The organism is Streptomyces sp. NPDC031670, from assembly GCF_055580545.1.
This window is the reverse complement of the sequence record NZ_JBVILC010000006.1, coordinates 55,730-111,824: the sequence shown is the minus strand read 5'-3', so window position 1 is coordinate 111,824 and position 56,095 is coordinate 55,730. Positions and strand designations below refer to the sequence as shown.

The 56,095-nt window shown below is 72.1% G+C and carries 51 protein-coding genes (2 of these 51 cut by a window edge); 27 read left to right on the top strand and 24 right to left on the bottom strand.

Annotation, left to right across the window (positions count from 1 at the left end):
* The 3 genes in view from zwf to tkt are tightly spaced (at most 35 nt apart) and all read right to left on the bottom strand, a layout consistent with a single transcriptional unit that may run on beyond the window.
* Window positions 1-1,493 carry the 5' portion of a glucose-6-phosphate dehydrogenase gene (gene zwf / locus ACZ5ID_RS13870; RefSeq protein WP_468897488.1) on the bottom strand. 31 nt of this gene lie to the left of the window's left edge, so the window shows 1,493 of its 1,524 coding nt (coding positions 1-1,493); it begins with the start codon at window positions 1,491-1,493; the stop codon falls past the left edge of the window.
* Between the two features lie 12 nt (window positions 1,494-1,505).
* On the bottom strand, window positions 1,506-2,624 hold the full coding sequence (gene tal, locus ACZ5ID_RS13865) for a transaldolase (protein WP_468897134.1): 1,119 nt from the start codon (window positions 2,622-2,624) through the stop codon (window positions 1,506-1,508).
* Window positions 2,625-2,659: 35 nt separating this feature from the next.
* A complete protein-coding gene (gene tkt / locus ACZ5ID_RS13860; RefSeq protein WP_468897132.1) occupies window positions 2,660-4,747 on the bottom strand; it encodes a transketolase in 2,088 nt (695 codons plus the stop codon).
* Window positions 4,748-5,076: 329 nt separating this feature from the next.
* On the opposite strand from tkt, the gene ACZ5ID_RS13855 reads away from it, so the two are divergent.
* From ACZ5ID_RS13855 to ACZ5ID_RS13845, 3 genes are all read left to right on the top strand, one after another.
* Window positions 5,077-6,030, top strand: coding sequence for a heme o synthase (locus ACZ5ID_RS13855; RefSeq protein WP_468897130.1), 954 nt, complete (start codon window positions 5,077-5,079; stop codon window positions 6,028-6,030).
* A 91-nt stretch (window positions 6,031-6,121) separates the two neighbouring features.
* Window positions 6,122-6,463, top strand: a complete 342-nt coding sequence (locus ACZ5ID_RS13850; RefSeq protein ID WP_468897128.1) for a hypothetical protein — start codon at window positions 6,122-6,124, stop codon at window positions 6,461-6,463.
* A 71-nt stretch (window positions 6,464-6,534) separates the two neighbouring features.
* Entirely contained in the window at window positions 6,535-7,638 is a 1,104-nt protein-coding gene (locus tag ACZ5ID_RS13845; protein WP_468897126.1) for an amidohydrolase, read from the top strand.
* Here ACZ5ID_RS13845 and ACZ5ID_RS13840 read toward each other — a convergent pair.
* The 3 genes from ACZ5ID_RS13840 to ACZ5ID_RS13830 are packed head-to-tail and all read right to left on the bottom strand — an operon-like array spanning window position 7,612 to window position 10,368.
* A complete protein-coding gene (locus ACZ5ID_RS13840) occupies window positions 7,612-8,616 on the bottom strand; it encodes a COX15/CtaA family protein (RefSeq protein ID WP_468897487.1) in 1,005 nt (334 codons plus the stop codon). The genes ACZ5ID_RS13845 and ACZ5ID_RS13840 overlap by 27 nt on opposite strands.
* 55 nt (window positions 8,617-8,671) lie before the next feature.
* Window positions 8,672-9,445, bottom strand: coding sequence for an ABC transporter permease (locus ACZ5ID_RS13835; protein ID WP_468897124.1), 774 nt, complete (start codon window positions 9,443-9,445; stop codon window positions 8,672-8,674).
* Window positions 9,442-10,368 (bottom strand): ABC transporter ATP-binding protein, encoded by a 927-nt coding sequence (locus ACZ5ID_RS13830; RefSeq protein WP_468897122.1) that lies wholly within the window; start codon window positions 10,366-10,368, stop codon window positions 9,442-9,444. Before ACZ5ID_RS13830 ends, ACZ5ID_RS13835 begins: the two co-directional genes overlap by 4 nt.
* 344 nt (window positions 10,369-10,712) lie before the next feature.
* Between ACZ5ID_RS13830 and ACZ5ID_RS13825 the strand changes: the two genes are divergently transcribed.
* The 8 genes from ACZ5ID_RS13825 to ACZ5ID_RS13790 all read left to right on the top strand — a co-directional run bounded on the left by ACZ5ID_RS13825 (window position 10,713) and on the right by ACZ5ID_RS13790 (window position 17,323).
* Window positions 10,713-11,453: a helix-turn-helix transcriptional regulator gene (locus ACZ5ID_RS13825; protein WP_468897120.1), complete on the top strand. Its 741-nt coding sequence runs from the start codon at window positions 10,713-10,715 to the stop codon at window positions 11,451-11,453.
* A complete protein-coding gene (gene sufB, locus ACZ5ID_RS13820; RefSeq protein WP_468897118.1) occupies window positions 11,450-12,871 on the top strand; it encodes a Fe-S cluster assembly protein SufB in 1,422 nt (473 codons plus the stop codon). Before ACZ5ID_RS13825 ends, sufB begins: the two co-directional genes overlap by 4 nt.
* Before the next feature lie 63 nt (window positions 12,872-12,934).
* Window positions 12,935-14,116: a Fe-S cluster assembly protein SufD gene (sufD, locus tag ACZ5ID_RS13815; RefSeq protein WP_468897116.1), complete on the top strand. Its 1,182-nt coding sequence runs from the start codon at window positions 12,935-12,937 to the stop codon at window positions 14,114-14,116.
* Window positions 14,116-14,436, top strand: a complete 321-nt coding sequence (locus ACZ5ID_RS13810; RefSeq protein WP_468897114.1) for a bifunctional 3-phenylpropionate/cinnamic acid dioxygenase ferredoxin subunit — start codon at window positions 14,116-14,118, stop codon at window positions 14,434-14,436. Before sufD ends, ACZ5ID_RS13810 begins: the two co-directional genes overlap by 1 nt.
* A gap of 6 nt (window positions 14,437-14,442) precedes the next feature.
* The gene (gene sufC, locus ACZ5ID_RS13805; protein WP_468897112.1) at window positions 14,443-15,207 is read left to right on the top strand and encodes a Fe-S cluster assembly ATPase SufC; all 765 of its coding nucleotides are present in this window, start codon (window positions 14,443-14,445) and stop codon (window positions 15,205-15,207) included.
* On the top strand, window positions 15,204-16,475 hold the full coding sequence (locus ACZ5ID_RS13800) for a cysteine desulfurase (RefSeq protein WP_406550781.1): 1,272 nt from the start codon (window positions 15,204-15,206) through the stop codon (window positions 16,473-16,475). The genes sufC and ACZ5ID_RS13800 overlap by 4 nt, the downstream gene beginning before the upstream one ends.
* A gap of 48 nt (window positions 16,476-16,523) precedes the next feature.
* Window positions 16,524-16,988: a Fe-S cluster assembly sulfur transfer protein SufU gene (gene sufU / locus ACZ5ID_RS13795; protein WP_358834177.1), complete on the top strand. Its 465-nt coding sequence runs from the start codon at window positions 16,524-16,526 to the stop codon at window positions 16,986-16,988.
* Entirely contained in the window at window positions 16,985-17,323 is a 339-nt protein-coding gene (locus ACZ5ID_RS13790; RefSeq protein ID WP_344074290.1) for a metal-sulfur cluster assembly factor, read from the top strand. The genes sufU and ACZ5ID_RS13790 overlap by 4 nt, the downstream gene beginning before the upstream one ends.
* A 98-nt stretch (window positions 17,324-17,421) precedes the next feature.
* Here the strand turns inward: ACZ5ID_RS13790 and ACZ5ID_RS13785 are convergent, their stop codons facing one another.
* Window positions 17,422-17,640 carry a hypothetical protein gene (locus ACZ5ID_RS13785; RefSeq protein ID WP_468897109.1) on the bottom strand — a complete coding sequence of 73 codons (219 nt, stop codon included), beginning with the start codon at window positions 17,638-17,640 and terminating at the stop codon, window positions 17,422-17,424.
* 459 nt (window positions 17,641-18,099) lie between these two features.
* Here ACZ5ID_RS13785 and ACZ5ID_RS13780 point away from each other — a divergent pair, with 459 nt between their 5' ends.
* Complete coding sequence (locus ACZ5ID_RS13780; protein ID WP_468897107.1) at window positions 18,100-19,371, top strand: hypothetical protein; 1,272 nt, start codon at window positions 18,100-18,102, stop codon at window positions 19,369-19,371.
* Here ACZ5ID_RS13780 and ACZ5ID_RS13775 read toward each other — a convergent pair.
* Both ACZ5ID_RS13775 and ACZ5ID_RS13770 read right to left on the bottom strand, forming a co-directional pair.
* Entirely contained in the window at window positions 19,368-20,198 is an 831-nt protein-coding gene (locus ACZ5ID_RS13775) for an alpha/beta hydrolase (RefSeq protein WP_468897105.1), read from the bottom strand. The two genes, ACZ5ID_RS13780 and ACZ5ID_RS13775, sit on opposite strands and share 4 nt — an antisense overlap.
* Window positions 20,199-20,401: 203 nt before the next feature.
* Complete coding sequence (locus tag ACZ5ID_RS13770) at window positions 20,402-21,289, bottom strand: winged helix-turn-helix transcriptional regulator (protein WP_468897103.1); 888 nt, start codon at window positions 21,287-21,289, stop codon at window positions 20,402-20,404.
* Window positions 21,290-21,400: 111 nt separating this feature from the next.
* Here ACZ5ID_RS13770 and ACZ5ID_RS13765 point away from each other — a divergent pair, with 111 nt between their 5' ends.
* Window positions 21,401-22,645: an MFS transporter gene (locus tag ACZ5ID_RS13765; RefSeq protein ID WP_468897101.1), complete on the top strand. Its 1,245-nt coding sequence runs from the start codon at window positions 21,401-21,403 to the stop codon at window positions 22,643-22,645.
* 10 nt (window positions 22,646-22,655) lie between these two features.
* Window positions 22,656-23,651 carry a 2,3,4,5-tetrahydropyridine-2,6-dicarboxylate N-succinyltransferase gene (dapD, locus tag ACZ5ID_RS13760; RefSeq protein ID WP_468897099.1) on the top strand — a complete coding sequence of 332 codons (996 nt, stop codon included), beginning with the start codon at window positions 22,656-22,658 and terminating at the stop codon, window positions 23,649-23,651.
* Here the strand turns inward: dapD and dapA are convergent.
* Complete coding sequence (dapA, locus tag ACZ5ID_RS13755; protein WP_468897097.1) at window positions 23,642-24,532, bottom strand: 4-hydroxy-tetrahydrodipicolinate synthase; 891 nt, start codon at window positions 24,530-24,532, stop codon at window positions 23,642-23,644. The two genes, dapD and dapA, sit on opposite strands and share 10 nt — an antisense overlap.
* A gap of 135 nt (window positions 24,533-24,667) precedes the next feature.
* Between dapA and ACZ5ID_RS13750 the strand changes: the two genes are divergently transcribed.
* The 3 genes from ACZ5ID_RS13750 (at window position 24,668) to ACZ5ID_RS13740 (ending at window position 26,324) form a co-directional block, all read left to right on the top strand.
* Window positions 24,668-24,841, top strand: a complete 174-nt coding sequence (locus ACZ5ID_RS13750) for a hypothetical protein (RefSeq protein WP_468897095.1) — start codon at window positions 24,668-24,670, stop codon at window positions 24,839-24,841.
* Window positions 24,838-25,500: a hypothetical protein gene (locus tag ACZ5ID_RS13745; protein WP_468897093.1), complete on the top strand. Its 663-nt coding sequence runs from the start codon at window positions 24,838-24,840 to the stop codon at window positions 25,498-25,500. Before ACZ5ID_RS13750 ends, ACZ5ID_RS13745 begins: the two co-directional genes overlap by 4 nt.
* Before the next feature lie 101 nt (window positions 25,501-25,601).
* Window positions 25,602-26,324, top strand: coding sequence for an antibiotic biosynthesis monooxygenase (locus tag ACZ5ID_RS13740; protein WP_468897091.1), 723 nt, complete (start codon window positions 25,602-25,604; stop codon window positions 26,322-26,324).
* Between the two features lies 1 nt (window position 26,325).
* Here the strand turns inward: ACZ5ID_RS13740 and ACZ5ID_RS13735 are convergent, their stop codons facing one another.
* Entirely contained in the window at window positions 26,326-28,164 is a 1,839-nt protein-coding gene (locus tag ACZ5ID_RS13735) for an endonuclease/exonuclease/phosphatase family protein (protein WP_468897089.1), read from the bottom strand.
* A gap of 345 nt (window positions 28,165-28,509) precedes the next feature.
* Between ACZ5ID_RS13735 and ACZ5ID_RS13730 the strand changes: the two genes are divergently transcribed.
* Window positions 28,510-29,964: a hypothetical protein gene (locus ACZ5ID_RS13730; protein ID WP_468897087.1), complete on the top strand. Its 1,455-nt coding sequence runs from the start codon at window positions 28,510-28,512 to the stop codon at window positions 29,962-29,964.
* A 219-nt stretch (window positions 29,965-30,183) separates the two neighbouring features.
* On the top strand, window positions 30,184-31,626 hold the full coding sequence (locus ACZ5ID_RS13725) for an alkaline phosphatase PhoX (RefSeq protein ID WP_468897085.1): 1,443 nt from the start codon (window positions 30,184-30,186) through the stop codon (window positions 31,624-31,626).
* 46 nt (window positions 31,627-31,672) lie between these two features.
* Here the strand turns inward: ACZ5ID_RS13725 and ACZ5ID_RS13720 are convergent, their stop codons facing one another.
* From ACZ5ID_RS13720 to ACZ5ID_RS13710, 3 genes are all read right to left on the bottom strand, one after another.
* The gene (locus tag ACZ5ID_RS13720; protein WP_468897083.1) at window positions 31,673-33,856 is read right to left on the bottom strand and encodes a protein kinase domain-containing protein; all 2,184 of its coding nucleotides are present in this window, start codon (window positions 33,854-33,856) and stop codon (window positions 31,673-31,675) included.
* Window positions 33,857-34,064: 208 nt separating this feature from the next.
* Window positions 34,065-35,207 (bottom strand): hypothetical protein, encoded by a 1,143-nt coding sequence (locus ACZ5ID_RS13715; RefSeq protein ID WP_468897081.1) that lies wholly within the window; start codon window positions 35,205-35,207, stop codon window positions 34,065-34,067.
* Window positions 35,204-36,172, bottom strand: coding sequence for a 5-dehydro-4-deoxyglucarate dehydratase (locus ACZ5ID_RS13710; RefSeq protein WP_468897079.1), 969 nt, complete (start codon window positions 36,170-36,172; stop codon window positions 35,204-35,206). Before ACZ5ID_RS13710 ends, ACZ5ID_RS13715 begins: the two co-directional genes overlap by 4 nt.
* Window positions 36,173-36,488: 316 nt before the next feature.
* On the opposite strand from ACZ5ID_RS13710, the gene ACZ5ID_RS13705 reads away from it, so the two are divergent.
* The 3 genes from ACZ5ID_RS13705 (at window position 36,489) to ACZ5ID_RS13695 (ending at window position 39,947) form a co-directional block, all read left to right on the top strand.
* Window positions 36,489-37,313: an NAD-dependent epimerase/dehydratase family protein gene (locus tag ACZ5ID_RS13705; protein ID WP_468897077.1), complete on the top strand. Its 825-nt coding sequence runs from the start codon at window positions 36,489-36,491 to the stop codon at window positions 37,311-37,313.
* A 113-nt stretch (window positions 37,314-37,426) separates the two neighbouring features.
* A complete protein-coding gene (locus ACZ5ID_RS13700) occupies window positions 37,427-38,614 on the top strand; it encodes a TerD family protein (protein ID WP_468897075.1) in 1,188 nt (395 codons plus the stop codon).
* A gap of 109 nt (window positions 38,615-38,723) precedes the next feature.
* A complete protein-coding gene (locus tag ACZ5ID_RS13695; protein WP_468897073.1) occupies window positions 38,724-39,947 on the top strand; it encodes a beta-ketoacyl-[acyl-carrier-protein] synthase family protein in 1,224 nt (407 codons plus the stop codon).
* A gap of 240 nt (window positions 39,948-40,187) precedes the next feature.
* Here ACZ5ID_RS13695 and ACZ5ID_RS13690 read toward each other — a convergent pair whose 3' ends face one another.
* From ACZ5ID_RS13690 to ACZ5ID_RS13680, 3 genes are all read right to left on the bottom strand, one after another.
* The gene (locus tag ACZ5ID_RS13690) at window positions 40,188-41,408 is read right to left on the bottom strand and encodes an MFS transporter (protein ID WP_468897071.1); all 1,221 of its coding nucleotides are present in this window, start codon (window positions 41,406-41,408) and stop codon (window positions 40,188-40,190) included.
* A gap of 71 nt (window positions 41,409-41,479) precedes the next feature.
* Window positions 41,480-42,943: a peptidoglycan D,D-transpeptidase FtsI family protein gene (locus ACZ5ID_RS13685; RefSeq protein WP_468897069.1), complete on the bottom strand. Its 1,464-nt coding sequence runs from the start codon at window positions 42,941-42,943 to the stop codon at window positions 41,480-41,482.
* A 99-nt stretch (window positions 42,944-43,042) separates the two neighbouring features.
* Window positions 43,043-43,813 (bottom strand): IclR family transcriptional regulator, encoded by a 771-nt coding sequence (locus tag ACZ5ID_RS13680; RefSeq protein ID WP_358837307.1) that lies wholly within the window; start codon window positions 43,811-43,813, stop codon window positions 43,043-43,045.
* A gap of 181 nt (window positions 43,814-43,994) precedes the next feature.
* Here ACZ5ID_RS13680 and ACZ5ID_RS13675 point away from each other — a divergent pair, with 181 nt between their 5' ends.
* Window positions 43,995-45,545: an aldehyde dehydrogenase (NADP(+)) gene (locus tag ACZ5ID_RS13675; RefSeq protein ID WP_468897067.1), complete on the top strand. Its 1,551-nt coding sequence runs from the start codon at window positions 43,995-43,997 to the stop codon at window positions 45,543-45,545.
* Window positions 45,546-45,979: 434 nt separating this feature from the next.
* Here ACZ5ID_RS13675 and ACZ5ID_RS13670 read toward each other — a convergent pair whose 3' ends face one another.
* On the bottom strand, window positions 45,980-47,476 hold the full coding sequence (locus tag ACZ5ID_RS13670) for an MFS transporter (protein WP_468897065.1): 1,497 nt from the start codon (window positions 47,474-47,476) through the stop codon (window positions 45,980-45,982).
* A 70-nt stretch (window positions 47,477-47,546) separates the two neighbouring features.
* Between ACZ5ID_RS13670 and ACZ5ID_RS13665 the strand changes: the two genes are divergently transcribed.
* From ACZ5ID_RS13665 to ACZ5ID_RS13650, 4 genes are all read left to right on the top strand, one after another.
* Window positions 47,547-48,536 (top strand): GlxA family transcriptional regulator, encoded by a 990-nt coding sequence (locus ACZ5ID_RS13665; RefSeq protein ID WP_468897063.1) that lies wholly within the window; start codon window positions 47,547-47,549, stop codon window positions 48,534-48,536.
* A 98-nt stretch (window positions 48,537-48,634) separates the two neighbouring features.
* Window positions 48,635-49,378, top strand: coding sequence for a DsbA family oxidoreductase (locus ACZ5ID_RS13660; protein ID WP_468897061.1), 744 nt, complete (start codon window positions 48,635-48,637; stop codon window positions 49,376-49,378).
* 140 nt (window positions 49,379-49,518) lie between these two features.
* The gene (locus ACZ5ID_RS13655; RefSeq protein ID WP_468897059.1) at window positions 49,519-50,577 is read left to right on the top strand and encodes an aminotransferase class V-fold PLP-dependent enzyme; all 1,059 of its coding nucleotides are present in this window, start codon (window positions 49,519-49,521) and stop codon (window positions 50,575-50,577) included.
* A gap of 397 nt (window positions 50,578-50,974) precedes the next feature.
* Window positions 50,975-51,166 carry a hypothetical protein gene (locus ACZ5ID_RS13650; RefSeq protein WP_468897057.1) on the top strand — a complete coding sequence of 64 codons (192 nt, stop codon included), beginning with the start codon at window positions 50,975-50,977 and terminating at the stop codon, window positions 51,164-51,166.
* Here ACZ5ID_RS13650 and ACZ5ID_RS13645 read toward each other — a convergent pair.
* The 6 genes from ACZ5ID_RS13645 to ACZ5ID_RS13620 all read right to left on the bottom strand — a co-directional run.
* On the bottom strand, window positions 51,144-51,803 hold the full coding sequence (locus ACZ5ID_RS13645; RefSeq protein WP_468897055.1) for a hypothetical protein: 660 nt from the start codon (window positions 51,801-51,803) through the stop codon (window positions 51,144-51,146). The two genes, ACZ5ID_RS13650 and ACZ5ID_RS13645, sit on opposite strands and share 23 nt — an antisense overlap.
* Window positions 51,804-51,857: 54 nt before the next feature.
* The gene (gene thpD / locus ACZ5ID_RS13640; protein WP_468897053.1) at window positions 51,858-52,712 is read right to left on the bottom strand and encodes an ectoine hydroxylase; all 855 of its coding nucleotides are present in this window, start codon (window positions 52,710-52,712) and stop codon (window positions 51,858-51,860) included.
* A 5-nt stretch (window positions 52,713-52,717) separates the two neighbouring features.
* Window positions 52,718-53,122 carry an ectoine synthase gene (locus ACZ5ID_RS13635; RefSeq protein ID WP_468897051.1) on the bottom strand — a complete coding sequence of 135 codons (405 nt, stop codon included), beginning with the start codon at window positions 53,120-53,122 and terminating at the stop codon, window positions 52,718-52,720.
* 43 nt (window positions 53,123-53,165) lie between these two features.
* Window positions 53,166-54,440, bottom strand: coding sequence for a diaminobutyrate--2-oxoglutarate transaminase (gene ectB / locus ACZ5ID_RS13630; RefSeq protein ID WP_468897049.1), 1,275 nt, complete (start codon window positions 54,438-54,440; stop codon window positions 53,166-53,168).
* A complete protein-coding gene (gene ectA / locus ACZ5ID_RS13625; RefSeq protein ID WP_406554982.1) occupies window positions 54,437-54,946 on the bottom strand; it encodes a diaminobutyrate acetyltransferase in 510 nt (169 codons plus the stop codon). The genes ectB and ectA overlap by 4 nt, the downstream gene beginning before the upstream one ends.
* Before the next feature lie 304 nt (window positions 54,947-55,250).
* On the bottom strand, window positions 55,251-56,095 hold the 3' portion of the coding sequence (locus ACZ5ID_RS13620) for a pyridoxal-phosphate-dependent aminotransferase family protein (RefSeq protein ID WP_468897046.1). Its footprint extends 253 nt past the window's final position; 845 of the gene's 1,098 nt are visible here — the last part of the coding sequence; the start codon falls outside the window, past its right edge — the gene reads right to left on this strand; its stop codon occupies window positions 55,251-55,253.

Sequence of the window (56,095 nt, the reverse complement as noted above, 5' to 3'; positions counted from 1 at the left end):
GCGAGCATTTCGTCCGCCTCGACCGGGCCCCAGGTGCCCGACGCGTACTGCGCGGGCGTGCCGTGGGCGTCCCAGTACTGCTCGATCGGGTCGAGGATCTTCCAGGACAGCTCGACCTCCTCCAAGCGGGGGAAGAGGTTGGAGTCGCCGAGCAGGACGTCGAGGATGAGCCGCTCGTACGCCTCGGGGCTGGACTCGGTGAAGGACTCGCCGTAAGCGAAGTCCATCGACACGTCCCGGACCTCCATCGAGGTGCCCGGCACCTTGGAGCCGAACCGGACGGTCACGCCCTCGTCCGGCTGGACCCGGATGACCAGCGCGTTCTGCCCCAGCTCCTCCGTCGCCGTGTGGTCGAAGGGGGAGTGCGGGGCGCGCTGGAAGACGACCGCGATCTCGGTGACGCGGCGGCCCAGCCGCTTGCCGGTGCGCAGGTAGAACGGCACGCCCGCCCAGCGGCGGTTGTCGATCTCCAGCTTGACCGCGGCGTAGGTGTCGGTCTTCGACTTGGGGTCGATCCCGTCCTCCTGGAGGTAGCCGACGGCCTTCTCGCCGCCCTGCCACCCGGCCGCGTACTGGCCGCGCACGGTGTTGGAGCCCAGGTCCTTCGGCAGCCGCACGGCGCCCAGGACCTTGGTCTTCTCGGCCGCGAGCGCGTCCGCGTCGAAGGAGGCGGGCTCCTCCATCGCGGTCAGCGCGAGCAGCTGGAGGAGGTGGTTCTGGATGACGTCACGGGCCGCGCCGATGCCGTCGTAGTACCCGGCCCGGCCGCCGATGCCGATGTCCTCGGCCATCGTGATCTGGACGTGGTCGACGTACGACCGGTTCCAGAGCGGCTCGAACATCGTGTTGGCGAAGCGGAGCGCCAGGATGTTCTGGACGGTCTCCTTGCCGAGGTAGTGGTCGATCCGGAAGACCTCGTCCGCCGGAAAGACCTCGTGCACGACCTGGTTGAGCTCCTGCGCGGAGACCAGGTCGTGGCCGAAGGGCTTCTCGATGACCGCGCGGCGCCAGGCGCCGTTCTTCTGGTCGGCGAGCCCGTGCTTCTTGAGCTGCTGGACGACCTGGGGGAAGAACTTCGGCGGCACCGAGAGGTAGAAGGCGAAGTTGCCGCCGGTGCCCTGCGCCTTGTCGAGCTCGGCGATCGTCGACTTCAGCTGCTCGAAGGCGTCGTCGTCGTCGAAGTCGCCCTGGACGAAGCGCATGCCCTGGATGAGCTGCTGCCAGACCTCCTCACGGAAGGGGGTCCGCGCGTGCGCCTTGACGGCGTCGTGGACCTCCTGGGCGAAGTCCTCGTCCTGCCACTCGCGGCGGGCGAAGCCGATCAGCGAGAAGCCCGGCGGCAGCAGACCGCGGTTGGCGAGGTCATAGACGGCGGGCATCAACTTTTTACGGGACAAATCGCCCGTGACACCGAAGATCACCAGGCCCGACGGCCCCGCGATACGCGGGAGCCGTCGGTCTGCGGCGTCACGAAGCGGATTCGCTGGGCGAATCGCAGTCAAGATCTACGCCTCCGGGGGTGCGAGGCGCTTGAGCTCCGCCTCGGTGGACTTGAGCAGGTCGTTCCAGGCGCCCTCGAACTTCTCGACGCCCTCGTCCTCCAGGAGCTGCACGACCTCGTCGTAGGAGATCCCGAGCTTCTCCAGGGCGTCGAGCTCGGCGCGGGCCTGCTCGTAGGTGCCCGAGACGGTGTCGCCGGTGATCTGCCCGTGGTCGGCGGTCGCCTCCAGGGTGGCCTCCGGCATGGTGTTCACCGTGTTGGGTGCGACCAGGTCGTCCACGTACAGGGTGTCCTTGTACGCCTTGTCCTTGACGCCGGTCGAGGCCCACAGCGGACGCTGCTTGTTGGCGTGCGCCTTGTCGAGCGCCGCCCAGCGGTCGGAGGAGAAGACCTCCTCGTACGCCTGGTAGGCGAGCCGCGCGTTGGCGAGACCGGCCTTGCCGCGGGCGGCCTTGGCCTCGTCGGTGCCGAGCGCGTCGATCCGCTTGTCGATCTCGGTGTCCACCCGGGACACGAAGAAGGACGCCACCGAGTGGATCTTCGACAGGTCCAGGCCGCGCTCCTTGGCCTTCTCCAGGCCGGTCAGGTAGGCGTCCATGACCTTGCGGTAGCGGTCGAGCGAGAAGATCAGCGTGACGTTGACGCTGATGCCCAGACCGATGGTCTCGGCGATCGCCGGCAGACCCGCCTCGGTGGCCGGGATCTTGATGAGCGTGTTCGGGCGGTCCACCAGCCACGCCAGCTGCTTGGCCTCGGCGACCGTGGCCCGGGTGTCGTGCGCCAGGCGCGGGTCGACCTCGATGGAGACTCGGCCGTCCTGGCCCTCGGTCGCGTCGAAGACCGGCCGCAGGATGTCGGCGGCGTCCCTCACGTCCGCCGTCGTGATCATGCGGATGGCCTCTTCGACGGTGACCCTGCGGGCCGCGAGGTCGGTGAGCTGGGTGTCGTAGCCGTCACCCTGGCTGATCGCCTTCTGGAAGATCGACGGGTTGGTGGTGACACCCACCACGTGCGACTGGTCGACCAGCTCGGCCAGGTTGCCGGACGTGATCCGCTTGCGCGACAGGTCGTCGAGCCAGATCGCGACGCCTTCGTCGGAGAGGCGCTTGAGTGCGTCTGTCATGAGAAATGCATCTCCTACTAGTTCGTATACCGGCGTCAGCGCGTGGCGGCGGCGAGAGATTCCCGGGCGGCGGCGGCCACGTGGTCGGCGGTGAAGCCGAACTCCTTGAAGAGGACCTTGCCGTCCGCCGAAGCGCCGAAGTGCTCCAGCGAGACGATGCGGCCCGCGTCGCCCACGTACCGGTACCAGGTCAGACCGATGCCGGCCTCGACCGCGACCCGCGCCCGGACCGACGGCGGCAGGACGCTGTCCTTGTACGCCTGGTCCTGCTCCTCGAACCACTCCACGGACGGCATCGAGACGACCCGGGTCGGCACACCGGCCGCCTGGAGCTGCTCGCGCGCCTCGACGGCGAGCTGGACCTCGGAACCGGTGCCGATGAGCACGACCTGCGCGTCGCCCCCTTCGGCGTCGAACAGGACGTAACCGCCCTTGGCCGCGTCCTCGTTGGGCTCGTACGTCGGCACGCCCTGGCGCGTCAGCACCAGGCCGTGCGGGGCGCCCTTGCCGAACACCTTGGTGTAGCGCCTGAGGATCTCGCGCCAGGCGATGGCGGTCTCGTTGGCGTCCGCCGGACGGACCACGTTCAGACCCGGGATGGCGCGCAGCGAGGCCAGGTGCTCGACCGGCTGGTGGGTCGGGCCGTCCTCGCCCAGACCGATGGAGTCGTGCGTCCACACGTACGTCACCGGCAGGTGCATCAGGGCCGACAGACGCACCGCGTTGCGCATGTAGTCGGAGAACACCAGGAAGGTGCCGCCGTAGACGCGCGTGTTGCCGTGGAGCGCGATGCCGTTCATCTCGGCGGCCATCGAGTGCTCGCGGATGCCGAAGTGGATCGTTCGGCCGTACGGGTCGGCCTCCGGCAGCGGGTTGCCCTCGGGCAGGAACGACGAGTTCTTGTCGATCGTCGTGTTGTTCGAGCCCGCGAGGTCGGCGGAGCCGCCCCACAGCTCGGGGATGACCGCGCCCAGGGCCTGGAGGACCTTGCCGGAGGCGGCGCGGGTGGCGACGCCCTTGCCGGTCTCGAAGACCGGGAGCTTCTCCTCCCAGCCCTCGGGCAGCTCGCCCGCGTTGATCCGGTCGAACTCGGCGGCGCGCTCGGGGTTGGCGGTGCGCCAGGCGGCGAACGACTTCTCCCACTCGGCGCGGGCCTCACGGCCGCGGTCCAGGGCGCCACGGGTGTGCGCGAGGACCTCGTCGGCGACCTCGAAGGTCTTCTCCGGGTCGAAGCCCAGCACCCGCTTGGTGGCCGCCACCTCGTCGTCGCCGAGCGCCGAGCCGTGCGCGGCCTCGGTGTTCTGCGCGTGCGGGGCGGGCCAGGCGATGATCGAGCGCATCGCGATGAAGGAGGGGCGCTCGGTCTCCGCCTTGGCGGCCTCGATCGCCTCGAACAGCGCCTTCGGGTCCAGGTCGCCGTTCTCCTTCGGGGCCACGCGCTGGACGTGCCAGCCGTACGCCTCGTACCGCTTCAGCGTGTCCTCGGACACGGCGGTCTCGGTGTCGCCCTCGATGGAGATGTGGTTGTCGTCCCAGAGCAGGACCAGGTTGCCCAGCTTCTGGTGGCCGGCCATCGAGGACGCCTCGGAGGAGATGCCCTCCTGGAGGCAGCCGTCGCCCGCGATCGCGAAGACGAAGTGGTCGAACGGGGAGGTGCCGGGGGCCGCCTCCGGGTCGAACAGGCCGCGCTCGTAGCGGGCGGCCATGGCCATGCCCACGGCGTTGGCGACACCCTGTCCCAGCGGACCGGTGGTCGTCTCCACGCCGGTGGTGTGGCCGTACTCCGGGTGACCCGGGGTCTTGGAGCCCCAGGTGCGGAACGCCTTCAGGTCGTCCAGCTCCAGGCCGTACCCGGCCAGGTAGAGCTGGATGTACAGCGTCAGGGAGGAGTGGCCCGCGGACAGCACGAAGCGGTCGCGTCCGGTCCAGTCGGCGTCCGCCGGGTCGTGGCGCATCACCTTCTGGAAGAGGGTGTACGCGGCCGGGGACAGGCTCATCGCCGTACCAGGATGGCCGTTGCCGACCTTCTGTACAGCATCCGCGGCCAGGACGCGGCCGGTGTCTACGGCCCGCTGGTCCAGTTCGGTCCACTCAAGGTCTGTGGTGGTCGGCTTGGTGCTCACCCTGGGTCAGGGCTCCTCTCCACATGTTCGTTCCCGGTGACTGTGGGCGCACCGGGCGTTGTCGAGCCTACCCCCGCCGGAACGCTCATTTTTTCGACTGCCCACGGGTTGGGACACCCACTCCAGAGTGCCCAAGACCGGTCACTTCCGCCTCACGGCGCAGTCTTCGCGACCCGGCGCCAACACGAGCCCACCCCCGCGAAGGGCCGCGTCTGGGCAACGTCTACAGTGGCGTGGTACGCGCAAGTCTTCACCGGGTTCTCTTGCCCGGAACGTCCGGGCCCATCCGACCGATTGCCCCGGGACTTGCTGGGAATTCTCTGTCAGGGGTGTGCGTGACGGCCGTCGAGTCCCGACCCGCAGGGGTCGTCTTGACTCCCAGCCCGGGGGCCCATCGGCCGTTCGGGGCCCGCGTCAAGGCGTTCGTGGCACTGACCAAGCCGCGGATCATCGAACTGCTCCTCATCACCACCATTCCGGTGATGTTCCTGGCCGAGCAGGGCGTTCCGTCACTGTGGCTCGTGCTGACCACCACCGTCGGCGGCTACCTCTCGGCGGGTGGCGCCAACGCGCTGAACATGTACATCGACCGGGACATCGACGCGCTGATGGACCGCACCTCGCAGCGGCCCCTGGTGACCGGGATGGTCTCGCCGCGCGAGTGCCTCGCCTTCGGCATCACCCTCGCGGTCGTCTCGACGCTGTGGTTCGGACTGCTCGTCAACTGGCTGTCCGCCGCGCTGTCCCTCGGTGCGCTGCTCTTCTACGTGGTCGTCTACACGATGATCCTCAAGCGCCGCACCGCGCAGAACATCGTCTGGGGCGGCATCGCGGGCTGTATGCCGGTCCTCATCGGCTGGTCGGCCGTCACGGACTCGATGTCCTGGGCCGCCGTCATCCTCTTCCTGGTCATCTTCTTCTGGACGCCGCCGCACTACTGGCCGCTGTCGATGAAGGTGAAGGACGACTACGCGCGCGTGGGCGTCCCGATGCTGCCGGTCATCGCCTCCAACCGGGTCGTGGCCCGCCAGATCGTCGCGTACAGCTGGGTGATGGTCGCCGTCTCGCTGCTGCTGACCCCGCTCGGCTACACCGGCTGGTTCTACACGGCGGTGGCGCTGGTCTCCGGCGGCTGGTGGCTGTGGGAGGCGCACGGCCTCCAGAACCGCGCCAAGGCGGGCGTGACGGGTGGGAAGCTCAAGGAGATGCGGCTGTTCCACTGGTCGATCACCTATGTGTCGCTGCTCTTCGTGGCGGTCGCGGTGGACCCGTTCCTGCGGTAGGCACCCGCTCCTCGTGACCGGAGGGTCCAGTGGCACAGGCCACGGGGCCCTCCCGTCGCATCTGGATCTACTCGCGAGTAGCATCCTGGACATGGCAGAAACCCAGGTTGACGAGAAGCAGGCCGCCAAGGCCGAGCGGCGGGCCGCGCGCCTCGCCAAGCAGATCGGCCACTTCGCCAAGGAGCACGGCGGCGCCGAGGGCCAGGTCGCGTACATCGGTCAGCGCGGCGCGCGGATCGTGCTGGTCGGCGAGGACGGCGGCTGGGGCGACCTGGTGGCCCCCAGCCACGCCATCGCGCTGAGCGCGGTCGAGAAGGCCGGCATCACCCTCCACGAGGACTTCGACGGCGAGTTCGCCGCCAAGGTGAGGACCGGCCGGTACGAGTGGAGCCGGATGGCCGGCATCCAGCTCGGCGGTCCTAAGAACGGCTGAACGGCAACAGCAACACTCATCCGGGGCTCACCCGTTAGTGAGGTGGAAGCACACCACCCAGGGAGCCCCGGATGATCGACGCCGTGCCGCAGCCGGACCTGGTGGACCAGTACTGCCACGGGGTGCTCCGCACCGAGCTGGGGCTCGGCACGTTCGAGACGCAGCTCGGCAGGACCGGAGCCCCGCCCGCCCCCGGCACGACGTTCTTCGACACCCAGACCGGCTTCGCGGTGCGCCGCTGGTGCCCGCCGCTGCTCGGCCTGGAGGCGCACTGCACCCCGGCCCGCTATCTCGCCCGCCGGCGCGAGCTGGGCGTCCTGGAGACCGTCAGACGGCTGCTGCGCGGCTCGGGCGTGTCCACCTACCTCGTCGACACGAGTCTGCCCGGCGATCTGACCGGGCCCGGTGAGCTGGCCGCCGCCGGGGCCGCCGACGCCCATGAGATCGTCCGGCTGGAACCGCTGGCCGAGCAGGTCGCCGACACCTCCGGCACGGTCGACGCCTTCCTCGCCAACCTCGCCGAGGCCGTGCACACCGCCGCCGCCTCCGCCGTCGCCTTCCTCTCCGTGACGGCCGTACGCCGGCACCTCGACCCGGCCCCGCCCGGCCCCGGCGAGGTGCGCGGGGCGGCGGGGCGCTGGCTCACCCGGCGCCGCATCCAGGAGCCGCTGGAGGACCCGGTGCTGCTGCGGCACCTGCTGTGGAGCGCGGTCGCCTCCGGCCGCCCGCTCCAGCTGCGGCTGGGCATGGACGACGCGAGCGGGCTCGCCTCCTTCGCCGCCGCCACCAGCGGCCTGGGCACGGACCTGGTGCTGCTGCACGGCTATCCGTACCACCGCCAGGCGGCCCATCTGGCCAGCGCGTTCCCGCATGTGTACGCGGATGTGGGGCCGGCCCTGGTGCGCACCGGCGCGCGCGCCGCGGACGTGCTGGCCGAGCTCCTGGAGCTGGCGCCGTTCGGCAAGCTGCTCTACTCCAGCGGCGCGCGCGGCCTGCCCGAACTGCACGTGGTGGGCGCGCGGCTGTTCACCCACGCCCTGGGACGGGTGCTGGGGGCGTGGGTGGCCGACGGGGCGTGGGCGCGCAACGACGCCGAGCGGGTCGCCGCGATGATCGGGGCGGGGAACGCCCGGCGGGTGTACGGGCTGTCAGGCGCGGGTGAGCGCGGGGTCTGACTGGGCCGGGACCGGCACGGCGGTGTGCGGGCGCTCGCGCAGCGAGAGCAGGACCCGGACCACGGCGATCCACACCAGGCAGGACCCGAGCATGTGCAGCGCGACCAGGGCCTCGGGAGTCTTGGTGAAGTACTGGACGTAACCGATGATCCCCTGGCCCATCAGCACCAGGAACAGATCGCGGGCCCGGTCGCGCGGGCCCTTCGGGGCGTCGACCGCCTTCAGGACGAACCAGAGCGCGACCGTGAGGGCCACCACGACCCACGCGAGGTCGGCGTGGAGCTGGCTGATCATCGTCCAGTTCAGCGGGATGCGGTCCACGTCGCTGGAGTCGCCCGCGTGGCGCCCGGCGCCGGTGACTACCGTGCCGACCGCGACCAGCGCGCCCGCCGCGACCACCAGGAGCCAGGTCAGCTGGATCACGGCGTTGCCGACCAGCGGGCGCGGCGCGCCGTCGCCCTCGCGGACGCGCTGCCAGGTCGTCATCGCGACCGTGAGGAGCGCGGTGGAGAGCAGGAAGTGCGCCGCGACGGTGTACGGGTTGAGGCCGACCAGGACGACGATGCCGCCCAGGACCGCGTTGCCCATGACGATCCAGAACTGCGCCCAGCCCAGCCGGGTGACGCCGCGCCGCCAGGGGCTCGCGGCCCGGGCCGCGACGATCGCCCAGCCGACGGCCGCGCAGAGCACGTACGTCAGCATCCGGTTGCCGAACTCGACGGCGCTGTGGAAGTCCATCTCGCCCGTCGGTGCCAGGCTCTGGTCGGTGCACTTGGGCCAGGTCGGGCAGCCGAGCCCGGACCCGGTGAGCCGCACCGCGCCGCCGGTCACCACGATGACGACGGCCATGACGACGGCGGCGAGCGCCGCGCGCTGGACGGTCCGCGGGGACGGCGTCCACCGTTCGGCGATGAAGGCGAGCGGGTTGCGCACCGCCTGAGCCGCTTCGGCTCGGGTCACGTTCGGCATGGGCTCTATCGTAGGGCTCCGTTTGTGCATGTTTTCACGAGGGGTCGCCGCCCCTGCGCGCGCCTCACTCCCAGCGGAAGAACCGCGCCGCCGCGCCCAGCCCCAGGACCGTCCAGACGGCCAGGACACCCAGGTCGCCCCAGGGCATCGAGGCGCCCTGCTGGAGCACGTCCCGCAGCCCGTCCGAGAGCGCCGAGATGGGCAGGAGCCCCAGTGCCGTCCGCACGCCGCCGGGGAACTTGTCCATCGGCACGATGACCCCGCCGCCCACCAGAAGCAGCAGGAAGACCAGATTGGCCGCGGCGAGCGTCGCCTCGGCCTTCAGGGTGCCCGCCATCAGCAGTCCGAGCCCGGAGAAGGCGGCCGTGCCGAGCACCAGGAGGAGCAGCACCGCGAACGGGTTGCCGTGCGGAGACCAGCCGAGCGCGAAGGCGATCGCCGTCAGCAGGACGATCTGGAGGGCCTCGGTGACCAGCACCGACAGCGTCTTGGCGGTCATCAGCGCCCAGCGCGGCAGCGGCGAGGCACCGAGCCGCTTGAGCACGCCGTAGCGCCGCTCGAAGCCGGTGGCGATGGCCTGGCCGGTGAAGGCGGTGGACATCACGGCGAGCGCCAGGATGCCGGGGGTGAGGAAGTCGACGGACTTCCCCTCGCCGGTGTCGATGATGTCGACGCCGCTGAACAGCACGAGCAGCAGCGTCGGGATGACCACGGTGAGCAGCAGCTGCTCGCCGTTGCGCAGCAGCATTCGCGTCTCCAGCCCGGTCTGCGCGCCGATCATGCGGCCGACGGGCGCGGCCCCCGGGTCCGGGGTGTACGTACCGGTACCGACACTCATCGGCGCAGCTCCCTGCCGGTCAGTTCCAAGAAGACGTCCTCCAGCGTGTGGCGCTCCACCGCGATGCCGTCGGGCATCACACCGTGCTGGGCGCACCAGGAGGTGACGGTGGCCAGCAGCTGGGGGTCGACGGTGCCGCTGATGCGGTACGCGCCGGGGGTGAGCTCGGCCGCGGCCGTGCCGTCGGGCAGCGCCTTGAGGAGGGAGGCGAGGTCGAGCCCGGGGCGGCCGGTGAAGCGCAGGGTGTTCTCGGCCCCACCCCGGCAGAGCGCCTCGGGCGAGCCCTGGGCGACGACCTTGCCCGCGTCGACGATCACCACGTCGTCCGCGAGCTGTTCGGCCTCGTCCATGAAGTGGGTGGTCAGGACCGTGCTGACGCCGTCGGCGCGCAGCTCCCGCACCAGGTCCCAGGTGGCGCGGCGGGCCTGCGGGTCCAGGCCCGCGGTCGGCTCGTCGAGGAAGACCAGCTCGGGGCGGCCGACCACGGCCATGGCGAGGGCGAGGCGCTGCTGCTGGCCGCCGGAGAGACGGCGGTAGGCGGTGCGTCCGCAGCTCTCCAGCCCGAGGCGCTCGATGAGCGCGGGCACGTCGAGGGGTTGGGCGTGCAGCTTCGCCATGTGGCGGAGCATCTCCTCGGCGCGGGCGCCGGGGTAGACGCCGCCGGACTGGAGCATCACCCCGATGCGCGGGCGCAGCCGCTCGGCCTCGGTGACCGGGTCGAGGCCCAGGACGCGGACGGTGCCGGCGTCGGGTCTGCGGTAGCCCTCGCAGATCTCGATCGTGGTGGTCTTGCCGGCACCGTTGGGACCGAGGACGGCGGTGACGGTCCCGGCGGCGACCCGCAGGTCGAGGCCGTCCACGGCGGTCTTCGATCCGTACCGTTTGACCAGGCCGCTGACCTGGACGACGGACTCGCTCTTCATGACGGGCAAGTCTAGGCAGCGCGCGCGGGGCTCCGGACCGGGGGAGGGGGTCGTACGGAGGCATGGACGCGCGGATGTGCGACCTTAGATTTCCGGCCACCGGACGGTCCGCGCGGGCCCCGGCCGGACCCGCCCGCCAGGCCCACTCCCGGGGTGCGAGCGGGGTGGTGAGCCGGTCATACGCCGAGGTCACAGGGGGCGGGCCTTTGTTCCCGGGTCCGTCAGGTGATCGATCAGAGATCGTTTCCGCAGGTCAGCTTAGGTATGCCTAAGTGATGCACCGCACCGCTCGATGATCGGGACGTGGCTTGTCAGGCTCTGAGGAATTACGCAACAATGGTGTTGTGAAAAACGTCGGCGAGGCTCCGCAGGAGGAGATCGCGACCGGTGAGCGGTCCACCCGCAACCGGGTCGCGCGCTCCATCCTGGATCACGGCCCCTCCACCGTCGCGGACCTCGCGAAGCGCCTCGGACTCACCCAGGCCGCCGTCCGCCGCCACCTCGACGCCCTGGTGGCCGACGACGTGGTCGTCGCCCGCGAGCAGCGGGTGTACGGGGCGCGGACCCGCGGCAGGCCCGCCAAGGTCTTCGCCCTCACGGACTGCGGGCGGGACGCCTTCGACCAGTCGTACGACAAGCTGGCCGTGGACGCGCTCCGCTGGATCGAGCGGTCCGCGGGCGAGGAGGCCGTCGTCGCCTTCGCGCGCGCCCGCGTCGAGGCGCAGGCCGAGAGCTACCGCGAGGCCGTCGAGGCGGCGCCGCCCGAGGAGCGTACCGAGGCGCTGGCCAGGGCCTTGACCGCCGACGGGTACGCTGCTACGGCGCGCAGTGCGCCCCTCCCCGGACGGGGCGAGCAGCTCTGCCAGCACCACTGCCCGGTCGCTCACGCCGCCGAGCAGTTCCCGCAGCTGTGCGAGGCGGAGACGGAGTTCTTCTCCCGCCTGCTCGGAACCCATGTGCAGCGTCTGGCCACCATCGCCCACGGCGACGGGGTGTGCACGACGTTCATCCCGCACAGCGCACCACAGACCCCGCACGACACCGAAACAGCATCCACAAGCACGGCCGGGAGGAACCCCGCATGACTCTCCCCACGGAGACTGCCCACCCCGAACTCGAGGGCCTGGGCACGTACGAGTACGGCTGGGCCGACTCCGACGCGGCGGGTGCCACCGCCAAGCGCGGGCTCTCCGAGGACGTCGTCCGCGACATCTCGGCGAAGAAGAACGAGCCCGAGTGGATGCTGAAGCTGCGCCTCAAGGGCCTGCGCCTGTTCGACAGGAAGCCCATGCCCAACTGGGGCTCGGACCTGTCCGGCATCGACTTCGACAACATCAAGTACTTCGTGCGGTCCACGGAGAAGCAGGCGGAGTCCTGGGAGGACCTGCCCGAGGACATCAAGAACACGTACGACAAGCTCGGCATCCCCGAGGCGGAGAAGCAGCGCCTCGTCGCCGGTGTCGCGGCCCAGTACGAGTCCGAGGTCGTCTACCACCAGATCCGTGAGGACCTGGAGGCGCAGGGCGTCATCTTCCTCGACACCGACACCGCGCTGAAGCAGCACCCGGAGCTCTTCCAGGAGTACTTCGGCACCGTCATCCCGGTCGGCGACAACAAGTTCGCGTCGCTGAACACCGCGGTGTGGTCCGGCGGCTCGTTCATCTACGTGCCCAAGGGCGTCCACGTCGACATCCCGCTCCAGGCCTACTTCCGTATCAACACGGAGAACATGGGCCAGTTCGAGCGGACGCTGATCATCGTGGACGAGGACGCGTACGTCCACTACGTCGAGGGCTGCACCGCCCCGATCTACTCCTCCGACTCGCTGCACAGCGCCGTCGTGGAGATCATCGTCAAGAAGGGCGGCCGGTGCCGCTACACGACGATCCAGAACTGGTCGAACAACGTCTACAACCTGGTCACCAAGCGCGCCGTGGCGTACGAGGGCGCGACCATGGAGTGGATCGACGGCAACATCGGTTCCAAGGTCACCATGAAGTACCCGGCGGTCTACCTGATGGGCGAGCACGCCAAGGGTGAGACCCTGTCCATCGCCTTCGCGGGCGAGGGCCAGCACCAGGACGCCGGCTCCAAGATGGTCCACATGGCGCCGAACACGTCCTCCAACATCGTCTCCAAGTCGGTGGCGCGCGGCGGTGGCCGCACCTCGTACCGCGGTCTGGTCGAGATCGGTGAGGGCGCGGCCGGATCGAAGTCGAACGTGCTGTGCGACGCGCTGCTCGTCGACACGATCTCCCGCTCCGACACCTACCCGTACGTCGACGTCCGCGAGGACGACGTGTCCATGGGCCACGAGGCGACCGTCTCCAAGGTCTCCGAGGACCAGCTCTTCTACCTGATGAGCCGAGGTCTGACGGAGTTCGAGGCGATGGCGATGATCGTGCGCGGCTTCGTCGAGCCGATCGCCAAGGAGCTGCCCATGGAGTACGCCCTGGAGCTCAACCGGCTGATCGAGCTGCAGATGGAGGGTTCGGTCGGCTAGTACCGCCACCGTCCCCGCAGCAGCGAACGCAGACTGATCTAGGAAGAGAGCACTACGACAGCCATGGCTGAGGCTCAGAACATCCCGGCGGGCTCCACCACCGCCGGCTCGATCGCGGTGGCCGCAGAGTCGACCGTCGCCACGCGCATGAGCGCGCCCCCGTCCTTCGACGTGGCGGACTTCCCCGTGCCGCACGGCCGCGAGGAGGAGTGGCGGTTCACCCCGCTGGACCGGCTGCGCGGGCTGCACGACGGCACCGCCGTCGCGACCGGCGACGGGCTGCGCGTCGAGGTGAGCGCCCCCGAGGGCGTCACCGTCGAGACGGTGGGCCGCGACGACGCCCGGCTCGGCCGGGCCGGCACGCCGGTGGACCGGGTCGCCGCCCAGGCCTACTCCTCGTTCGAGAAGGCCTCGGTCGTGACCGTCCCCAAGGAGACGGTCCTCAGTGAGCCGATCCGTATCGCCGTGCACGGCGAGGGCGGCACGGTCTACGCGCACCAGGTCGTCGAGCTCGGCGCGTTCGCCGAGGCCGTCGTGGTCATCGACCACACCGGTGACGCGGTGCTCGCCGCCAACGTGGAGTTCGTCCTCGGCGACGGCGCCAAGCTGACCGTCGTCTCCGTGCAGGACTGGGACGACAAGGCCGTCCACGTCGCCCAGCACAACGCGCTGGTCGGCCGGGACGCCTCCTTCAAGTCCGTGGTCGTCACCTTCGGCGGCGACCTGGTCCGGCTGCACCCGCGCGTCTCCTACGCGGGCACCGGCGGCGAGGCCGAGCTCTTCGGGCTGTACTTCACCGACAAGGGCCAGCACCAGGAGCACCGCCTCCTGGTCGACCACAACACCCCGCACTGCAAGTCCCACGCCGTGTACAAGGGCGCCCTCCAGGGCGACGGCGCGCACGCCGTGTGGATCGGTGACGTCCTCATCCAGGCCAAGGCCGAGGGCACCGACACCTACGAGATGAACCGCAACCTGGTGCTGACCGACGGCGCCCGGGTCGACTCCGTGCCGAACCTGGAGATCGAGACCGGCGAGATCGCCGGCGCCGGTCACGCCTCGGCCACCGGCCGCTTCGACGACGAGCAGCTCTTCTACCTGATGGCGCGCGGCATCCCGCAGACCGAGGCCCGCCGGCTGGTGGTGCGCGGCTTCTTCGCCGAGCTCGTCCAGCAGGTCGGCGTGGCGGACGTCGAGGAGCGCCTGCTCGCCAAGATCGAGGCGGAGCTGGAGGCGTCCGTCTGATGAGCGACTTCGTCCGCGTCTGCGCACTGAGCGAGCTGGAGGAGGACACCCCCAGGCGGGTGGAGCTCGACGGCACGCCGGTGTCGGTCGTCCGTACGGCGGGCGAGGTGTTCGCGATCAACGACATCTGCTCGCACGCCAACGTCTCGCTGTCGGAGGGCGAGGTGGAGGACTGCCAGATCGAGTGCTGGCTGCACGGCTCCAGCTTCGACCTGCGCACCGGCAAGCCGTCCGGCCTCCCCGCGACGCGACCCGTGCCCGTATACCCCGTAAAGATCGAAGGGGACGATGTGCTCGTCTCCGTATCCCAGGAGAACTAAGTCCCCATGGCAACGCTTGAAATCCGCGACCTGCACGTCACCGTGGAAGCCGAGAACGGCCCCCGGGAGATCCTCAAGGGCGTCGACCTGACCGTGAGGCAGGGCGAGACCCACGCCATCATGGGTCCCAACGGCTCCGGCAAGTCCACCCTCGCGTACTCGCTCGCGGGTCACCCCAAGTACACGATCACCGGCGGCACGGTCACCCTGGACGGCGAGAACGTCCTGGAGATGGCCGTCGACGAGCGTGCCCGCGCCGGCGTCTTCCTCGCCATGCAGTACCCGGTCGAGGTCCCCGGTGTCTCGGTCTCCAACTTCCTGCGCACCTCCGCCACCGCCGTGCGCGGCGAGGCCCCCAAGCTGCGTACCTGGGTGAAGGAGGTCAAGTCCGCGATGGAGCAGCTCCAGATGGACCCGGCCTTCGCCGAGCGCAACGTCAACGAGGGCTTCTCCGGCGGTGAGAAGAAGCGCCACGAGATCCTTCAGCTGGAGCTCCTCAAGCCGAAGATCGCGATCCTCGACGAGACCGACTCCGGCCTGGACGTCGACGCCCTGCGCGTCGTCTCCGAGGGCGTCAACCGCGTCCGTGAGACCGGTGAGGTCGGCACGCTGCTGATCACGCACTACACGCGCATCCTGCGCTACATCAAGCCCGACTTCGTGCACGTGTTCGCGAACGGCCGCATCGCCGAGTCCGGCGGCGCCGAGCTCGCCGACAAGCTGGAGAACGAGGGCTACGAGGCTTACACGAAGGGCGGCGTATCCGAGTGACACATCTGCCGGGCCTCCTCACCGAGTCCGATCTTCTCAGCGAGGCGATCCGTAAGGACTTCCCCCTCCTGGACCGCGTGGTCCACGACGGGAAGAAGATCGTGTACCTCGACAGCGCGGCCACCTCGCAGAAGCCCCGCCAGGTGCTCGACGCCCTCAACGAGTACTACGAGCGGCACAACGCCAACGTCCACCGTGGTGTGTACACGGTGGCCGAGGAGGCCACGGCGCTGTACGAGGGCGCGCGCGACAAGGTCGCCGCGTTCATCAACGCGCCCAGCCGTGACGAGGTGATCTTCACCAAGAACGCCTCGGAGTCGCTCAACCTGGTCGCCAACATGCTGGGCTGGGCCGACGAGCCCTACCGGGTGGACCATGAGACCGAGATAGTCATCACGGAGATGGAGCACCACTCCAACATCGTGCCGTGGCAGCTGCTCGCGCAGCGCACCGGCGCGAAGCTGAAGTGGTTCGGCCTCACCGACGACGGCCGCCTCGACCTCTCGAACATCGAAGAGATCATCACCGAGAAGACGAAGATCGTCTCCTTCACGCTGGTCTCCAACCTGCTGGGCACCGTCAACCCGGTCGAGGCGATCGTCCGCCGCGCCCAGGAGGTCGGCGCGCTGCTGTGCATCGACGCCTCCCAGGCCGCGCCGCACATGCCGCTGGACGTACAGGCCCTCCAGGCCGACTTCGTGGCCTTCACCGGCCACAAGATGTGCGGCCCGACCGGCATCGGTGTCCTGTGGGGCCGCCAGGAGCTGCTGGAGGACCTTCCCCCGTTCCTCGGCGGCGGCGAGATGATCGAGACGGTCTCGATGCACTCGTCGACGTACGCGCCGGCGCCGCACAAGTTCGAGGCGGGCACGCCCCCGATCGCGCAGGCCGTGGGCCTGGGCGCGGCGGTGGACTACCTCTCGGCGATCGGCATGGACAAGATCGCCGCGCATGAGCACGCGATCACGGAGTACGCGGTCAAGCGCCTCCTGGAAGTCCCGGACCTGCGGATCATCGGCCCCACCACGGCCGAGGACCGGGGCGCCGCGATCTCCTTCACGCTCGGTGACATCCACCCGCACGACGTGGGCCAGGTCCTCGACGAGGAGGGCATCGCGGTCCGCGTGGGCCACCACTGCGCGCGCCCGGCCTGCCTGCGCTACGGAATTCCCGCGACCACGCGAGCGTCTTTCTATCTGTACTCCACGCCTGCCGAGGTCGACGCCCTGGTGGACGGTCTGGAGCACGTACGGAACTTCTTCGGCTAGGGGTGGAGACGTGCGGCGAGCGATTGCAGGGACGCGAGGTAATTCGTTGTGAAGCTGGATTCGATGTACCAGGACGTCATCCTGGACCACTACAAGCATCCGCACGGGCGGGGCTTGCGGGACGGTGACGCCGAGGTGCACCACGTGAACCCGACGTGCGGGGACGAGATCACCCTGCGAGTGAAGTACGAGGGCTCGCAGATCTCGGACATCAGTTACGAGGGTCAGGGCTGCTCCATCAGCCAGGCCAGCGCCTCCGTCCTCAACGACCTGCTGGTCGGCAAGGAGCTCGACGAGGCGCGGCGCATCCAGGAGACCTTCCTGGAGCTGATGCAGTCCAAGGGCCAGCTGGAGCCGGACGACGCGATGGAGGAGGTGCTGGAGGACGCGGTCGCGTTCGCCGGTGTCTCCAAGTACCCCGCGCGCGTGAAGTGTGCTCTGCTGAGCTGGATGGCCTGGAAGGACGCGACGGCCCAGGCGCTGGGCGCCGAAGCCGAGAGGAAGAGCGCATGACCGAGAACGCGGAGGCCACCTTGAAGCCGGCCTCGGAGGAAGAAGTCCGTGAGGCGCTGTACGACGTCGTCGACCCCGAGCTGGGCATCGACGTCGTCAACCTGGGCCTCATCTACGGCATCCACATCGACGACGCCAACATCGCCACGCTCGACATGACCCTGACGTCCGCGGCCTGCCCGCTGACCGACGTGATCGAGGACCAGGCGAAGGCCGCGACCGACGGCATCGTCAACGAACTCAAGATCAACTGGGTCTGGATGCCGCCGTGGGGCCCGGACAAGATCACGGACGACGGGCGCGAGCAGTTGCGTGCGCTGGGGTTCAACGTCTGATCCCCCTGTGTGACCTGTATGACGTGTGGGGCCTCTGGTGCTGGTGGGTGCCGGGGGCCTTTCGCGTATGCGGCGGACGGCCCGCGCAACGGCGCGGCTCAGGGGCGCTCGGCCACCGATGAAACAAGTGCGTCGAGCAGCGCCGCCGCCGAGCCGACGGAAAGCGCCCCGATCTCCACGTATCCCCGCCCCCTCCCGGTGACCAGGCCACGCACCCGCGAGACTTCCTGCTCGGCTACGCCGGTACGGCGCAGGGCCGCGCGCAGCAGAGCGGCGGTGTGCTCCGCCTCGGCGAGCGCACTCCTGTACTGCTCCACAGAGATCATCGTCCCGCCGCCATGGGGGCGCAGTCCGTATGCCAGTACGCCGCGACCGGAGCGGCGTCGGGGCGGGCCGATGCCGCCCGTCGGCAGTTTTCAAGGCTCTTGATGGGCCTTTCGCACGCCGGGCACGTCTCACCGGCGGGCGCGTAGGTCGTGTACTCCCACTGCCGTGCGTCGGTATCACCCTTTGCCCGCTGGGGGTTTTCGGTGGTTCTGGCGGTGACTTCGGGCACTGTCGTCAACCTCTGCTGGTTGTGACCACGCCCCGGACCGTCTCCATGGTCGTGGGGGTGGGTGTCGTCCGAAAAGCTTGGCGGGACGCGGCTGTGTACGGAACAGCGAACGGGGATCCCCGCAGGAGCTTTTGGGGAACCCCGTTACGGTTCGACGGGCCCCGTCCAGAGCCCGGGGCTATTCTGGAAAAGATCACTCCGGTCCTCCCCAGGGGCGCCCATGGACGAACGCGAGACCCGGCGCGGCGGTTATCCACTGACGATCCCAGACGCGCTCCTTCGGAGTGAGGTCATGCAACAGGCCTGCTCCGCCCGGGACTTCCGGGAGATCTTCCGGCTCGTGAACCGGCGCTCCGGCTCCAGTCATGCCGCCATGGCGGCTGCCATCGGGAAGATGTCGAGTTCACGCGTGAGCGACATCATCCGGGGTGTTCGTGGTATCCGAGGGCGTGAGGTTGTCGAACGCGTGGCCGACGGGTTCGGTATTCCCGGAGGAATGATCGGCCTGCCGAGCCGGCCATGGGAGAGTGCTTCTGGGGATGGTGGCGAGAGTGCCGCGCCCCTGGAGATCCGCTGCGCAGCCGCACCGCCGGAAGACCAGTACCGGGACTACGATGGTTCGGCGGTCGACTTTTTACGTGAACAGCTCGAAGTGGCCAAACATGATGACGGTGCTCTGGGTGCGCGCAAGAGCCTGTCGCTGGTTCTCGGACTGTTGAGTGCCATGGAGCGCAGGGCACGTGAGGTGAAGCCGTCCGTTCGGCGAGAGCTGTTGTCGGTCGGCGCGGTCGGTGCGGAGTTCGCAGGATGGCTCTATCGCGATATCCAGCAACCGGCTGAGGCCGCTGTCTGGTACGACCGAGCTGTGGAATGGGCGCAGGAAGCCAATGATCCCGCCATGCAAGGCTATATGCTGCTGAAAAAGTCCCAAATGGCGTACGACGACGGAGACGCGGCGCGCGTGGTGACGCTGGCGCAGGCGGGCCAGCACGAGAGGTGGCGGCTTCCGGTGCGGGTGCGGGCGGAGCTGACGCAGCAGGAAGCGCTGGGGTGGGCCATGCTCGGGGAGCCGTTCTCGCTGGTGGAGCGGAAACTCGGTACGGCACGAGAACTGCTGGCTGACGCCGCCGTCGCCGAGCCGGGCGACCTGGGTGCCTACTTCAACGAACACACGTTGTCGCTCCGGAACGCGGTGAGCTACACAGAGGCAGGGAAACCGGGCCTCGCCGCCGCCCTGTTCGGGGAAATCATGGAGGCGGGCACGCTCTCCCGCCGCGACGTGGGATTCTTCAACGCCCGGCGTTCTGTTGCCTTGGCGCTGAGCGGTGAGCCGGACGAGGCTGCCCGGATCGGTAGCGCTTCGGCGGAGGTGGCTCGGGCTATGAAGTCCGAACGCACTCTGCGGGTCCTGGACGAAGTGGCACAAACACTGCGCCACTGGCGCAGTCGCCCTGCCGTGCGGGAGTTCCGCGAAGCACTCCAGGCGGTCTAACCCTGCGAGGGGGCCGTCGATAACCACTCGGTTACCGTGCGGACCACGAATGCCTGCCATTTCTGACTCTGCGGGTCGAGGTATTCCGGATCGTCGTGCACGGCGAAACCGTGCTGGGACCCCTCGATCTCGACGAGTTCGCAGGGGGCGAGGAACTTCCGTACAGCGGACCGCGATGACTCGATCGGCACGAAGGTGTCCCGCGTGCCATGCACGAGGAGCGTCGGGGCCCGCACCTCCCCGAGCACTTCGTGTGGGTGCAGCCAGAACACCTCGTTGAGGAGAGGCCGCCCGTGCCGAAGCGTCGGTGTGAACTGGATGAATCCGTGCTCGGTGAGTTGTCGGGCTGCTTCGTCGCTGATCGAATCACCGGCCCAGTACGAGCGCGTATCAATGGTGCGCCACTTGTAGTCCAGCTGAGGGTTGAACAGAACCAGTCGTGAAAGGTCTGCCGGACGCTTCGCGGCATAGTACGCGCAGATACCGCCACCGAAGCTGGCACCCAGCAAGGTGATTCCCCCGGCGGTCGTGGCACTGCGCAAACGGTCGATGGCCACACGAATGTCGTTGAGGATCGTGGTGAGCGTCAGCTCCTCCTGCCGGCCCTCGCTCTCCCCGTGGCCCCGCATGTCGAAGCGGAGAGACGCCACCCCGGCGGCAGCCAGTCCGGCGGCCAACCGGGAGAAGAATCCGCCCTCTTCACGGGTGACGCCCCCGCCGTGCACCAGGACCACACCGTGTGAGGCGGGAGCGTCGGGGCTCACAAGGGTGCCGGCCAGGCGCAGACCATCAAGCGTCCGAAGCGTCACGCTGTCAGATGTGGGCATGGCGCGAGCCTAGTGTCGGTGCGCCGGACGAGGCGAGACCGCACAGCGCGGGCTGCCGGGACCCCCACGGCCGAGTGGCGGGGACCCCGGGTGGTCGGCGAGCGCGGTATCGCCGGGCTCAGCCATAGCAGCACACCGCCGAGGACGGTGTGCTGCCGCTCAACCTCGGCCGCCCCGCGCACTGAGCCCCCGCCGGGCCCCGTTCAGCCCCCGCCCCCCGCCCGGCGGACCGCCTCCAGTGCCGACCGTACGCTCGCCTCGATGTCGGTGATCGGGTACAGCGCCTCGACCACCGTCCGGTCCCGGGCGATGACCAGCGTGAGGCGCTTGAGGCGGCTCACCCCCGCCGTGCGGAACGTCGGCAACCGCAGCGCGGCCGTCAGCTCCAGGTCCGCGTCCGACAGGAGAGGGAAGCGCAGCCCCTCCTTGTCCGCGAACGCCCGCTGCTCGTCCGGGCGCTGGGTGGACACGCCGTGCACGCTCGCGCCCGCCGCCGTGAACTCGGCGAGCTGGTCGCGGAAGGTGCACGACTCCAGCGTGCAGCCCGGCGCCCCCGGGATGCCCGCCCAGCCCGGGGGATAGGACTCCTTGCGGGCGTAGGCGCCGGGGAAGCAGTAGAGCACGGTGTACGCGCTCTCCACCGACACCGGGTCGCGCGACCGCCCGTCGAAATCGGTGAGTTCGAGCGCGGGCACCCTCGTTCCCACCAGCTCCCGCACCCGCTCGGCCTCCCCGGACCGCTCCGTCGCCGTGGCCATCGTCTCTCCCTCTCCCAGCACCCAGGTGTCGCCCCAGTCCTGGAGCGCGATCAGTACGGGCAGCAGGGCACGGCCGCGCGGAGTGAGCCGGTACTCGTACCGCACCGGGCGCTCCTGGTACGGCTCCCGGCTCAGCACCCCCGTCTCCACCAGCAGCTTCAGCCGCTCGGCGAGCACCTTCCGGGACATGCCGAGCTCGCGCTGGAGCGCGTCGAAGCGGTGCACCCCGCGTGCGGTGTCGCGCACGATCAGGAGGGTCCACCAGTCGCCGACGACGTCCAGGGCCTGGGCGATGGCGCAGTGCTCGTCGTGGAGCCGGGTGCGTTGAGGCATGGCTCCATCCTTCCGTACGCCGTTGACCTGCGATCCCCATGCTGACATAGTCCGTTCCCATAAGGAACTCACCAGTTCGCCCGTGCGGACCGAGACCAGGGGGGCTACGGCGTGAAGACCTTGCGCGCGGTGCCGGGAGACGTCCGGCTGCTGTGCTTCGGCATCTTCTTCAACGCGGTCGTCAGCTTCACGTTCATCTACCTCTTCGTGTACCTGACCGGCCCGCGCGGCCTGAGCGTCGGCCACGCCGGAGTGATCGGCGGGATCGGCGGTGTGGGCCTGGTCGCCGGGAACCTCACCGGCGGCTGGTTCGGCGACCGGTACGGCCACCGGCGCGCCCTGCTCGCGGGATCAGTGGTCAGCGGCGTCCTGCTCGCCGTCCTCGGCCTGCTGGCGACCCCCGTCCTGATGGCCGCGCTGCCGCTCGCCCAGTACGCCTCCGGAGTCGTCCGGGCCGCGAACTCCGCGCTCGTCGCCGTCGGCGTACCCGAGGGCAGCCGCCGCCAGGGCTTCGCGGTGATGCGGTTCGCCTCCAACGCGGGCTTCACCGTCGGCCCGCCGCTCGGCGCCCTGGTCGCCGCCCACTGGTCGTACGACTGGCTCTTCGCCGCCGACGGCGCCGGCACCCTGCTCTTCGCGGCGTACGCGGCCCGGGTGCTGCCCGCCCGCGGGGCCGCCCACGCCAAGCCGGTCCACGACCCCCGGGCACCCGGCCTCCGGCGCGAGCTGCGGGTCCGGCCCGCCGTGCCGGTGCTGCTCGCCGCGATCGTCTGCGTCGACCTCGTCTACCGCCAGCAGTACTCCACGCTGCCCGTCTTCCTGGGCGACCACGGCATGGACGCCCATGTCTACGGCTGGCTGATCGCCCTCAACAGCGCGGTGATCCTCTGCCTCGAACTCCCCGCCGCCCACGCCCTGCGCGGCCGAGCGCCGCTGAGCGTCGTCGGCTGCGGGCTGCTCCTGGTCGGCCTCGGGTACGCGCTGCTGATCCCGGGAGCCGCCCTGGGCTGGGCCCTCGCCCTGATGGTGTCGCTCACCCTGGGCGAGATCCTTTACAAGACCACTGCCACCGCGTACGTGGCCGACCAGGCGCCGCCGCACGCCCAGGGCCGCTTCCAGAGCCTGTACGCGGGCGCCTCCATCAGCGGCCAGGTGCTGGCCCCGCCGCTCGGCGGCGCCCTGTACACCGCCGCGCCCGCTCTGCTGTGGCCCCTGTGCGCCGTCCTCGCGGGCCTCGCCGGGCTGGCGGTGCTGTGGGCGCGCAGGCTGCCGGGGCCGCTGACCGGGGGTGACACGGGCGGCGACGCGCGCCCGGCACCTGAGACCGGTTCGACCCTGCGGGCCGCCGCCGGTTAGGTTTTCCGCTATGACCGACACGACTGCTACTGCTTCTCGCTCCACCGGCGCCGTCGCCGCCGGCCTCGCCACCCTCGCCGGCGACGGCACCGTCCTCGACACCTGGTTCCCCGCCCCCGAGCTCACCGCCGAGCCCGGCCCCGCCGGCACCGAGCGCCTGACCGCCGACCGGGCCGCCGCCCTCCTCGGCAAGGGCGCCGCCGCCGCGCTCGGCGCCGACGAGCGCCGGGGCGTCGAGGTCGTCGCCGTCCGTACGGTCATCGCCTCGCTCGACGACAAGCCGCTCGACGCCCACGACGCCTATCTGCGGCTGCACCTGCTCTCGCACCGCCTGGTCAAGCCGCACGGCCAGAACCTGGACGGCCTCTTCGGCCTGCTCGCCAACGTCGCCTGGACCTCGCTCGGCCCGGTCGCCGTCGACGACGTCGAGACGGTGCGGCTGAACGCCCGCGCCGCCGGACTGCACCTCCAGGTCACGTCCATCGACAAGTTCCCGCGCATGACGGACTACGTGGCCCCCAAGGGCGTCCGCATCGCCGACGCCGACCGGGTGCGCCTGGGCGCGCACCTGGCCGAGGGCACCACCGTGATGCACGAGGGCTTCGTGAACTTCAACGCGGGCACCCTGGGCACCTCGATGGTCGAGGGCCGCATCTCCGCCGGCGTCGTCGTCGGCAATGGCTCCGACATCGGCGGCGGCGCCTCCACGATGGGCACGCTCTCGGGCGGCGGCAACGTCCGTATCGTCATCGGCGAGCGGTGCCTGGTGGGTGCCGAGGCGGGCGTGGGCATCGCGCTCGGCGACGAGTGCGTCGTGGAGGCGGGGCTGTACGTCACCGCCGGTACGCGGGTGACGATGCCGGACGGACAGATCGTGAAGGCCCGCGAGCTTTCGGGGGCGTCGAACATTCTGTTCCGGCGGAACTCCGTCACGGGTGCGGTGGAGGCCCGGCCCAACAACGCCGTGTGGGGCGGGCTCAACGAGGTCCTGCACAGTCACAACTGACCGCGTGCGGACTCCCGGACCAGGTCGTCGTAGGCCGTGCGCAGCGCGGCGACCCGGTCCGGGGACGCGGGTCGCAGCGGTTCCCGCACCGGACTGCCCAGCAGGGCCTTCGCGGTCACCGTGCCCGGCAGGCCCGACGCCATCATCAGTTCCGTCAGCGGGAGCGTGAGGTGGTTGAGGCGGGCCGCCTCCGCCGGGTCGCCCTTGTCGAGGGCGTCCAGCGGTGCCCGCATCTGGGCCGGGGCGACGTTCGCCACCGTACTGACGTAGCCCGCGCCGCCCACCGCGTACAGCGGCAGGTTCGTCTCCTCGCAGCCCGAGTAGTACGCCAGCGAGGTGCGGCCGATGACCTTGGTCGAGGCGAGCAGGTCGTACGCGCAGTCCTTGACCGCCACGATCCGCTCGTGCCCCGCCAGCCGCAGCAGGGCGTCCGTGCCGATCCGGACGCCCGTGCGGCCGGGGATGTCGTAGAGCATCACCGGGAGGCCCGTGGCGTCCGCCACCGTGCGGAAGTGCGCCTCCACCGCCTCCTCGGGCGGCCGGCTGTAGTACGGCGAGACCACCAGCAGGCCGTTCGCGCCCGCCTCCTCGGCCTGGCGGGCCAGCTCCACGGTGTGCCGGGTGGAGGCGGTGCCCACCCCGGCCACGACGTGCACGTCCGCGCCGACCTCCGCGCGCACCGCCCGGACCAGCGCCGCCTTCTCCGCGTCGGTCGTGGTGGGCGACTCGCCGGTGGTGCCGCTGAGCACCAGGCCGTCGCAGCCCTCGGCCACCAGATGTGCCGCGAGCCGTCGCGCGTGGTCGAGGTCGAGACGGTCGTCGGCGGTGAACGGCGTGATCATGGCGCAGAGTGCGCGCCCGAAGGGGCGGGGAGTGCTCATGGGCGCAGTCTGGGCCGCGATGAGTGTGAAGGTCTACTTAGATCTGCTTGCCGTTCATCAACAGCAGTGCTGAAGTGTCGCACCAGCAGGCGCTCTTGGCGGGTGCCCGTGCGTACGTCACCATGAGAGAACGGTGTGTCCGTTCATGTCCGTACCGTCGTCCCCTCGGAGGTCGTCATGAGGCTCGGCAAGGCTCTCGCCACCGGGGTCGCGGAGGAACAGCCCGAGGACGTCGTCCGGGACGAGGCGCCACCCCTGCCCGAGGAGGTCCCGGTTGGGGAGCCCGCCGAGGTGACGGCGGCCCGATGAGGCTGCGGCTCCCCGAGGAACGTCCGACGGAGCCGCCCACCGGCTACAAGATCGCTCATGGGGCGCTCTCCCGGGACGGCTCGCGGGCCGCTTTCCTCGGTGTCTCGCTCGGCGCCGCCCTGCCCTACGGCGTCCTCGACGACGCGCAGTGCGCCTACGGGCGGCGCCACCGCTCCCCGTCCAGGCTCTGCGACTGCGGCTTCCACTGTCTGCACGAGCGGGCCGAGGCCGCGGCGCTGACCTGCACGGCCGAGCACGGCCAGGCGCTGCTGCTCGAAGTGGCGGTGCTCGGGCGCTACATCCGCTTCGAGCGCGGGATGCGCTATGCCCGCCAGCGGGTGCGTACCGCCACGGCCGGGCCGTGCCGCTGCCGGCGGCCCCCGGCCGGACTCGCCGACGCGGGCTGGGGACGCCCCGGCTGGCGGGCCGTGGAGCCGGTCTGCGCGGTGTGCGCCGGGCCGCGCGTGATCGTGGGGTTCGACGACTTCGCCCGGCGGGGCGGCGACGGGCTGAAGGTCACGGCCGCGCCCGGCCTCGGTACGGGCGCCGCCGGGCCCGGCCGGAGCTTCCCGGAACTGGTCGCGGAGGCGGCGCTGCTCCAGGCCCGGCTCGACTGGTTCCAGAGCGAACTGGCGCGGCTCGGCGACCAGGAGAGATGAGCGGGCCGCGAGCCCGGCCGGCCTTGACCTCAAGTGACCTTGACGTTTCAGGATGGTGATCGTCCACCGCACGGCACCGCCACGATCACCGGGAGCCCACCATGTCCGCGACGCCCACCGACGCCACCTTCCACGCCCTGCCCGACCCGCGCCGGCCCGGCGTCGGCGTGGTCAAGTCCAGCGTCTGGCGCACGGGCACCCCCGAGCGGCAGCGGGCCGCCGTCGAGGCGATCGCGAAGGCGTGGGGCAGCCGGGACTGGCCGGACCCGGGACTGCTCTCCTACAGCGTCTTCACCGGGACCGACGGCGACCGGCTGCTGCACTACTCGCAGTGGCGGAGCGAGTCGGCGTACCAGGACTTCGTGCGGCGGTTCCGGGACGACCGCAACGCCGAGATCGACGCGGCCGTCCCCGGCATCGAGCGGGTGGGACTGCACTCCTACGGGCTCTACCGCAGCAGTGACCCGCGGCCGGGCGCCCCCCGTACGCCCGGCTGCGTGGTCATCGTCGACGTGGAGTTCGAGGGTCCGGACCCGCGCCGCCAGCGGGCCTGGGTGGACGGCGTCTTCGAGGCCCTGGCCACCGACCCCGACCTGCCCCCGGGAGGCATCTCCGCCCACTTCCACACCAGCCTGGACGGCACCCGCGTCCTCAACTACGCCGAGTGGGAGAGCGAGCGGGCCCACATCGACGCCCTGGCCGGGCCCGGCGCCGGGGTCGGCTCGGACACCCCGCAGTGGGCCCGGGTGCGCGACCACCCGGGCGTCACGGGTGGCGGGGTGACGCGCTACCTTCCGGCGCTGACCGTCACCCCGGCCGCCTGACCTACGGGCGGAAGCGGATGACCTGCGGGTCGTGGTCGCTGGTCTGGTCGGCGAACTCCGCGTTGATGTGCACGCTGTCGTAGTCGAAGCCGCGCACGGCCGGGCTGGTCAGGATCTGGTCGAGGACCTGCGTGTTGCCCTGGTAGACGTAGGAGTAACGCTCCTTCTCGGGCAGCGTACGGAACGCCGAGCGCAGTGCGCCCCCGTCCTCCAGGGCCTTGGTGGTGCCCGAGAAGTCGAAGTCGTTGATGTCGCCGAGCGCGAGGACCCGGGCGTGCTTGTCGACCGCGAGGAGCTGCTTCACGAAGCCGTTCACGGCCTGCGCCTGGAGCAGGCGCTTGGCCTCCGAGGAGCGCGGCACCGGCTGGTGCTGCGAGACCAGGCCCTCGTCGCCGCCCTTGGACGCGAAGTGGTTGGCGATGACGAAGACCGTCCGCCCCTGGAAGACGAACTCGCCCGCGAGCGGCTTGCGGCTGTCCGTCCACGCCGGGTTCGCCGGGTCGATCCGGCCGGGGGAGAGGGTGAGGGCCGGGTGGCCCTTGGCGCCGGTGACGCCGACGGCGGTGTGCGCGTCGCCGCCGGGGCGGTCGGTGAAGGAGACCCGCGCCGGGTTGAAGAGGAACACCTGGCGGATGTTGCCGCCGGGCTCGCCGCCGTCCTTGAGGTTCTCCGGGTCGATCGAGCGCCACTGGTAGGCGGGGCCGCCCTTGGCGGCGATCGCGTCCGTGAACTTCTTGATGGTGGCGGCGGCGCCGACCGTGCCGTCGTTCTTGGCGCCGTTGTCGTCCTGGATCTCCTCCAGCGCCACGATGTCGGGCGAGGCGAGGTGGGTGACGATGCCGTCGGCCAGGGCGTCGAACTTGGCCTGCGGGTCGGACGGGTCCAGGTTCTCCACGTTGTACGTGGCGACCGCGAGCTCGCCGGTGCGCTGCTTGCGGGTGCTCTCCCGCTTCAGGCCCTTGTCCTCGACCGTGCCGAGCGTACGGGCGGTGATCGTGTAGCCGCCGAACTGGTTGAAGTCCAGCGGACCCTCGGCGCCGCCGGTCAGCGTGTCGCCGACGTTCGCCTTGGGGAACGGCTGCTGGGCGCTGGGCACCAGGCTCTGGATCTGGAGCCGGCCGGTGTTCTGTTCGCGGTAGGACGCGTAGAGCGTGCCGCCCCGCCGGGTGCGGTTCTCGTGCGGCTTCACGGTGACCCACAGCTCGCCGTACGGGTCGGTGGCGCCCACGATCCGCGAGGTGCCGACGCGGACGTTCATGCCCTCCAGGGACTCGTAGTAGTCCAGGGCGTACTTCTTCGGCTTCAGGGTCAGTCCGTTGACGCTGTTGCCGGCGGCCGGGTCGCCGGCCGGGGTGTAGCGGTCCGGGACGGTACGGGCGGTGACCGTGACCGGGGCGGGCAGCGGGTTGCCCGAGGAGACGACCGTCACGGTCGCCTTGGATATCTGGGTCAGCGACTGGTTGCCGGAGGAGAGACCGCCCGGGACGTACTCGGTGACCGTGCCCGAGACCGTCACCGCGTCACCGACGGCCACCTTCGGCGCCGAGCCCGTGAAGACGAAGACGCCCTCGCTGGTGGCCGGGTCGTCGTCCGGGGCGGTGTCCTGGAACCAGAAGCCCTTGGAGGAGCCGTACGTCCGTACGCCCGTGACGACGCCCGGCACATCGGCCACCTGCGCGCCGGCCAGCGGCGAGGTGCGGGTCGTGCCCTGGATGTCGTGGATGCGGGCCGCGGTGGGGGCGGCCGGGTCGGCGGCGGCCGACGAACCGGCGGCGAGCAGACCGGCGCCCAGTGCTGCGGCGACGACGGCGGAGACGGCGGCGGATCTCGGAACGGGCATCAACAGACTCCGGAGGATGAGGGTGAGGGTGGATCGGCGCACGCGCGAGTGCGGTGTTCCAGGCGTGCGGCAAGTTCTACGCGCGTCAATCTCTTGGCTGGGCGGGGCAGTTGTCAAGGGTCGCCGGGTGGCCGGAATCCGACGGCCGGATGAACGGGCCGTGCCGGGAGGCCGGACACCGCCGGCCGATTCCCGTACGCAACCGCTCCCGCCCCGGCCGGAACCCGCCGCCCGGCCCGGCCGCGGGCGGGACCGGGCGCGGCGATACCCGGCGAAATGCGTCTACGCTGGGTGTCTCATCCATCACACCGCAACCGCGCCGCTTCGCCGAGGAGTACGTCACAGATGTCCGGAGACCGCCCCACTCTGCCGCCGGTGCGGCTGCACTCCGAGGCCGAACTCGCGCGCGCGGCCCTCGCCGCCCCGCTGCTCGCCCGCGCGGTCAGGCTGGCCCGCTGGGCCGGACCCGCGACCCGCGTCGGCGCCGGGGGCGAGCTCGTCGAGGAGCAACTGCCCGCGGCGGCCGAGGCGCTGGAACTGGCCCCCGACGACGACGGCGCCGCGGACGCGAGCGAGGCGTGGCGGGTCGCCGTCGACGCCGGGCTCGTCGAGGTCCAGGACCCCGAAACGGAGCACGGGGCGGAGGAGGACGGCGAGGGGACGGTCACGGCGGGGGAGGCCCTGGCGCTGCTCACCTCCGGCTCCCCGCAGGACGTCCTCACCGTCTGGCTGGACGCCTTCGACGCGGTCTTCGCGGACGCGACCGCTCCGGTGCTCGACGACTTCGCCGACCTCATCGGCGACGACGGCGAGCTCGACTTCGACCGGCTCGACTGGGACCCGCAGGCGGAGGCGGACTTCCTGGAGGGCGTCCTCGGCAATCTGTACCTGCTCACCGTCACCGAGGGCGGCGCGGGCGAGGGCCCCGTGCCGCTGCCCGCGCTCGCCGCCTCCATGATCGTCCCCGACGACATGGGGGAGCCCACCGACGACATCCTGGAGCAGGTCTCCGACGCGATGATGCGCCTCGACGACCAGTTCCGCCTGCTCGAACCGATCGGCCTGGTGGAGTACCGGCCGGTCGACGAGGCGCTGATGGCCGAGGAGGGCGAGGAGCCCGCCCCGCCCGTCGACGACGAGGACGTCGCCCGGTACGGCATGGTCCGCCTCACCCCGCTCGGCCTCTACGGCGTACGCGCGAGGATGCTGGAGGCGGGCGTGGAGGCGCCCGCCGTCGGCGACCTCGTGGACAAGGGCGCCGACGCGCTGCTCGACGGCATCGCCTACTACCCGGAGGCAGCCGCCCGCGCCGAGACCGAGCAGTGGCTGGCCCGGCACGAGATCCCGGGCGCGGTACGGGAGTTGCTGGCGGCGGCGCGCGGCTCGGACGCGCGCGGCCCGCTGCGCCGGCTCCACTGCCAGCAGGCGCTCGCCCTCACCGGCCCCGAGGCGGAGCCGGCGCTGCGCGAGGTCCTGGACGACGCGGAGCTGGGCGGCCTGGCCCGGGTCTGGCTCGCCGAGCGCGGCGCACAGGACGTCCCCGCGCCGCCGGAGGCGATGGTGTTCTGGCTCGCCGTGGACACGATCGCCGCGCAACTGGAGATGGACGGGGACCTGGAGGAGCTCCAGGGCCTGGTCGAGGGTCTGATCGGGCAGCACAGCGGCTTCTTCGACGCCGCGTGGCGGGTGGAGCACCCCGCGACGGCGGACGTGCTGGAGGCGATGGGGCGGCTGCACCCGGACAAGAAGGTGGCGAAGGAGGCCCGTAAGGCGGCCTTCAAGGCGCGGTCACGGGCGTAGCCGGGGCCCCGCCTTGCGGCGTGCGGTGCCGGCTGGCAGGGGATCGACGGCCTTTGAGGGACACGGAACCGCGCGACCGGCCGCCATCGGCCCGCGGGTGAGCGACAGTCCCGGGGCGGGAGTTGGCGTGGGTGACACCCCGTGTTGTCGCGGTGTTCGCCCGCCCCCGGGACCCTGACCCCGCCCCCCGCCCCACCCCATCTCGTCAGGAGACCCGCGATGTCGCTCAGCCGCAGGGAGTTCGCCAGGAATTCCGCCCTCACCGGTGCCGGGGTCGCCCTCACCGGATCAGTCGGGGCGCTGGCCACGGCGCCCGGCGCGCTGGCCGCCGAGGACGTCCACGGCGCCGCCGGGCACGGCCACCACCACGAGCCCGGCTACGGGCCGCTGCTGCCCGACCCACGGGGCATACTCGCGCTGCCGGCCGGCTTCTCGTACCGGATCGTCACCCACAGCGGCGTCACCCGGCTGGAGTCCGGCGAGATCACCCCGTCCAACCACGACGGCACCGCCGCCTTCGAGGGGCCGCGCGGGGTCACCCTGCTCGTCAACAACCACGAGCTGAAGGGCCCGCGCAAGAACTGGGCGCACCCGGTGCCGCTCACCGAGGGCCTGGTGTACGACCCGGCCGCCTCCGGCGGCTGCACCGTCGTCGAGGTACACCCGCACGGCGGCCCGGTCGCGGAGTGGGTCGGCATCGCCGGCACCTCCACCAACTGCGCGGGCGGCGCCACCCCCTGGGGGACCTGGCTGACCTGCGAGGAGACCGAGGACAAGGCCGGCTCCAACGGGATGACCAAGGACCACGGCTATGTCTTCGAGGTCGACCCCTGCGACCGCCGCGCCAACCGCGCCCCCGAGCCGGTCAAGGCGCTCGGCCGGTACGCCCACGAGGCCGTGGTCGTCGACCCCCGGCGCGGCCACCTCTATCTGACCGAGGACGCCTCCGGCCCCAACGGCCTGCTCTACCGCTGGACCCCGCCGCACGGCTTCAAGCACGGCCGCGGCCGGCTGCGCACCCTGGCCGACGACGCCGGGGTGCTCCAGGCCCCCAAGTGCTACGACGCGGGCGGCCGGTTCGTCGACGACCTCTCGCGCGCCACCAGGACCGGCACGGTGTACGGGGTCGACTGGGTGGACGTGCCCGACCGCGACGCCCGCACCACCTCCGTACGCAAGCAGTTCACGGACCAGGACGTCACGCGCGCCCGCAAGCTGGAGGGCATGTGGTGGGGCGACGGCGGCGCCTACATCGTCTCCTCGTACGCCCGTGGGGAGTCCCCGGTCCAGCACGACGGCCAGGTGTGGTTCTACGACCCGCGCCGCCGGACCCTCACCCTGAAGGTGCTGCTCGGCGTCAACGCCGAACCCGGCAAGGACGGCGCGTTCGACGGCCCGGACAACATCACCGTCTCGCCGTACGGCGGTCTGGTCATCGCCGAGGACGGCGAGGGCGTCCAGCACCTCTTCGGCGCCACCGACTCCGGGCGTACGTACCCCATCGCCCGCAACGAGCTCAACCAGGGCACCGAACAGGAGCCGGAGTACAGCGAGTTCACCGGGGTGACCTTCTCGCCCGACGGACGGACGCTGTTCGCCAACATCCAGGAGCCGGGCATCATGCTCGCCATCACCGGCCCCTGGCGCCGCCAGCCGCGCTGAGCGCCCGGCCGGACGCGCGGCGGATCCGCGGCGTGCCGCGGATCCGTCAGCCGGTCCCGTCCGGGCCCCGGAAGGTGGTCAGGACCGAGCCGGCGCACACATGCACCAGCCCTCCTCCCGCCGCGCCGCCGCGCGGTTCCGCACGGCCCTCGAAGGGCACGGCCCACAGCAGTTCGCCGGTCGCCGGGTCGAGCGCGTGCAGCCCCCACTCCGGGCCGCCCAGGGCGAGCCGGTCGCTGCCCGGCTCGGGCCCGGTGACGTACAGGCGCCCCTCGCTCAGCAGCGGCGGCGTGCCGGCCGCCTCGCCGAGCCGCCGTACGTCGGTGCGCAGCCAGCGGGTGCGGCCGGTCGCCGCGTCCAGCGCGCTGACCTCCGCGTACGAACCGGCGTGCACCAGACCGCCGGTGGCCGTCGGGGTCACCGACACCGACCCGGTCACACCCCGGGACCACAGGGTCGTCCGGGTCGCCAGCTCGACGGCGCCGACCGCCTCGCCCAGCGCGAAGTAGCCGGTGCCGCTCGCCCCCGGGTGGGCGTCCGGGCGCGGCGCCCCGCCCGCGACGGTCGTCTCCGGGCGGCCGTCGGCGGCCCGCAGCACATGGAGCGGGCCGCGTTCCCCGGGCCCGGCCGACGCGGCGGGCACGGAGGCGGCGACCGCGAACCGGCCGCCCGCGTGCCGCACCGCCGTCACGGGGGCGGCCGTCCCCTCGTGGCACCAGAGCCCCTCGCCGGTCGCCGGGTCGTAGCCGTACGCCCGCCAGGGCCGCCCCCGCCCGGCGGCCCCGAGGCTCTCGTAGGGCTCGTACGTGACGAGGCACGCGACCGTGTCGCCGAGCGCGAGCAGGCCCCGGGAGCCCTCCGGCCGGTCGTCTTCGAACGGCGCCGAGGCGCGCGGGCGCAGCCCCTCCGCGCGCGGATCGCGGGTCTCCCAGCGGGTGGTGCCGGTGGCGGAGTCGAGCGCGGCGAGGACCGGCGCGGCGCCGGGCACGGTCCGTACGACGTGGACGACATCGCTGCCGTGCGGCACGACCTGGGTGACGCCCTCGGCGTCCCGCTGCCAGCGGACGGCGCCGGTGGCGGGGTCGAGGCGGGTGAGGAAGGCCTCGTCGTGGACGTAGAGGGCGTCGCCGTGGCGCAGGAGGGCGCCGCCGTACGGAGTGGCGCCGAGGTCGCGGGTCCACAGGGCACGGCCGCGGGGCCATGGGGCGCCGCCGTCGGCCGGCGCGTGCTCGGCGCCCTCCGCGCGGGGCGCGACGGCGGTGGAGATCGCGGCGGCGGCCACGGCGCCGGAGGCGGACCACAGCAGGAAACGCCGCCGGGAGGCGGGGGAATCGGGGGCCGCGGCGAGGCCGGGGGCGGGCGCGGCCCCGACCAGCTCGGCGGTGGCCTCCTCGTGCTGGCGTATCAGACCGGTGACCGGCTCCCGCTCCCACCAGGGCTCGGGGCCGCCGCGCTCGGCGCACCAGACCAGTGCCTCGCCGACGGTGGGCCGCCCGGCGGGCTCGCGGTCCAGGCACCGCCCCAGGAACTCCCGCCAGTCGTCGTCCGGTACGCCGTCGAGGTCCGGCTCCTCGTGGAGCGTGCGGTGCAGGACCTTCGGGGCGCTGCCCGAGCCGAACGGGTTGCGGCCGGTGGCGCAGAGCGCCAGCAGCCCGCCGAGCGCGAACACATCGGCGGGCGGGCCGGGTTCGCCGTCACGGGCGAGCCGTTCGGGGGCGACGAAGCCGGGGGCGCCGACGGTGCCGACGGTGCCGTCGGCCGCTTCGTCCGGGGTTCCTCCGGTGATCCCGAAGCCGATGACCTTCGGCCCGTCGCGGGTCACCAGGACGTTGGCGGGCCTGAGGTCGCGGTGCAGCAGGTGCGCGGCGTGGACGGCGGTGAGCGCCTCGGCCAGCAGGGCGCCTAGAGCGGCGAGCCGGCCGGGACCGAGGGGGCCGAGCGCGGAGACGGCCTCGGAGAGGGCGGGGCCCGTGGCGTACGCCGTGGCCAGCCAAGGGAGTTCGGCGTCCGGGTCGGCGGCGAGCACACCCGCGGTGTACGGGCCGGTCACCGCTTCCGCCGCCGCCACCTCGCGGCGGAAGCGCTCGCGGAAGCGGGGATCGGCGGCCAGGCGCGGATGCGCGGTCCGCAGCGCGACGAGCCGGCCGGAGGCGGTGCGGGCGAGGTGTACCTGACCCATGCCGTCGTCGCCGAGCAGGGCGACGAGCTGGTACCCGCCGATGTTCCGCACCGCACCTCCCCATCGTCCCCCTGACCTTATGGCCGTCAGGATGTGCGACGCGAAGCGGGCCGTGTCCGGTTGCGTCCGGGGTGTGCCCGCGGCCGGCCGGACGGCCTGCCGCGCCCCTCGGAGGAGCCCTCGGCCGCCGCGATTCCGGCGGGCACGGGCCTCGGGGCGCCCGGCGGAGGGCTTTCGCGGCGGGTCGGGGTGGGGAACATCACCCCACCGCGCCCGACCTCCGTACCGCATCCAGGTCCTCCGCCGAGGCCAACCCCCCGTGGTAGAGCCGCAGCTGGGTCGCCCCGGCGGCCGACGCGCGCCCCGCGTCCCGTGCCAGGGCGTCCGGCCGGCCGCCCATCCCCGACACCACCGTGAGGTTCGCCGCCACCACCGCTCCCGCGGGCGCGTGCTCGGCGAACGGCGTCAGCAGGTCCGTCCGGCCCCCCGCGCACGGAACCACCACCCCGTCCGCGAACCCGAAGACCCCCGCCGCGTCCACCCCCGCGTTCGCCCCGCACCGGTGCGCTCCGGGATCCGCGTGCAGCAGCACCTGGAAGCCCGGCCCGGCCGCGCTCCGTACCGCCCGCACCGCCTCTTCCTGGAAGGAGCGCGCCACGGACGCCCGGTGGCCGACCGTGGCGTCGAGGAGCTTCTCGCCGCCCGCGCACGGGCCGCCGGCCCACACCGGTTCCAGCGCCCCCCGCACGTCCGCCGCGAGGCGTTCCGCGTCCAGCCCCGCTTCCCCGTACCCCCGCCGGCAGGCCCCGCAGAAGCAGAGGGACATCAGGTACTGGGCCGTGTCGTCCAGCGGCACCCCCGCGATCTTGTCGTGGGCGTGCAGATGCGCCAGGCCGTACCAGCCGCAGGACTCCAGCTCCGTCCCGCGCGCCCCGGGCCGTACCGCCGCCTCCGCGGCCAGCGCCACCAGATACGCGCGGACCTCGGGCCGCGCTATGCACGGCGCCCAGGGGTAGCGGTCGCCGTACGCGTTGACCACCGACGTCCCGGGATGCTCGGCGCCCAGGCGGGAGTTGTGGGCGAGGACGACCCAGGAGTGGACGTCGAGCCCGGCCGCGGCCAGCGCCTCGGCCGCCTCGCCGTACGCGTCGCCGGGCGCCCAGCGTCCCGCCGGGTACGGCCGCAGCGTCCGGCCGGACCAGCGCCCTTCGTCGACGGGGTAGAGGACCGCCGCGTGCTCGGCGGTGACCACCCGGTGGCGCGGATGGTGCGGAGTGAGCGCCCGCGTCGAGTGGTAGGCGGCGGCGAGCGTCACCTGGCCCGCCCCGAGGGCGGCGATCCGCGCGGGCGCGTCCGGGTCGCCGATCACGTCCCAGGGGTAGAGGAAGACCGATGCCTTCACGCGGCCGCCCCGTTCCCCGCGGGGGCGCCCTCCGCCAGCAGTGCCCGCCCGCGTTCGATCAGCGCGGCCAGCTGCTTGACGTGGGCCGCGTCGGGCTCGCTCAGCGGTGGCCGCACCTCGCCCACGTCCAGACCGGACAGCCGTACGCCCGCCTTGACCAGCGAGACGGCGTAGCCGCGGCCCTGGTTGCGCAGCTCGACGAGCGGGACGAAGAAGCCGTCCAGGAGGCGGTTGACGGTGGTGTCGTCGCCGGCGCCGAGCGCCCGGTGGAAGGCGAGCGCGATGTCCGGGGCGAAGCAGAAGACGGCCGAGGAGTAGAGGGTGACGCCGATGCCGCGGTAGGCGGGGCCGGTCAGTTCGGCGGTGGGAAGCCCGTTGAAGTAGAGGAACTCGCGCTCGGGGACCTCACGGCGGACCGTGCTGACGATCCGCTGCATCAGATCGATGTCCCCGATGCCGTCCTTGAGACCGATGATGCCGTCGGCGCGGGCCAGTTCGACGGCGGTGGCGGGCGTGAGGACGGCGTTGTCGCGCTGGTAGACGATGACGTCCAGGGAGGTGGCGGCGGCGAGGGCCGTGTAGTGGCGCAGCAGCCCCTCCTGGTCGGCGGCGACGAGGTAGGGCGGCATGGCGAGCAGCCCGTCGGCGCCCGCGTCCTCGGCGAGCCGGGCGTACTGGATCGCGAGCGCCGTCCCGTACCCCGCGCCCGCCACCACCGGGACGCGGCCCGCGGCCTCGGCCACGGCGGCGGCCACGCACGCGTGGAACTCGTCCGGGGTGAGCGCGTGGAACTCGCCCGTCCCGCAGCAGGCGAACACCGCCGCCGCGCCGGCGTCGACGCCGCCGCGCACATGCGCGCGGAAGGCGTCGAGGTCGAGGCCGCCGTCCGGGCCGAAGGGGGTGACCGGGAAGAAGAGCAGGCCGTCCAGGCGGGCGGCGAGCGGGGATGGGTTCTCGGACGTCACGGGCGCTCCCAGGGCAAAGGCCGTCGGCACGGGCCGTCGTGCACAATTCTGATCGGCGTCTATATTTCTGAACGCGGCCACGCTAAGGCAGCGCCACGACGGGGGTCAAGACGCGCACCCCCGGCGCGCGGGGGTTTTCCCTCCAGTTGACACCGGTGCCTCCATGGGGGCGCCCGCCGCGCCGCGCCACACTTGACGCGGCCGGAGACCGCTCCCTAGCGTGTCCACGCATATGAATGACATCCATAGTGGTGTTCATTCGGCCCGCTTCGCGCACGCGCCGCCGACCCCGCCCGCCGCACCGAGGAGACCGCCCATGCCCGCTCCCCGTACCGTCCTGCTCACCGGCGCCGCCGGAGGGCTCGGCACCCTGATGCGCGGGCTGCTCCCGGCGTACGGCTACGAGCTGCGCCTCCTCGACTCCCGGGCCATCCCGGGCGAGCCGGACGCGATCACCGCGGACCTCGGCGACCGGGACGCGCTGCGCGAGGCGGTCCGGGGCGTTGACGCGGTGCTGCATCTCGCGGGCATCTCCCTGGAGTCCACCTTCGACAAGATCGTGCGGGCCAACATCGAGGGCACGTACAACCTCTACGAGGCCGCGCGCGAGGAGGGCGTCGCGCGCGTGGTCTTCGCCTCCTCCAACCACGCGGTCGGCTTCACTCCGCGCCCGCGCGGCTCGGTGCCGCTGGAACAGCGGGCCCTGATCCCGGTCGACACCCCCCGCCGTCCCGACACCCTCTACGGCCTCTCCAAGTCCTTCGGCGAGGACCTGGCCCAGTTCTACTGGGACAGGCACGGCCTGGAGAGCGTCTCGGTGCGGATCGGCTCCTGCTTCATGGAGCCCACCTCCGTACGGATGCTGTCGGTCTGGATGAGCCCCGGCGACGGCGCCCGGCTCTTCCACGCGGCACTCACCGCCGAGAACGTCGGCCACACCGTGGTCTACGGCTCCTCCGCCAACACCCGGCTGTGGTGGGACCTGTCGTCGGCGCGGGCCCTCGGGTACGAACCCGAGGACGACTCCGAGCGGTACGCCGAGAAGCTGATCGCCGAGCACGGCGAGCTCGACCCCGACAACCCGGACCACGCCTTCCTCGGCGGCCACTTCACCACCCGTCCGCCGGTGTGGCCGTACTGAGTCCGGCGGGGCACGGGCGGGGGCCGGGTGGGGGCCCGGCCGGGTTCCGGGGGCGTTCCCGAATTGGCGGGACGTTCAAGGAACCGTAAAGCCGTGCCGCTCGTTTCCGGGACATGACCGCAATGACACCTGGCTCGAACCTTCCGCTCCCGGCCGCCCGCGTGGCGGTGGACGTCTCCGCTCCGGTGCGGCTCGACGTGTCGGGCCTGTTGCTCACCGCCGACGGCAAGGTGCGCTCGGACGACGACTTCATCTTCTACAACCAGCCCTCCGGCCCCGGCGTCACCTACCGCTCCGGCGGCGGCACCGCGCCGGACGCGATCGTGGTGGACACGGCGGCGGTGCCGCCCGGCATCGAGAAGATCGTCGTCACCGCCAGCCCCGACGCCGCGGGCCAGACCTTCCAGGGCATCGAGCCCACCGCCACCCTGCGCAACGCCGACGACGGCAGCGTGATCGCCACCTTCACCCCGCCGCAGCTCGGCGGCGAGACCGCGCTCGTCGTCATGGAGGTCTATCTGCGCGGCGGCGCCTGGAAGGCCCGCGCGGTGGGGCAGGGGTATGCGAACGGACTGGCGGGCATCGCCACCGACTTCGGCGTCTCGGTCGAGGAGCCGCAGGCCGCCGCGCCCGCCGCCGCCCCGCCCGTCCCCGTGGCCGCGCCGCCGATGCCCGCGGCTCCCCCCGCCCCGGCCCCGGCCGCGCCCGCCGCCGCGTCCAGCGGGAAGGTCAACCTGGACAAGGGCCGGGTCAGCCTCCAGAAGAACCAGACGGTCTCGCTGGTCAAGGGCGGCCGTCCGCTCCTCTCCCAGGTCAAGATGGGCCTCGGCTGGGAGCCCGCGTTCCGGGGCAAGGACATCGACCTGGACGCCTCGGTGATCGCGTACGGCCCGCAGCGCAACCATCTGGACAGCTGCTACTTCGGCAAGCTCTCCATCCTGGGCGGCGCGGTCAAGCACTCCGGTGACAACCTCACCGGCGAGGGCGCGGGCGACGACGAGGTGATCGTCGTCGACCTCGGCCGCATCCCGGCCGACGCGACGGGCCTGGTCTTCACGGTGAACTCGTTCTCCGGCCAGAAGTTCACCGAGGTCGCCAAGGCGTACTGCCGGCTGATCGACGCGGCGACGGGCGAGGAGCTGGTCCGCTTCGACCTGACCACCGCCGAGCCGCAGACGGGCGTGATGATGGCCAAGCTGATCAAGCAGTTCTCCGGGGAGTGGGAGATGACGGCGCTGGGGACCTTCGTGAAGGCCCGGACGGTGCGCGGGATGGTGAAGCCGTCGGCCGAGGCGCTCTGACGCGGGCCCGTCCGAAGCGGGGCGTTGTTGACACCCCACAACCCCCACCGGACAAATCGATCCGTTCGGCCCCTCGTCCCGCCCGCTCCCGGCTGGCAGGGTCGAGGGCATGAACGATCATGAAGATGTAGTGGTGACCGGGCTGGGAGCGATCACCCCGATCGGCACGGACGCCGGGTCCACCTGGGCCGGTCTGCTCGCCGGCAAGTCCGGGGTCTCCCTGCTCACCGAGGAGTGGGCGGCGGACCTGCCGGTCCGGGTGGCGGCCGGGCTGCCCGTCGACCCGGCCACCCTGCTGCCCCGGGTGGAGGCGCGGCGCCTTGATCGATGCGAACAACTGGCGCTGATCAGCTCCCGCGAGGCGTGGCGGGACGCGGGCACCCCCGAGGTGGAGCCCGAGCGGCTGGCGGTGGTGATCGGCACCGGCACCGGCGGCGTACTGACCACGCTCGGTCAGGACGACACGTACGAGAAGGGCGGCGCGCGCAGGCTCTCGCCCTACGCCGTGCCGATGCTGATGCCCAACGGGCCCGCGGCCTGGGTCTCCATGGACCTCAAGGCGCGGGGAGGGGCGCGCACGCCCGTGAGCGCCTGCGCGTCCGGGGCCGAGGCCATCGCGATGGGCCTCGATCTCATCCGCGCGGGCCGGGCCGACGTGGTGGTCGCCGGTGGCACCGAGGCCTGTCTGCACCCGTTCACGCTCGCCGCGTTCGCGCAGATGAAGGCGCTGTCGCCGCAGGAGCACGACCCCGAGGCGGTGTCCCGGCCGTTCGACGCGGACCGCAGCGGCTTCGTGATGGGGGAGGGCGCGGGCATCCTGGTCCTGGAGCGGGCCTCCTTCGCGCGGGCGCGGCGGGCGCGGGTGTACGGGGCGGTGGCGGGGGCGGCCGTGACCTCCAGCGCCGACCACATCACCGCGTCGGACGTGGCGGGCCAGGTGCGGGCGATCGGGACGGCGCTGCGGGACGCCGGTCTGAGCCCCGCCGACATCGGCGTGGTGCACGCGCACGCCACGTCGACTCCGTCGGGCGACCTGGCCGAGGCGGAGGCGGTGGCGCGGGCGATCGGCACGCACGCGGTGGTCACCGCGACGAAGTCGATGACCGGTCATATGCTCGGCGCGTCCGGGGCGGTGGGCGCGATGGCGGCCCTGCTCGCCCTCCACGACGGCACGGTCCCGGCGACGCGCAACCTCGACCGGCTGGATCCGGCGGTGGAGCTGGATGTGGTGGCGGGGGCGAACCGGGCGGGTGCGTGGGATGCGGCGCTGGCCAACTCCTTCGGTTTCGGAGGGCACAACGTGAGTCTGGTCCTGCGGCGGACGGCCGCGTGATCCCTCCCGGAGGGGCCGAAGGCCCCTTCCACCCCGGTCCGGGTTCGCGCTGACGTGCGGGTCCGTTGGGCCTGGTCGCGCAGTTCCCCGCGCCCCTAGGGGGGTGCGGGTGCGGGGAACCGTGCCAGCAGTCCGGCACGGTCCGCGGGCCAAAGAAGGCGCCAGGCGGCCGGGGTACGGGCTGTGGGGCGCAGGCCCTTCAGGGGTGAACAGCGCGGGCCGATGGCGCCGCCCCGCAGGTCAGTTCGGGGTCGGTCCGGTTGGGGAGCGCAGCGTCAGGGACGTGGCCAGGGCCGCCGCGGCCACCAGCGGTAGCAGCACCTCCACCCCCAGCACCCCCACCAGCCCCGCACCGACCCCCAGCCCCACCGCGTTCGGTACGAACAGCAGCGTGTTCGCCGTCGACGCCGTGCGGCCGAGCACCGCGTCCGGGACCGACCGCTGGACCGCCGTCATCGACGCCACCAGCACGCACGGCAGCCCCAGCCCGATTCCCGCGCCGCACGCCAGCGCCACCGCGTCGTAGGGCAGGACCCGCGCGCACACCGACACCGCGAACACCGCGATACCGGCCGCGGCGTAGCGGTGGGCGGCCAGGCGGCGCAGGAGCGGACCCGCGAGCAGCCCGGAGGCCACCGAGCCCACGCCCTGCACCGTGTACAGCACACCCACGAACGTCGCCGAGTGGCCGAGCCGTTCGTCGGTCACCGCGTAGATCGCCGCACCGTTCAGACCGGCGCACAGCATCGTCGCCGCGCCCGCCAGCACCAGGGGCCGCAGCACCGGCGAGCGCCACACCGTACGCGTTCCCTCCGCCGTATCGGCCAGCCAGTGGCCACCGGGCGCCGGCCGCGCCTCCCGTACCCGTATCAACGCGAAGATCCCCGCCGCCAGGAGGAACGTCACCGCGTCCAGGACCGCCACCGCCTGGCCGCCGTACCGCGCGTACAGACCCGCCCCCGCCAGCGGGGCGACCAGCTTCATGCCCTCGTTGGCCGTCATCCGCAGGCCGTTGAAGTCGCCCAGCAGATCGCGGTCGACGGCGGCGGCCACCAGGGCCGCCTCGGCCGCGTCCTGGATGACGCCGTTCACGCCGTACAGCGCCAGCACCGCGAACAGGATCCAGATCCGGCCCGCCGTGTCCAGCGCGAGCAGCGCCATCAGCAGGACCGCCGACGCGAGGTTCAGCCCCACCAGGAGCGGACGGCGGCGCACCCGGTCCGCGACCGTGCCGAGCAGCGGTCCGACCAGGGTCGGCGCCCACATGGTGAAGACGGTGAGCGCCGCCAACGCGTCGGAGCCGGTCAGGGACTTGGTCCAGATCCCGGCCGTCAGCCACATCGCCGACGACCCGAACCCGGACACCACCACCCCGGTCAGATACAGCCCCGCGTCGCGGTCCGCCAGGACCCTTCTCAGCGGACCGCCCCGGGCCGCGCTCTTCGCACCTGTGGTGTTCACAGGGGAAATCTCGCCGGTGAGGCGGCCGGGACGGATCCGGCGGACGCCCTATTCCCGCCCGCCCCGACACCTTAGGACGCCCGCAGGGCCGCCCCCATCATCTTCTGAGCCACCGGCGCCGCCAGGCCGTTGCCGCTCACCTCCGAGCGGGCCGCGCCGGAGTCCTCGACGAGCACGGCCACGGCGACCTGCTTGCCGGTGGCCAAGTCCTTGGCGTACGACGTGAACCAGGCGTACGGCGTCTTGGAGTTGCCCACGCCGTGCTGGGCCGTGCCCGTCTTGCCGCCGACCTCGGCGCCGCTCACCCTGGCGTTGGAGCCGGTGCCCTCCTCGACGACCGTCACCATCGCGGAGCGCAACTGGCGGGCGGTCTCCGAGGAGACGATCCGCTTGCCGTCGCCGTCCGCGTACGACTGAAGGGTCGTGCCCTCCGCATCCGTCACCTTGGAGACCATATGCGGCGACGCCATGACCCCATCATTGGCTATAGCGGCGGACACCATGGCCATCTGGAGCGGAGTCGCCGTCACATCGAACTGGCCGATACCGGTCAGCGCGGTCTGCGCCCGGTCCATTTTCTCGGAACCCTTCGGATACACACTCGCCGAGGCCCGCACCGGTACGTCCTGCTCGGCGTCGTTGAAACCGAACTTCTCCGCCGTGGCCCTGACCCTGTCCTGGCCGAGCCGGTCCGCCAGCTTCGCGAAGACGTTGTTGCACGAGTACCGGAGCGCCGTACGGATCGTGGCGTTCTCGCACGGGGCGGACGGGTTCTCGTTGGTCAGCACGGTCCGGGTGCCGGGCAGGGTGTACGGACTGGGGCTGTCGGTCCTCGTGTCCACCGACGGATAGAGGCCGTTCTCCAGCGCCGCAGCCGCCACCACCAGCTTGAAGGTCGAACCCGGCGGCAGCGGCTGGCGCAGCGCCCGGTTGACCATCGGCTTGTCCGGGTCCTCCGACAGCGCCTTCCAGGCGGCGCCGTCCGCCGAACCCGCGATCTTCGACGGGTCGTACGAGGGCGTCGAAACCATGCCGAGGATGCGGCCGGTCTGCGGGTCGATGGCGACGGCCGCGCCCTTCTTGCCGCCCAGCGCCTCGTAACCGGCCTTCTGCACCGCGGGGTCGATGGTGGTCAGCACGTCGCCCCCGGGTGCCCGCTCGCCGGTGAGCGCCGAGAGCGGGTCCTTCATCCGGGTGTCGGTGCCGTCCAGCACCTTGCCGTAGATCCCCTCCAACTGGGTCGCGCCGTACACCTGCGAGCTGTAGCCGGTCACGGCCGCGTACAGCTCACCGTCCTTGTACGCGCGTTTGTACGCCAGATCGCCGCCGGTCGTCCGCACCGATCCGGTGATGGGGGAGCCGGCCACGATGATGTCACCGAGCGGGTTCGCGTACCGCGCGATGGTGTTCCGCCGGTTCAGCTTGTCGTCCGCGAGCGCCCGGCCTTGGTAGAACTGCACATAGGTGGCCCGGCCCAGAAGGGCCAGCACCGTGAGCAGACAGAGGACCGCGCTGCGCCTGATTGTCTTGTTCATCCCGCACAGAGGACGTGCCGGATGCCGTGAATCGTTCCCTTTGGCCGCTTTTCTCAGAAACCTCTCATGACCCCGCAGCCGCCCGGGCCGCGCGCGGGGTCAGAGCCGGCGGGTGGCCAGCGTCAGCCGGTCGCGCGCGTCGAACAGGGCGTCCTTCACCATCTGCTCGTGCGCCGGGGTCAGCCGCGCCACCGGCACCGAGCAGCTGATCGCGTCGCGTGCGGGGGTGCGGTAGGGGATCGCGACACCGAAGCAGCGCAGCCCCAGGGTGTTCTCCTCGCGGTCCACCGCGTACCCCTGCTCGCGGATCTGGTGCAGTTCCTCGATGAGCTTCTCGCGGTCGGTGATGGTGTTCTCGGTCAGCTGCTGAAGGGTCTCCGGGAGCAGCTTGCGCACCTGCTCGTCGCTGTGGGTGGCCAGCAGCGCCTTGCCCAGCGAGGTCGAGTGGGCGGGCAGCCGGCGGCCGACGCGGGTGAAGGGGCGCAGATAGTGCTGGGACTGGCGGGTCGCGAGGTAGACCACGTTGGTGCCGTCGAGGCGGGCGAGGTGGATGGTCTCCGTGGTGTCGTCGGAGAGCCGGTCCAGCGTCGGCCGGGCAGCCGCGACGACCTCGTCGCCGTCGATGTACGAGGTGCCCACCAGCAGGGCGCGGACGCCGATGCCGTACCGCGTGCCGGTGGCGTCGGTCTCCACCCAGCCGAGCTCCACCAGGGTGCGCAGCAGCATGTAGAGGCTGGACTTGGGGTAGCCGACCGCCTCCTGCACCGCCGCGAGGGAGTGCATTCCGGGGCGCCCCGCGAAGTACTCCAGCAGTTCCACCGTACGCACGGCGGACTTGACCTGGGCCCCACCTGTCTCGACAGCCGACATCCGACCTCGCCCCTTCTTGTCTGCGCGTCTTGCCAACGCAGAACGCCCGTCAATAGAGTCCAGCATATTCATCAGCAGGAACTCTGTTCAGAATACCGAACAAACCCTGGTGGGCGGAGCAGGATCAGCGGGACGACCGCCAGGGACCTCGGCAGGACCGGAAAGCCGGAAGGACATAGCGGTGAGCACAGCACCAGTCTGGAGTGTCGACCCCCGTACCGGGAAGCCGCGGGAGCAAGTCGCGGCGGAGGCGTCCGAGCGCGAGGTCGACGAGGCGGTGCGGGCCGCGTGGTCCGTGCGCGACGCGCTCGCCGACCGGGGCGTACGGGCGGCCCTGCTGCGGACCGCAGCCGAACTGCTCGACGAGGCCGCGGAGCACGTGGTGGAGGCCGCCGACGCCGAGACCGCCCTCGGGCCGGTCCGGCTCACCGGGGAACTCGCCCGGACCACCGCCCAGTTGCGGGCCTTCGCGGACGTGGTGGACGAGGGCTCCTTCCTCGACATCCGCATCGACCACGCCGACGCCGGCCGCACCCCGCCGTGGCCGGACCTGCGGCGGATGAAGGTGCCGCTGGGCGTGGTCGCGGTGTACTCGGCGTCCAACTTCCCGCTCGCCTTCTCCGTCCCCGGCGGGGACACCGCGAGCGCGCTCGCGGCCGGGTGCCCGGTCGTCGTCAAGGCCCACCCGGCCCACCCGGCCACCTCCGAGCTGTGCGTCTCACTGCTGCGGCGGGCGGCGGTACGGGTCGGGCTGCCGCAGGAGGTGGTGGCGCTCGTCCACGGCTTCGACGCCGGGATCGCGCTGGTGCGCCACCCGCTGGTCGCGGCGGCCGGCTTCACCGGTTCGGTACGGGGCGGTCGCGCCCTCTTCGACGCGGCGGCGGCCCGGCCGGTGCCGATCCCCTTCCACGGCGAGCTCGGGTCGCTGAACCCGGTCGTGGTCACCCAGGCCGCGGCGGAGGAGCGGGGCGAGTCGATCGGCGCGGGGCTGGGTGCCTCGATGACGCTGGGCGTCGGCCAGTTCTGCACCAAGCCGGGCTTCGTGCTCGCGCCGGCCGGGCCGGGCGGCGACGCGCTGCTGAAGGCGCTGACGGCGACGGTGAGCGACGCGGAGGCGGGGGTGATGCTGGACCACCGGATGCGGGACGCGTTCGTGGCCGGGGTCGCCTCACGGGCCGCGCTGGAGGGGGTCGGTGCGCCGGTCACGCCCGGGTCCGGCGGGGAGCACACGGTCAGCGCGGGCTTCCTGACGGTCGCGGCGTCCGCGCTGGCCGCGCAGGGCCCGCACGATCTGCTCCTGGAGGAGTGCTTCGGGCCGGTGACGGTGGTGGCGCGGTATGAGCACCCGTCCGAGATCGGAGCGGTGCTCTCGCGGCTGCCGGGGAACCTGACGGCGACGCTGCACCTGTCGGAGGGGGAGGGAGCGGGGCGCGACGGCGGCGCGGCGGCGTCGCTGCTCGCCACCCTGACGGGGCTCGCGGGACGGGTCCTGGTGGACGGGTGGCCGACGGGCGTGGCGGTGGCGCCCGCCCAGCACCACGGCGGTCCCTACCCGGCGACGACGTCGACGTCCACGTCGGTGGGGGCGACGGCGGTGGAGCGGTGGCTGCGGCCGGTGACGTATCAGGATGTGCCGGAGGGGTTGTTGCCGGGGGAGTTGCGGGAGGGGGGTGCGGGGGTTCCGCGGTGGGTTGACGGGCGGTGGGAGGCCCCCTCCCCGCCCCTTCCCTAAACCCTCCGGGGGCCCTCCGGGGGGGCGCCTGTTTCCGCCCGCGGGCCGTGCTGGGGCTTCTTTCGTCTGCGGGCCGTGCTGGGTTGCTCGCGCAGTTCCCCGCGCCCCTGGGCGGGCCTGCGGCCCTCGGGGCGGTCCCTTCGTCTGCGGGCCGTGCTGGGGCACCCGCGCAGTTCCCCGCGCCCCTGGGCACCTGGGGGCGCGGGGAACTGCGCGCTCGGCCGCAGATGGTCCGCAGGCGAATTCCGCAGCCTGCCCCGCAGGCCCTTCCCGGGCCGAGCCCCAGCCCCCCAAGGGGCGCGGGGAACTGCGCGACCAGCCCCACCGGCCCGCAGACGACCTTCGCACCCCAGGAAGGCCCGGGCCCGGCCCGCAGACGACCTTCGCACCCCCGGAGGGCCAGGCCAGGCCCGGCCCGCAGGCGATCCCCTGGCTCACCGGCGCCCCCGCGTCACCAGCACCGTCACCCCCATCAGCCCCGCCGCAACCCCCATCCCCACCCGCATCCCGGACACGAATCCCGCCCCGTCCCCGGACACCAGCGCCCCGCAGAACGCCACGCTCAGCGCGCCCGCCACCTGGCGGGCCGCGTTCAGGACGCCGGCTGCCAGGCCCGCCCGGTCCTGCGGGAGGGACTCCATCATCGCCGCCGTCAGGGCCGGGACCGCCAGGGCGCAGCCCAGGGCCAGGGGGATCAGGAGGACGGACACCAGCAGCGCGGGGGTCCCGGCGTCGGGGACGAGGAGCAGGAGCAGGCCCGCCAGCGCCAGGAGCTGGCCCAGCAGCATCGGGCGGCGCGGGCCGTAGCGGGCGGAGAGCTTGCCCGAGAGGACGTTGGTCACCGGGATCAGCGCCGTCATCGGCAGGAACATCAGCCCCGTCACCAGCGCCGATTCCCCCCGTACCCGCTGGAAGTACAGACTGAAGACGAAGATCACGCCGTAGAACGCGAAGCTCGCCGTGGCACCGGCCGCCACCGCCACCGTGACCGTCCGCGTACGGAACAGACCGAGCGGTACGACCGGATGCGCCACGCGCGACTCGATCACCAGGAACGCCGCCCCGGAGAGCAGCGCCACCGCGCCCGCCACCAGCCGCACCGGGCCGGACTCGATCACCGCGAAGGCGAGCGCGGCCAGGGCCACCACCGCCGTCAGCTGCCCGGGCAGGTCCAGCGGTGCCGGGCGGCGCCGCGAGCGCGGGGCGCGGGCTGTCAGGGCCAGCGCGGCAAGGCCCAGCGGCAGGTTGATGAAGAAGATGCCGCGCCAGTCCCACGCCGTGGTGAGCGCCCCGCCCGCGACCGGCCCGAGCGCCACCGCGACGGAGCCGCCCGCCGCCCACAGCGCCACCGCGCGGGCCCGGCGCGCCGGATCGGCGTACGCCTGCCGCACCAGCGCCAGCGAGGCAGGCAGCACCACGGCCGCGGCCGTGCCCTGCACCACCCGGGCCGTGACGAGCACCCCCAGACCGGGGGCGAAACCGCAGGCGGCCGAGGCGAGGACGAAGACGACCGTGCCCAGCGCGTACGCCCGGGCCGACCCGATCCGGTCCGCGAAGGCGCCGGTCGACAGCATCAGCGCCGCGAAGGCGAGCGTGTACGCGTCGACCACCCACTGGAGGCCCGACATCCCGCCGCCCAGATCGGAGCCGATCGCGGGCAGCGCCACGTTCACCACGGACGCGTCCAGTGTGATCAGCGCGAAGCCGAGGAGGGCGGCGGCCAGGGTGAGACCGGGGGAGGTGCGGCGCGCGGCCGGCTCCGACGGCGCCGCGCTCTCGGAGCCGGCCGCGGCCGGCCCGGCGGGCAACGGCGAGGAGCCGGTCGACGGATCGGCCGGCCCGTCCGTCGGCGCTTCGGCCGGCGCTTCGGTCGGCGCTTCGGTCAACGGGTCGGCGGTGGGCGCGGGTTGGCGTACGGCGTTGGGTGACATGTCCTCAGCCTGGCGATCCGCACGCGGTTACAGTAGTGGCCCGAACGCCATGCATCCGGAGGTTCTGGCCATGAAGTCCGACCGGCGGACCCACCCGCGGCGACCCCATCGGGTCGTCGTCGTCGCGCCCTCCCCGGTGTCGATGTTCAACCTCGCCATCCCCGAACTGCTCTTCGCCAAGGTGGAGATCGACGGCGCCCCGGGGTACGAGCTGACCGTCTGCACCCCGGAGCCCGGTCCGGTCGCCACCACCGGCGGCCTCGACCTGTACGTGCCCCGGGGCCTGGACGCCGTGGCCGAGGCCGACACGGTCCTGGTCGCGGGGACGGGGCAGCGCTACGCACCCGATCCCCGCACGGTGGAGGCCGTCCGCGAGGCCGCCGCCGACGGGTGCCGGATCACCTCCATCTGCAGCGGCGCCTTCGTCCTCGCCGAGGCCGGGCTCCTCGACGGGCGCAGCGCCACCACGTACTGGGAGCTGGCCGAGGAGCTGCGCCGGCGCTATCCGACGCTCGACCTCAAGGGCGACGTTCTCTATGTGGAGGACGGGGCCGTCATGACCTCGTCGGGATACGCGGCCGGGATCGACATGTGCCTGCACATCATCCGGACCGACTACGGCGCGGCCGTCGCCAACCGGGTGGCCAGGGCCGCGCTGGTCGCCCCGGTGCGGCCCGGCGGGCAGACCCAGTTCACCCAGACGCCGCTGCCCGCCGAGCGGGGCGTGGCCTGCGCCGACACCCGGGGCTGGGCGATGCGCAACCTGGACAGGCCGCTCACCCTCACCGATCTGGCCCGGCACGCCGGGGTGAGTGTGCGCACCCTGACCCGCCGCTTCCACGCCGAGAGCGGGGTCAGCCCGCTGCAGTGGCTGCTGCACCAGCGCATCGAGCGGGCGAAGGAGCTCCTGGAGACCACCACGCTGGCCATGGACCGGATCGCCGAGGCCAGTGGCCTGGGCAGTGCCGACTCGCTCCGCGCCCATCTGGTCCGGCGCACCGGCCTCACCCCGAGCGCCTACCGGGCCACCTTCAGCAGACTGGAGAAGGCGGCGGCCTGACCGGGGGAGTGCGGCGGGGGCGGGTGCCCGGGGAATGCGGAAGCCGTCCCGTACGTTGTGTTGCTTGAAAGTGACACAAACTACCGGAGAGAAGTGACATGCGCGTCGAGATCTGGAGCGACATCGCCTGCCCGTGGTGCTACATCGGCAAGGCCCGGTTCGAGAAGGGTCTGGCCGGGTTCGCGCACCGCGACGGCGTCGAGGTCGTGCACCGCTCCTTCGAACTCGACCCGAGCCGTCCCAAGGGGGCGGTCGGCCCGGTGATCCCGATGCTGGCCGAGAAGTACGGCCGCACGCTGGACGAGGCCCGGGGCATGGAGGAGCACGTCGCCTCCACCGCGCACGCCGAGGGCCTGGGCTACCTCATCGAGGGCCGCGACCACGGCAACACCTTCGACATCCACCGGCTGCTCCACCTGGCCAAGGCCCGGGGCCGCCAGGAGGCGCTGCTCGACCTCGCCTACCGGGCCAACTTCGCCGAGGAGCGCTCGGTCTTCGACGAGGGCGTGCTGCTGGAGCTGGCGGTCGAGGCCGGTCTCGACGCGGACGAGGTACGGGCGGTGCTCGCCGACGGGAGCGCGTACGCCGACGAGGTGCGCGCGGACGAGAACGAGGCGGCGGCGCTCGGCGCGAACGCGGTGCCGTTCTTCGTGGTCGACCGCAAGTACGGGATCTCCGGCGGCCAGCCCGCCGAGGTGTTCACGCAGGCCCTGGAGCAGGCGTGGCAGGAGCGGACGCCGGTCCTCGCCACGCTGGGCGGTGCCGGTGCCGGTGCCGGTGCCGGTGCCGGTGCCGAGGGTGAGGCGTGCGGGCCGGACGGGTGCGCGGTTCCGGGCGCCTGACGCTCGTACGGCGGCCCGGGGCGGGGCGCCCACCCGTGGGGTGCGGCTCCCTCCGCGCGGCCCAACCCCCGAGCGGCCGTTGGCGGTTCCCCGGGCCTTTGCCGATTGACCCCGGCCCGGGGGGACCGCAGGGTGGGATCATGGAAATCCTGGAGCCCCTGTCGGGCGACGCGTTCGCGCCCGAGACGACGTATCTGAACACCTCCAGCTGCGGCCTGCTGCCCCGGCGCGCGGTGGAGGCCATCGAGCGGCTCGCGGCGCAGAACGCGGCGGGCACCCGCGACGGAGCGGGCGGCTTCGAGGCGCTCGCCGCCGCCAGGGACTCGTTCGCCCGGCTCGTCGGGGTCGGCGCCGACCGGGTCGCGCTCGGCTCGTCGGTCTCGGTGCACGTCGCCCTGGTCGCCCACGCGCTGCCCGCGGGAGCCGAAGTCCTCGCCCCCGAGGGCGAGTTCAGCTCCGTGGTGCAGCCCTTCGCGGTACGCGGTGACCTCAGGATGCGGTACGTGCCGCTGGAGTCGCTGGCCGAGGAGGTGCGGCCGGACACGGCGCTGGTGGCGTTCTCGTCCGTCCAGTCCGCGGACGGCCGGGTGGCGGACCTCGCTGCCGTACGGGCCGCGGCGGCGGCGCACGGGGCCCGTACGCTCCTCGACGCCAGCCAGTCGGCGGGGTGGCTGCCGCTCGACGCGGGCGCCTACGACTACACCGTCACAGCGGGCTTCAAGTTCCTGACCTGCCCCCGGGGCACATCGTTCCTGACGGTGACCGAGGAGGCGCAGGAGGGGCTGGCCGCGCTGCACTCGGGGTGGCTCGCGGCGGAGGATCTGAGCGACAACTACGGGCCGGTGCGGGCGCTCGCCGGGGGCGCGCGGCGCTACGACGAGCCGGCGTCGTTCCTGTCGTACCACGCCGCCGCGGAGTCGCTTGCGCTGCTGGAGGCGGTGGGGATCGAGGCCGTGCACGCGCACGACATGGCGTTGGCGGGGAGGCTGCGGGCGGGACTCGCCGGACTCGGGCACCGGGTCGTGGCGCAGGACTCGGCGGTCGTCGCCGTGCCGGGGCTGGGCGGGGCACGGCCGGAGTTGCTGCGGGCGGGGGTGTACGCGTCCGCGCGGGGCGGGAACCTGCGGTTCGCCGTGCACCTGTACAACTCGTCCGCCGACGTGGACCGGGTGGTGGAGGTGCTCGGCGCGATGGGGTGAGCGCGGCGGGACGCGCCCCGCCGCCCGCCACCGCCGTCCGGCCGGGGGAAAAACAACTGGTCAGTGCCCGGTGGCGGGAGTGATGATCCGGCGGTGACCATGGACACCGAGCAGGACACCCGGGTACGCGCCGCCGCCCGCAACAACGCCGAGTGGTGCGAGGCGCTCTGCCGCGCCCACGGCATCACGGGCGCCTGGTCCCCCCACGCCTGGACCAGCGCCCGGCGCACCCCGCCGTACTACCCCGACGCGGTGACCCTCGGCCCCGGCGCCGGGGAGCGCGAGACAGTGGAGCGGATCGACGCCTCGCCGGGTGCATCGGTGAAGGACAGCTTCGCCGCCCTCGATCACGGGGGGCCGGATCGTCGCCGGAGCCGTCGCCAGTACGGGCGCGTCGGTGGTGGGTGTCTCCAACCTCTTCGCGGCCGACGGCGACCTCGACGCGGCCTGGGACGGCTGCCTGGGCACGCTCGCCCGGCACCGGCCCGGCCTCGACGTGGTCGGCTACGAGAGCGGCGACGACCTCGCGGCGGCCGTCCGCGCCGGGTTCACCCCGGTCGGCGGGCTCAGGATCTGGCTGCGTCACTGAGCGGTTCGCCGTACCAGCGCCAGGACTCCTGGCGCGGCAGGTCCGGCAGGTCGGCCCGGCCGGTGGCCCACAGCAGTACGCGCCACCGGTCCGGGTCCGCCGGGACCTCACGGAAGAGCCGGGCCAGCACCCGGTCGCACAGCCCGGCGGGCGGCGCCCAGGTGACCCCGAGGCCCTGCGCCACGTCATGGGTGTGCAGCAGCGTCTCGACGACGCCCATCGCCGCGAAGCCCTCCGGGTCCGAGACGCCGAAGCAGTGGTGGGCGCGGACCTCGGGGGAGACCGTGCGCACCATCGCGGTCAGCAGGGCGCCGCTCGCCTCCAGGGTCATCAGGAGCCCGGCGGGCCCGGCCGCGCGGTCCGCGTGGACGGCGTTGCGCGGCCCGCCGGGACGCCTCGCCTCCCACAGGAACGGCACCTCGCCGTCGAGCGGCGGCTGCTCCGGGCCGAGCTGCACGGCGTACGCGAAGAGGTCGTCCGAGAGGTGCTCGACGGTCTCCCAGCAGTCCCATTCCAGGGAGCCGGCCCGCGCGCCCCAGTCCGCGGCCAGTCCGGCCCGCAGCGCGGTGACCGAGAGCCGTACGGCGTGTTCGACATCGGCCGCAGTGACGGGGGCCCTTGAGGATTCATCAGCCATGCGCCCGACCGTACCAACGATCACCGTACGGCCGGACGGCAGCCGCGCACCCGGTCAGCGCACCGGGGTGAAGTCCCTCGCGCCGATGAACTCCGGACGGCGGATCGGGGCCGCGAACGGCTCGACCGCCGCGTTCTCCACGCTGTTGAAGACGATGAAGACGTTGCTGCGCGGATACGGGGTGATGTTGTCACCGGAGCCGTGCATGCAGTTGCAGTCGAACCAGGTCGCCGAGCCCGCGCGTCCGGTGAAGAGCCGGATCCCGTGCCGGTCCGCCATCTTGGTGAGCGCCTCGTCGGACGGCGTGCCCGCGTCCTGCATCTGGAGCGACTTCTTGTAGTTGTCCTTGGGGGTGGCCCCGGCGCACCCGAGGAAGTCCCGGTGCGAACCGGGCATGATCATCAGGCCGCCGTTGGTGTCGTGGTTCTCGGTGAGCGCGATCGACACGGAGACGGTTCGCATGTTCGGCAGACCGTCCTCGGCGTGCCAGGTCTCGAAGTCCGAGTGCCAGTAGAAGCCCGACGCGCCGAACCCCGGCTTCACGTTGATGCGCGACTGGTGGACGTACACGTCCGAGCCCAGGATGCGCCGGGCCGTGCCGACCACGCGCTCGTCGCGCACCAGGCCCGCGAAGACCTCGCTCAGCTTGTGCACCTCGAAGACCGAGCGCACCGACTGGGACTGGGGCTCCACGATGGACCGCTCGTCGGCGCGGATCGCCGGGTCGGCGATCATCCGCTCCAGCTCACGCCGGTAGAGGGCCACCTCGTCGTCGGCGAGGAGCTGGTCGACGGTGAGGAAGCCGTCCTTCTCGTAGGACTCGAAGCCCTCGGACGGGCCCCAGACGACCGGGTCCTGACGGGGAGTCACTACCTCGGCGGCGCCGCGGGTGGGGTACAGGTCCTGCATGGTGATCAGCCCTCCTCGGGTTCGGTCAGCAGGGGGTAGACGCCGTTCTCGTCGTGGTCCTCCCGTCCGGTGACGGGCGGGTTGAAGACGCAGACGCAGCGGAAGTCGGTCTTGGGGCGCAGGGTGTGGCGCTCATGGCCGTTCAGCAGGTACATCGTGCCGGGCTCGATCCAGTGGGTCTCGCCGCTCTCGTGGTCGGTGAGCTCGGCCTCGCCCTCCACGCACAGCACCGCCTCGATGTGGTTGGCGTACCACATCGACGTCTCGGTGCCCGCGTACAGGACCGTCTCGTGGAGGGAGAAGCCGACCTTCTCCTGGGCGAGGACGATCCGCTTGCTCTCCCAGGTGCCGGAGGCGGCGCGGACGTGGCGTTCGGTGTTCTCGATGTCCTTCAACGAGCGGACGATCACAGGGGGTTGCTCTCTTTCCTCGTACGTACGGCGGTCGAGCGGGTCAGACGGCCGTCTCGCGGACGGCGCGGGCCAGGGTGCGCAGCCCCTCGTCGAGCTCGTCCTCGGTGATGGTCAGCGGCGGCAGCAGCTTGACGACCTCGCTCTGCGGGCCCGACGTCTCGACCAGCAGGCCGAGGTCGAAGGCGCGCCGCGCGACCTTGCCCGCCCGCGCCTTGTCGTGGAACTCCAGGCCCCAGACCAGGCCGTGGCCGCGGTACTCCTTGACGTCGACGAGGTTCTCCTCGGTGATGGAGATCAGCGCCTGCTCGACCTGCTCGCCGCGGGCCCGGGTCTGCTTCTCCAGCGCGCCGCCGTCCGACCAGTACGCCTCAAGGGCCGCGGTCGCGGTGACGAAGGCCGGGTTGTTGCCGCGGAAGGTGCCGTTGTGCTCGCCCGGCTCCCACACGTCCAGCTCCGGCTTGAACAGGCAGAGCGACATGGGCAGTCCGTAGCCGCTGATCGACTTGGACAGGGTGACGATGTCCGGGGTGATGCCCGCCTCCTCGAACGAGAAGAACGCGCCGGTGCGTCCGCACCCCATCTGGATGTCGTCGACGATCAGCAGCATGTCCTGGCGCCGGCACAGGTCGGCGAGGGCGCGCAGCCACTCGGGCCGCGCCACGTTGATGCCGCCCTCGCCCTGCACGGTCTCGACGATCACGGCGGCGGGCTTGTTGAGCCCGGAGCCCTGGTCCTCAAGGAGCCGCTCGAACCACAGGAAGTCGGGCACCTGCCCGTCCAGGTAGTTGTCGAACGGCATCGGCGTGCCGTGCACCAGCGGGATGCCGGCCCCGGCCCGCTTGAAGGCGTTGCCGGTGACGGCGAGCGAGCCCAGCGACATGCCGTGGAAGGCGTTGGTGAAGGAGACGATCGACTCGCGGCCCTTCACCTTCCGGGCCAGCTTCAGCGCCGCCTCGACCGCGTTGGTGCCGGTCGGGCCGGGGAACATCACCTTGTACGGCAGGTCGCGCGGGCGCAGGATCACGTTCTGGAACGTCTCCAGGAACGCGCGTTTGGACGTGGTGGCCATGTCGAGGCCGTGGGTGATGCCGTCGCGTTCGAGGTAGTCGAGCAGCGCGCGTTTGAGCACCGGGTTGTTGTGTCCGTAGTTGAGTGAGCCGGCCCCCGCGAAGAAGTCGAGGTACTCATGGCCGTCCTCGTCGGTCAGCCGGGCGCCCTGGGCGCGGTCGAAGACGGCGGGCCAGCCGCGGCAGTAGCTGCGGACCTCCGACTCCACGGTCTCGAAGACGCTCAGCGCGGGCGGGGTGATGGTCACAGTCGTACTCCCAGGTCGATCCGGTACAAGACTTCCGCCTTGTGCCCCTCGTCGGGGAACAGATGGCTGTCGAAGAGCACTTCGCGGTGGGGGGCGGTGCCGCGCCGCTCGGCGAAGGAGGTGAACAGCCGGTCGGAGGCGGTGTTGTCGGGGGTCACGGTCGTCTCGACGGAGCCGACGCCGTGCGAGTCGGTGACCTTCGCGGTCAGCGCTTCGAGGAGGGTGCCGGCCAGGCCGCGCCCCCGGTGCTCACGGTCGACGGCGACCTGCCAGACGACGAGCGTCCCGGGGCGGTCCGGCCGGACGTAGCCGGTGACGAAGGCGATCGGCTCACCGGTGGCGTCGCGCGCCACCAGGGAGGTCGCGGCGAAGTCACGGCACCAGAGGAGATAGCTGTACGAGGAGTTGAGGTCCAGGACTTGCGAGTCGCGGGCGATACGCCAGATCGCGGCGCCGTCCTCGACGCGTGGGGTGTCGATATGGACAACGGTCTGTGCGGCGGTCATGCGGAGGGAATTTACCCAGCGGAAATCGAAATCGCATTCCCGCCGGGGGGTGTGCGCGGCGCTGTTCTGTGTTATCACGCAGGTGTACGCGCGAGGCGATTTATCCGGTAATTACCGGACAAAACGGCGCCGATGTGGAGTCGATCACACCTGCTCAGGGCCCGAGAAACCTTCTTGGATTCGCGTGTTTGAGATCAACTGGCTGGGGCAGAAGAAAACGGGAAGCTGCTCCGGATAAAGCAGCTTCCCGTTTAGTGGAATTTACCGGCTATTTGTTCGCGGTAAAGGTGTCATCGGGTTGGTTTCACCAGGCTTGGGAAACAGCCTTGAGGGCGGCTTCCGTATCGACCGTCACGCCCCGCGCACCCAGCGCCGCCCCCAGCGCCACGAGCGAGCCCCGGACCGTTTCCTCCGTGGCGTCGGCCCCGTAGTGGTTGACCCGGACCATCTCCTTCGCCAGCGCCCCGCCGCCCGCGATAAGCGGCAGCGAGGGGTCGGCCGCGAGCGCCCGCGCGACCAGCTCGGAGGCGTCGACGCCCTGGGGGACGCGCAGCGTCGTGGCCACCGGGGCCGCGTCCCGCGCGTCGTGCACATACGGCCGCAGACCGCCGCCGAGCGCCGAGGCGCCGGCCCGGGTCGCGGCGGCGGCGCGGGCGTGCCGGGCCATCACCACGTCCAGGCCCTGCGTCTCGATCCGCTCCACACACGCCTCCAGCGCCAGCATCTCCAGCTGGGCCGGGGCGTGCAGCAGCGCCTTACGGCCGCCGTCGATCCAGCGCTGCTTCCAGTCCAGGAGCGAGAGGTAGGAGCGGCGCGGGGCCTTCGGGTTCGCGGCCATACGCGCCCAGGCCCGCTCGCTGACCGACACCGCCGAGACGCCCGCCGGGCCGCCCATCGCCTTCTGTGCGCCGATCACGCACAGGTCCACCCCCCACGCGTCCGGCAGCAGCGGCTCGGCGGCCACCGAAGCCACCGCGTCCAGCATGAACAGCGCGCCGTGCCGGCGCACCACCTCGCCGATCTCCGCCACCGGGTTGGTGTTCCCCGTCGCCGCCTCCGCGTGCACCAGGGAGACGAAGTCGATCTCCGGGTGCTCGGTGAGGGCCCGGTCGATCTGCTCGGCGGAGACGGCCGTGTGGAAGGGGACCC

Excerpts from the sequence above, each read along its gene's own strand:
- tal (WP_468897134.1), bottom strand. The coding sequence starts at position 2,624 with ATGACAGACGCACTCAAGCGCCTCTCCGACGAAGGCGTCGCGATCTGG.
- ACZ5ID_RS13850 (WP_468897128.1), top strand. The coding sequence starts at position 6,122 with ATGGCAGAAACCCAGGTTGACGAGAAGCAGGCCGCCAAGGCCGAGCGG.
- ACZ5ID_RS13845 (WP_468897126.1), top strand. The coding sequence starts at position 6,535 with ATGATCGACGCCGTGCCGCAGCCGGACCTGGTGGACCAGTACTGCCAC.
- ACZ5ID_RS13835 (WP_468897124.1), bottom strand. The coding sequence starts at position 9,445 with ATGAGTGTCGGTACCGGTACGTACACCCCGGACCCGGGGGCCGCGCCC.
- ACZ5ID_RS13830 (WP_468897122.1), bottom strand. The coding sequence starts at position 10,368 with ATGAAGAGCGAGTCCGTCGTCCAGGTCAGCGGCCTGGTCAAACGGTAC.
- sufB (WP_468897118.1), top strand. The coding sequence starts at position 11,450 with ATGACTCTCCCCACGGAGACTGCCCACCCCGAACTCGAGGGCCTGGGC.
- sufD (WP_468897116.1), top strand. The coding sequence starts at position 12,935 with ATGGCTGAGGCTCAGAACATCCCGGCGGGCTCCACCACCGCCGGCTCG.
- ACZ5ID_RS13810 (WP_468897114.1), top strand. The coding sequence starts at position 14,116 with ATGAGCGACTTCGTCCGCGTCTGCGCACTGAGCGAGCTGGAGGAGGAC.
- sufC (WP_468897112.1), top strand. The coding sequence starts at position 14,443 with ATGGCAACGCTTGAAATCCGCGACCTGCACGTCACCGTGGAAGCCGAG.
- ACZ5ID_RS13790 (WP_344074290.1), top strand. The coding sequence starts at position 16,985 with ATGACCGAGAACGCGGAGGCCACCTTGAAGCCGGCCTCGGAGGAAGAA.
- ACZ5ID_RS13780 (WP_468897107.1), top strand. The coding sequence starts at position 18,100 with ATGGACGAACGCGAGACCCGGCGCGGCGGTTATCCACTGACGATCCCA.
- ACZ5ID_RS13775 (WP_468897105.1), bottom strand. The coding sequence starts at position 20,198 with ATGCCCACATCTGACAGCGTGACGCTTCGGACGCTTGATGGTCTGCGC.
- ACZ5ID_RS13770 (WP_468897103.1), bottom strand. The coding sequence starts at position 21,289 with ATGCCTCAACGCACCCGGCTCCACGACGAGCACTGCGCCATCGCCCAG.
- dapD (WP_468897099.1), top strand. The coding sequence starts at position 22,656 with ATGACCGACACGACTGCTACTGCTTCTCGCTCCACCGGCGCCGTCGCC.
- dapA (WP_468897097.1), bottom strand. The coding sequence starts at position 24,532 with ATGAGCACTCCCCGCCCCTTCGGGCGCGCACTCTGCGCCATGATCACG.
- ACZ5ID_RS13745 (WP_468897093.1), top strand. The coding sequence starts at position 24,838 with ATGAGGCTGCGGCTCCCCGAGGAACGTCCGACGGAGCCGCCCACCGGC.
- ACZ5ID_RS13740 (WP_468897091.1), top strand. The coding sequence starts at position 25,602 with ATGTCCGCGACGCCCACCGACGCCACCTTCCACGCCCTGCCCGACCCG.
- ACZ5ID_RS13735 (WP_468897089.1), bottom strand. The coding sequence starts at position 28,164 with ATGCCCGTTCCGAGATCCGCCGCCGTCTCCGCCGTCGTCGCCGCAGCA.
- ACZ5ID_RS13730 (WP_468897087.1), top strand. The coding sequence starts at position 28,510 with ATGTCCGGAGACCGCCCCACTCTGCCGCCGGTGCGGCTGCACTCCGAG.
- ACZ5ID_RS13725 (WP_468897085.1), top strand. The coding sequence starts at position 30,184 with ATGTCGCTCAGCCGCAGGGAGTTCGCCAGGAATTCCGCCCTCACCGGT.
- ACZ5ID_RS13705 (WP_468897077.1), top strand. The coding sequence starts at position 36,489 with ATGCCCGCTCCCCGTACCGTCCTGCTCACCGGCGCCGCCGGAGGGCTC.
- ACZ5ID_RS13700 (WP_468897075.1), top strand. The coding sequence starts at position 37,427 with ATGACCGCAATGACACCTGGCTCGAACCTTCCGCTCCCGGCCGCCCGC.
- ACZ5ID_RS13695 (WP_468897073.1), top strand. The coding sequence starts at position 38,724 with ATGAACGATCATGAAGATGTAGTGGTGACCGGGCTGGGAGCGATCACC.
- ACZ5ID_RS13685 (WP_468897069.1), bottom strand. The coding sequence starts at position 42,943 with ATGAACAAGACAATCAGGCGCAGCGCGGTCCTCTGTCTGCTCACGGTG.
- ACZ5ID_RS13680 (WP_358837307.1), bottom strand. The coding sequence starts at position 43,813 with ATGTCGGCTGTCGAGACAGGTGGGGCCCAGGTCAAGTCCGCCGTGCGT.
- ACZ5ID_RS13670 (WP_468897065.1), bottom strand. The coding sequence starts at position 47,476 with ATGTCACCCAACGCCGTACGCCAACCCGCGCCCACCGCCGACCCGTTG.
- ACZ5ID_RS13665 (WP_468897063.1), top strand. The coding sequence starts at position 47,547 with ATGAAGTCCGACCGGCGGACCCACCCGCGGCGACCCCATCGGGTCGTC.
- ACZ5ID_RS13660 (WP_468897061.1), top strand. The coding sequence starts at position 48,635 with ATGCGCGTCGAGATCTGGAGCGACATCGCCTGCCCGTGGTGCTACATC.
- ACZ5ID_RS13655 (WP_468897059.1), top strand. The coding sequence starts at position 49,519 with ATGGAAATCCTGGAGCCCCTGTCGGGCGACGCGTTCGCGCCCGAGACG.
- ACZ5ID_RS13645 (WP_468897055.1), bottom strand. The coding sequence starts at position 51,803 with ATGGCTGATGAATCCTCAAGGGCCCCCGTCACTGCGGCCGATGTCGAA.
- thpD (WP_468897053.1), bottom strand. The coding sequence starts at position 52,712 with ATGCAGGACCTGTACCCCACCCGCGGCGCCGCCGAGGTAGTGACTCCC.
- ectA (WP_406554982.1), bottom strand. The coding sequence starts at position 54,946 with ATGACCGCCGCACAGACCGTTGTCCATATCGACACCCCACGCGTCGAG.